The 55,875-nt window shown below is 64.1% G+C and carries 52 protein-coding genes and 5 pseudogenes (1 of these 57 running past the window's edge); 33 read left to right on the forward strand and 24 right to left on the reverse strand.

The genetic code is table 11. The features are described 5' to 3' along the window. The coding region (locus ACYVD0_RS22115) for a transposase (protein ID WP_460428794.1) at window positions 1-278 on the reverse strand (278 nt) is incomplete at its 3' end. Further along, window positions 185-427 (reverse strand): type II toxin-antitoxin system HicA family toxin, encoded by a 243-nt coding sequence (locus ACYVD0_RS22120; RefSeq protein WP_460428795.1) that lies wholly within the window; start codon window positions 425-427, stop codon window positions 185-187. The genes ACYVD0_RS22120 and ACYVD0_RS22115, both read right to left, overlap by 94 nt. Before the next feature lie 53 nt (window positions 428-480). On the opposite strand from ACYVD0_RS22120, the pseudogene ACYVD0_RS22125 reads away from it, so the two are divergent. From ACYVD0_RS22125 to ACYVD0_RS22150, 6 genes and pseudogenes are all read left to right on the forward strand, one after another. After that, window positions 481-724, forward strand: a pseudogene (locus ACYVD0_RS22125) (IS3 family transposase); the annotation flags it as partial. A 61-nt stretch (window positions 725-785) separates the two neighbouring features. Next, complete coding sequence (locus tag ACYVD0_RS22130; protein WP_460428796.1) at window positions 786-1,337, forward strand: pyridoxamine 5'-phosphate oxidase family protein; 552 nt, start codon at window positions 786-788, stop codon at window positions 1,335-1,337. Between the two features lie 282 nt (window positions 1,338-1,619). Next, window positions 1,620-2,126 (forward strand): GNAT family N-acetyltransferase, encoded by a 507-nt coding sequence (locus tag ACYVD0_RS22135; protein ID WP_460428797.1) that lies wholly within the window; start codon window positions 1,620-1,622, stop codon window positions 2,124-2,126. A gap of 75 nt (window positions 2,127-2,201) precedes the next feature. Next, window positions 2,202-2,546 carry a DUF3175 domain-containing protein gene (locus ACYVD0_RS22140; protein WP_460428798.1) on the forward strand — a complete coding sequence of 115 codons (345 nt, stop codon included), beginning with the start codon at window positions 2,202-2,204 and terminating at the stop codon, window positions 2,544-2,546. A 308-nt stretch (window positions 2,547-2,854) separates the two neighbouring features. After that, a complete protein-coding gene (locus ACYVD0_RS22145; RefSeq protein WP_460428799.1) occupies window positions 2,855-3,430 on the forward strand; it encodes an MliC family protein in 576 nt (191 codons plus the stop codon). Window positions 3,431-3,810: 380 nt separating this feature from the next. Further along, window positions 3,811-4,653, forward strand: a complete 843-nt coding sequence (locus ACYVD0_RS22150; RefSeq protein ID WP_460428800.1) for an alpha/beta fold hydrolase — start codon at window positions 3,811-3,813, stop codon at window positions 4,651-4,653. Between the two features lie 97 nt (window positions 4,654-4,750). Here the strand turns inward: ACYVD0_RS22150 and ACYVD0_RS22155 are convergent, their stop codons facing one another. Continuing rightward, window positions 4,751-5,701: a homoserine kinase gene (locus ACYVD0_RS22155; RefSeq protein WP_460428801.1), complete on the reverse strand. Its 951-nt coding sequence runs from the start codon at window positions 5,699-5,701 to the stop codon at window positions 4,751-4,753. Between the two features lie 15 nt (window positions 5,702-5,716). Next, the gene (locus ACYVD0_RS22160; RefSeq protein WP_460428802.1) at window positions 5,717-6,001 is read right to left on the reverse strand and encodes a DUF2782 domain-containing protein; all 285 of its coding nucleotides are present in this window, start codon (window positions 5,999-6,001) and stop codon (window positions 5,717-5,719) included. A gap of 75 nt (window positions 6,002-6,076) precedes the next feature. Between ACYVD0_RS22160 and polA the strand changes: the two genes are divergently transcribed. Next, entirely contained in the window at window positions 6,077-8,812 is a 2,736-nt protein-coding gene (gene polA / locus ACYVD0_RS22165; protein WP_460428803.1) for a DNA polymerase I, read from the forward strand. Window positions 8,813-9,336: 524 nt separating this feature from the next. Here polA and ACYVD0_RS22170 read toward each other — a convergent pair. Together ACYVD0_RS22170 and ACYVD0_RS22175 are read right to left on the reverse strand one after the other, a co-directional pair. After that, window positions 9,337-9,735, reverse strand: coding sequence for a hypothetical protein (locus ACYVD0_RS22170; protein WP_460428804.1), 399 nt, complete (start codon window positions 9,733-9,735; stop codon window positions 9,337-9,339). Window positions 9,736-10,161: 426 nt separating this feature from the next. Continuing rightward, complete coding sequence (locus ACYVD0_RS22175) at window positions 10,162-10,449, reverse strand: hypothetical protein (protein ID WP_460428805.1); 288 nt, start codon at window positions 10,447-10,449, stop codon at window positions 10,162-10,164. Window positions 10,450-10,849: 400 nt separating this feature from the next. Between ACYVD0_RS22175 and trhP the strand changes: the two genes are divergently transcribed. Then, the gene (gene trhP / locus ACYVD0_RS22180) at window positions 10,850-12,211 is read left to right on the forward strand and encodes a peptidase U32 family protein (RefSeq protein WP_460428806.1); all 1,362 of its coding nucleotides are present in this window, start codon (window positions 10,850-10,852) and stop codon (window positions 12,209-12,211) included. 466 nt (window positions 12,212-12,677) lie between these two features. Beyond that, window positions 12,678-14,390: a glycoside hydrolase family 13 protein gene (locus ACYVD0_RS22185; RefSeq protein ID WP_460428807.1), complete on the forward strand. Its 1,713-nt coding sequence runs from the start codon at window positions 12,678-12,680 to the stop codon at window positions 14,388-14,390. Between the two features lie 81 nt (window positions 14,391-14,471). Here ACYVD0_RS22185 and ACYVD0_RS22190 read toward each other — a convergent pair whose 3' ends face one another. The 3 genes from ACYVD0_RS22190 to ACYVD0_RS22200 all read right to left on the reverse strand — a co-directional run bounded on the left by ACYVD0_RS22190 (window position 14,472) and on the right by ACYVD0_RS22200 (window position 18,431). Continuing rightward, a complete protein-coding gene (locus ACYVD0_RS22190; RefSeq protein WP_460428808.1) occupies window positions 14,472-15,470 on the reverse strand; it encodes a LacI family DNA-binding transcriptional regulator in 999 nt (332 codons plus the stop codon). Between the two features lie 100 nt (window positions 15,471-15,570). After that, the gene (locus ACYVD0_RS22195; RefSeq protein ID WP_460428809.1) at window positions 15,571-17,049 is read right to left on the reverse strand and encodes a glycoside hydrolase family 32 protein; all 1,479 of its coding nucleotides are present in this window, start codon (window positions 17,047-17,049) and stop codon (window positions 15,571-15,573) included. A gap of 98 nt (window positions 17,050-17,147) precedes the next feature. Then, window positions 17,148-18,431 (reverse strand): MFS transporter, encoded by a 1,284-nt coding sequence (locus ACYVD0_RS22200; RefSeq protein WP_460428810.1) that lies wholly within the window; start codon window positions 18,429-18,431, stop codon window positions 17,148-17,150. Window positions 18,432-18,695: 264 nt separating this feature from the next. Here ACYVD0_RS22200 and ACYVD0_RS22205 point away from each other — a divergent pair, with 264 nt between their 5' ends. Further along, a complete protein-coding gene (locus tag ACYVD0_RS22205) occupies window positions 18,696-20,315 on the forward strand; it encodes a carbohydrate porin (RefSeq protein WP_460428811.1) in 1,620 nt (539 codons plus the stop codon). Between the two features lie 574 nt (window positions 20,316-20,889). Further along, complete coding sequence (locus tag ACYVD0_RS22210; protein WP_460428812.1) at window positions 20,890-22,911, forward strand: glycoside hydrolase family 97 protein; 2,022 nt, start codon at window positions 20,890-20,892, stop codon at window positions 22,909-22,911. Window positions 22,912-23,253: 342 nt separating this feature from the next. Here the strand turns inward: ACYVD0_RS22210 and ACYVD0_RS22215 are convergent. Then, window positions 23,254-24,245 (reverse strand): annotated as a pseudogene (locus ACYVD0_RS22215) (IS4 family transposase); the annotation flags it as partial. A 212-nt stretch (window positions 24,246-24,457) separates the two neighbouring features. On the opposite strand from ACYVD0_RS22215, the gene ACYVD0_RS22220 reads away from it, so the two are divergent. Continuing rightward, a complete protein-coding gene (locus tag ACYVD0_RS22220) occupies window positions 24,458-24,742 on the forward strand; it encodes a hypothetical protein (protein WP_460428813.1) in 285 nt (94 codons plus the stop codon). Window positions 24,743-24,762: 20 nt separating this feature from the next. Here the strand turns inward: ACYVD0_RS22220 and ACYVD0_RS22225 are convergent, their stop codons facing one another. From ACYVD0_RS22225 to ACYVD0_RS22240, 4 genes and pseudogenes are all read right to left on the reverse strand, one after another. Continuing rightward, window positions 24,763-24,843, reverse strand: coding sequence for a hypothetical protein (locus ACYVD0_RS22225; protein WP_460428903.1), 81 nt, complete (start codon window positions 24,841-24,843; stop codon window positions 24,763-24,765). Further along, complete coding sequence (locus ACYVD0_RS22230; protein ID WP_460428904.1) at window positions 24,843-24,926, reverse strand: DUF2933 domain-containing protein; 84 nt, start codon at window positions 24,924-24,926, stop codon at window positions 24,843-24,845. Before ACYVD0_RS22230 ends, ACYVD0_RS22225 begins: the two co-directional genes overlap by 1 nt. Before the next feature lie 75 nt (window positions 24,927-25,001). Beyond that, window positions 25,002-25,199: pseudogene (locus tag ACYVD0_RS22235) on the reverse strand (IS4 family transposase); the annotation flags it as partial. 271 nt (window positions 25,200-25,470) lie between these two features. Next, window positions 25,471-27,639: a putative bifunctional diguanylate cyclase/phosphodiesterase gene (locus tag ACYVD0_RS22240; RefSeq protein WP_460428814.1), complete on the reverse strand. Its 2,169-nt coding sequence runs from the start codon at window positions 27,637-27,639 to the stop codon at window positions 25,471-25,473. Between the two features lie 127 nt (window positions 27,640-27,766). On the opposite strand from ACYVD0_RS22240, the gene uvrD reads away from it, so the two are divergent. The 12 genes and pseudogenes from uvrD to ACYVD0_RS22300 all read left to right on the forward strand — a co-directional run. Beyond that, window positions 27,767-29,947, forward strand: a complete 2,181-nt coding sequence (uvrD, locus tag ACYVD0_RS22245; protein ID WP_460428815.1) for a DNA helicase II — start codon at window positions 27,767-27,769, stop codon at window positions 29,945-29,947. 406 nt (window positions 29,948-30,353) lie between these two features. Next, window positions 30,354-32,852 (forward strand): CRISPR-associated helicase Cas3', encoded by a 2,499-nt coding sequence (cas3, locus tag ACYVD0_RS22250; RefSeq protein WP_460428816.1) that lies wholly within the window; start codon window positions 30,354-30,356, stop codon window positions 32,850-32,852. Then, a complete protein-coding gene (gene casA / locus ACYVD0_RS22255; protein WP_460428817.1) occupies window positions 32,831-34,348 on the forward strand; it encodes a type I-E CRISPR-associated protein Cse1/CasA in 1,518 nt (505 codons plus the stop codon). Before cas3 ends, casA begins: the two co-directional genes overlap by 22 nt. A gap of 5 nt (window positions 34,349-34,353) precedes the next feature. Then, entirely contained in the window at window positions 34,354-34,878 is a 525-nt protein-coding gene (gene casB, locus ACYVD0_RS22260) for a type I-E CRISPR-associated protein Cse2/CasB (RefSeq protein ID WP_460428818.1), read from the forward strand. Next, on the forward strand, window positions 34,875-35,525 hold the full coding sequence (cas6e, locus tag ACYVD0_RS22265; RefSeq protein WP_460428819.1) for a type I-E CRISPR-associated protein Cas6/Cse3/CasE: 651 nt from the start codon (window positions 34,875-34,877) through the stop codon (window positions 35,523-35,525). The genes casB and cas6e overlap by 4 nt, the downstream gene beginning before the upstream one ends. 14 nt (window positions 35,526-35,539) lie before the next feature. After that, the gene (gene cas7e / locus ACYVD0_RS22270; protein WP_460428820.1) at window positions 35,540-36,571 is read left to right on the forward strand and encodes a type I-E CRISPR-associated protein Cas7/Cse4/CasC; all 1,032 of its coding nucleotides are present in this window, start codon (window positions 35,540-35,542) and stop codon (window positions 36,569-36,571) included. A gap of 10 nt (window positions 36,572-36,581) precedes the next feature. Beyond that, entirely contained in the window at window positions 36,582-37,298 is a 717-nt protein-coding gene (cas5e, locus tag ACYVD0_RS22275; RefSeq protein ID WP_460428821.1) for a type I-E CRISPR-associated protein Cas5/CasD, read from the forward strand. A gap of 2 nt (window positions 37,299-37,300) precedes the next feature. After that, a complete protein-coding gene (gene cas1e / locus ACYVD0_RS22280) occupies window positions 37,301-38,176 on the forward strand; it encodes a type I-E CRISPR-associated endonuclease Cas1 (RefSeq protein WP_460428822.1) in 876 nt (291 codons plus the stop codon). Further along, window positions 38,154-38,441 carry a type I-E CRISPR-associated endoribonuclease Cas2e gene (cas2e, locus tag ACYVD0_RS22285; protein ID WP_460428823.1) on the forward strand — a complete coding sequence of 96 codons (288 nt, stop codon included), beginning with the start codon at window positions 38,154-38,156 and terminating at the stop codon, window positions 38,439-38,441. The genes cas1e and cas2e overlap by 23 nt, the downstream gene beginning before the upstream one ends. Before the next feature lie 779 nt (window positions 38,442-39,220). Further along, window positions 39,221-39,463, forward strand: coding sequence for a type II toxin-antitoxin system RelE/ParE family toxin (locus ACYVD0_RS22290; RefSeq protein WP_460428905.1), 243 nt, complete (start codon window positions 39,221-39,223; stop codon window positions 39,461-39,463). After that, window positions 39,460-39,747, forward strand: coding sequence for a helix-turn-helix domain-containing protein (locus tag ACYVD0_RS22295; protein WP_460428824.1), 288 nt, complete (start codon window positions 39,460-39,462; stop codon window positions 39,745-39,747). Before ACYVD0_RS22290 ends, ACYVD0_RS22295 begins: the two co-directional genes overlap by 4 nt. 123 nt (window positions 39,748-39,870) lie before the next feature. Beyond that, window positions 39,871-40,086, forward strand: a pseudogene (locus ACYVD0_RS22300) (helix-turn-helix domain-containing protein); the annotation flags it as partial. 58 nt (window positions 40,087-40,144) lie between these two features. On the opposite strand, the gene ACYVD0_RS22305 reads toward ACYVD0_RS22300, so the two are convergent. Further along, window positions 40,145-40,375, reverse strand: coding sequence for an SH3 domain-containing protein (locus ACYVD0_RS22305; RefSeq protein ID WP_460428825.1), 231 nt, complete (start codon window positions 40,373-40,375; stop codon window positions 40,145-40,147). 243 nt (window positions 40,376-40,618) lie between these two features. Here ACYVD0_RS22305 and ACYVD0_RS22310 point away from each other — a divergent pair, with 243 nt between their 5' ends. Beyond that, window positions 40,619-41,185 (forward strand): TetR/AcrR family transcriptional regulator, encoded by a 567-nt coding sequence (locus ACYVD0_RS22310; RefSeq protein ID WP_460428826.1) that lies wholly within the window; start codon window positions 40,619-40,621, stop codon window positions 41,183-41,185. Between the two features lie 151 nt (window positions 41,186-41,336). Beyond that, entirely contained in the window at window positions 41,337-42,191 is an 855-nt protein-coding gene (locus ACYVD0_RS22315; protein ID WP_460428827.1) for a Tim44 domain-containing protein, read from the forward strand. Window positions 42,192-42,246: 55 nt separating this feature from the next. On the opposite strand, the gene ACYVD0_RS22320 is transcribed toward ACYVD0_RS22315, so the two are convergent. Continuing rightward, on the reverse strand, window positions 42,247-43,638 hold the full coding sequence (locus ACYVD0_RS22320) for a diguanylate cyclase (protein ID WP_460428828.1): 1,392 nt from the start codon (window positions 43,636-43,638) through the stop codon (window positions 42,247-42,249). Between the two features lie 643 nt (window positions 43,639-44,281). Then, window positions 44,282-44,611 carry a four-helix bundle copper-binding protein gene (locus tag ACYVD0_RS22325; RefSeq protein WP_460428829.1) on the reverse strand — a complete coding sequence of 110 codons (330 nt, stop codon included), beginning with the start codon at window positions 44,609-44,611 and terminating at the stop codon, window positions 44,282-44,284. A gap of 315 nt (window positions 44,612-44,926) precedes the next feature. Between ACYVD0_RS22325 and ACYVD0_RS22330 the strand changes: the two genes are divergently transcribed. Then, window positions 44,927-45,334 carry an SMI1/KNR4 family protein gene (locus ACYVD0_RS22330; protein ID WP_460428830.1) on the forward strand — a complete coding sequence of 136 codons (408 nt, stop codon included), beginning with the start codon at window positions 44,927-44,929 and terminating at the stop codon, window positions 45,332-45,334. Window positions 45,335-45,345: 11 nt separating this feature from the next. Here the strand turns inward: ACYVD0_RS22330 and ACYVD0_RS22335 are convergent, their stop codons facing one another. Beyond that, window positions 45,346-46,575: a nucleoside recognition domain-containing protein gene (locus ACYVD0_RS22335; protein ID WP_460428906.1), complete on the reverse strand. Its 1,230-nt coding sequence runs from the start codon at window positions 46,573-46,575 to the stop codon at window positions 45,346-45,348. 131 nt (window positions 46,576-46,706) lie between these two features. Here ACYVD0_RS22335 and wrbA point away from each other — a divergent pair, with 131 nt between their 5' ends. Both wrbA and ACYVD0_RS22345 read left to right on the forward strand, forming a co-directional pair. Continuing rightward, entirely contained in the window at window positions 46,707-47,303 is a 597-nt protein-coding gene (wrbA, locus tag ACYVD0_RS22340; RefSeq protein ID WP_460428831.1) for an NAD(P)H:quinone oxidoreductase, read from the forward strand. A 305-nt stretch (window positions 47,304-47,608) separates the two neighbouring features. Further along, on the forward strand, window positions 47,609-49,198 hold the full coding sequence (locus ACYVD0_RS22345) for a diguanylate cyclase (RefSeq protein WP_460428832.1): 1,590 nt from the start codon (window positions 47,609-47,611) through the stop codon (window positions 49,196-49,198). 63 nt (window positions 49,199-49,261) lie between these two features. On the opposite strand, the gene ACYVD0_RS22350 is transcribed toward ACYVD0_RS22345, so the two are convergent. Next, window positions 49,262-49,576, reverse strand: a complete 315-nt coding sequence (locus ACYVD0_RS22350; RefSeq protein WP_460428833.1) for a c-type cytochrome — start codon at window positions 49,574-49,576, stop codon at window positions 49,262-49,264. A gap of 287 nt (window positions 49,577-49,863) precedes the next feature. Here ACYVD0_RS22350 and ACYVD0_RS22355 point away from each other — a divergent pair, with 287 nt between their 5' ends. Both ACYVD0_RS22355 and ACYVD0_RS22360 read left to right on the forward strand, forming a co-directional pair. Continuing rightward, on the forward strand, window positions 49,864-50,298 hold the full coding sequence (locus ACYVD0_RS22355; protein WP_460428834.1) for a hypothetical protein: 435 nt from the start codon (window positions 49,864-49,866) through the stop codon (window positions 50,296-50,298). A gap of 89 nt (window positions 50,299-50,387) precedes the next feature. After that, window positions 50,388-50,540: pseudogene (locus ACYVD0_RS22360) on the forward strand (DUF748 domain-containing protein); the annotation flags it as partial. A gap of 172 nt (window positions 50,541-50,712) precedes the next feature. Here ACYVD0_RS22360 and ACYVD0_RS22365 read toward each other — a convergent pair. Together ACYVD0_RS22365 and ACYVD0_RS22370 are read right to left on the reverse strand one after the other, a co-directional pair. After that, a complete protein-coding gene (locus tag ACYVD0_RS22365) occupies window positions 50,713-51,468 on the reverse strand; it encodes an alpha/beta hydrolase family protein (RefSeq protein WP_460428835.1) in 756 nt (251 codons plus the stop codon). Then, window positions 51,455-52,570: a DUF3182 family protein gene (locus ACYVD0_RS22370; RefSeq protein WP_460428907.1), complete on the reverse strand. Its 1,116-nt coding sequence runs from the start codon at window positions 52,568-52,570 to the stop codon at window positions 51,455-51,457. Before ACYVD0_RS22370 ends, ACYVD0_RS22365 begins: the two co-directional genes overlap by 14 nt. A 217-nt stretch (window positions 52,571-52,787) precedes the next feature. Here ACYVD0_RS22370 and ACYVD0_RS22375 point away from each other — a divergent pair, with 217 nt between their 5' ends. Beyond that, window positions 52,788-53,261 carry a hemerythrin domain-containing protein gene (locus tag ACYVD0_RS22375; RefSeq protein ID WP_460428836.1) on the forward strand — a complete coding sequence of 158 codons (474 nt, stop codon included), beginning with the start codon at window positions 52,788-52,790 and terminating at the stop codon, window positions 53,259-53,261. A 99-nt stretch (window positions 53,262-53,360) separates the two neighbouring features. Here ACYVD0_RS22375 and ACYVD0_RS22380 read toward each other — a convergent pair whose 3' ends face one another. Then, window positions 53,361-53,585, reverse strand: coding sequence for a hypothetical protein (locus ACYVD0_RS22380; protein WP_460428908.1), 225 nt, complete (start codon window positions 53,583-53,585; stop codon window positions 53,361-53,363). 160 nt (window positions 53,586-53,745) lie between these two features. Here ACYVD0_RS22380 and ACYVD0_RS22385 point away from each other — a divergent pair, with 160 nt between their 5' ends. Then, a complete protein-coding gene (locus ACYVD0_RS22385) occupies window positions 53,746-54,240 on the forward strand; it encodes an MgtC/SapB family protein (protein ID WP_460428837.1) in 495 nt (164 codons plus the stop codon). Between the two features lie 30 nt (window positions 54,241-54,270). Here ACYVD0_RS22385 and ACYVD0_RS22390 read toward each other — a convergent pair whose 3' ends face one another. Together ACYVD0_RS22390 and ACYVD0_RS22395 are read right to left on the reverse strand one after the other, a co-directional pair. Beyond that, window positions 54,271-55,248, reverse strand: coding sequence for a copper resistance protein B (locus ACYVD0_RS22390; RefSeq protein ID WP_460428838.1), 978 nt, complete (start codon window positions 55,246-55,248; stop codon window positions 54,271-54,273). Continuing rightward, window positions 55,245-55,875, reverse strand: the final stretch of a protein-coding gene (locus ACYVD0_RS22395; RefSeq protein WP_460428839.1) for a copper resistance system multicopper oxidase. The gene runs 1,124 nt beyond the window's last position; only the last 631 of its 1,755 coding nucleotides appear in the window; its start codon lies off the right edge, out of view — the gene reads right to left on this strand; it ends in the stop codon at window positions 55,245-55,247. Before ACYVD0_RS22395 ends, ACYVD0_RS22390 begins: the two co-directional genes overlap by 4 nt.

The following is a 55,875-nucleotide window of genomic DNA, read 5'->3' on the forward strand; positions in this document are numbered from 1 at the left end:
GTACCGTCGATGAACGCCCACTCGAAGTCGGGTTCCTCGATCAGCCTGTTGAAAACCTTGAGCCACTTGCCGGCCGCCGACCACGCATTGAAGCGCTTGTAGACCGAGTTCCAGCGCCCGAAGGCGCTGGGCAGGTCTCTCCAGGGGCAGCCTGCGCGCATCCGGTAGAGCATCCCCTCGACCGTCATGCGCAGATCCGGCTTGTGGTGAATGTCTTGCTGAAGCAGAACCTTTTCCAGCTTCGACCAGAGTTCGTCAGTGAGCATCGATCGGGGCATTGCCAGCCTGCGGAGGGAGCGGTGTGGGAACCTTGATTTTGCACTCTTCCCGGCTTGGTTGGATGTTTGAAGTGGTGGTGATCGCCTTTGACAGTGACCAAGTACCACCCATCTGCCTCAATCCGTTTGATGACCTCTCTACTCCTCATATACACACTGCTTGTGGCGGACGTTTCGTCCGCATCACAGCTCGATGAGTATCGTCAGGGAGCTCATGCACTGGTACAACCATGAGCACCGGCACAGGCGGGGTCCGCTTCGTGACGCCGGACGAGCGTCACCGAGGGCTGGATCGCGAGGTACTGGCTTGGCGGGATGCGCTGTACCAGCAAGCCCGCGCCCGCACGCCGGAGCGTTGGTCAGGCAAGAGGCGCAACTGGGATCCGGTCGGGGCGCTCATGCTCAACCCGGAGCGGAAACAAACGCCGCTGCAACAGGCGGCATAAAAACACGGTCGACGCGACAACTACTGAAAAACGCCGACCATCTGCCAATACGAGGAACCCAATGGGCCAACGATTTACCGAACTATCCGACAAACATATTCAATTCATCGCCGAACAACGAATTTTCTTCGTCGGAACAGCCACCGCAGACAGTCGTGTGAACGTTTCCCCCAAAGGCATGGACTCATTGAGAGTTCTGAGCAACAACCGTGTCGTCTGGTTAAACGTTACCGGAAGTAGCAACGAAACTTCCGCCCATGTGCAGCAAGCCCCGCGAATGACCATTATGTTTTGCGCCTTTGATGGTCGGCCGCTAATCCTACGGCTTTACGGCATCGCAAAGGTTGTTCACAAGAACGACCCCGAATGGGCCGATTTGGTATCTCTGTTCAAACCCCTGCCTGGCGCGCGCCAGATATTTGACGTTACGCTCGACCTCGTGCAAACGTCTTGTGGAATGTCCGTTCCGTATTACACCTATGTTGGTGATCGAGAATTGCTTAATGACTGGGCCATGAAGAAGGGGCAGGAAGGTTTGAAGCGCTACTGGGAGGAAAAGAACCAAATAAGCATCGATGGAATCGCCACAAACATTGTCGCTAAGAATGGCTAACCAGTGCATCGAGGGGATCCGCTACCGAGCGGCCCCTCAAGCCAAACGTTGAACTACTCACTGGGGCCGGCGATGAATACAAGCGCCAACGAACGACCCAACAAGGTATTCACAAGCCTCATTACAGGGCAACCAGCGCCGGCAGCCTTTTCTACTGCCAATTTCATGCCTGAATGATCAGCTCTCTATCACCGAGCCTGGCTTGAAAAAACCGTGTCGGAAAAGGGTGTGGTTTTCGGTTTTTTTCTACAACTTCAATAGCCATCGAGAAGAGCGCTCGCTATGAGCATCAAAATACGAAGCGAAGTACCGTCAGACGTTGCGGTCATCGAGTCGGTGACTGCCGCAGCTTTCCTCAATGCTCCCCATACCAACCACACCGAGCAGTACATAATCAACGCGCTGCGGAAAGCCGGACAGCTATCCATCTCACTTGTTGCCGAGAGCAATGGCGATATTGTTGGGCACGTTGCCGTATCGCCTGTATCTATCTCCGATGGTAGTGACGGGTGGTATGGTTTGGGGCCCATCTCCATAGCGCCGGAGCATCAAGGACAAGGAGTTGGCACTCAGCTCATGGGGCAGGCACTGGTTGAGTTGCGCAGGCTAGGCGCCGCTGGCTGCGTTGTGCTGGGAGAGCCGAAATACTATTGCCACTTTGGTTTCAAAGCAGAACCTGCACTTGTTCTGCCCGATGTCCCGCCGGAGTACTTCCAAGCCATTGCTTTCGACGGAGCGGTGCCCGCGGGCACTGTGGCATACCATGAGGCATTCAATATTCAAGGCTAACGACTCATTCAAGCCGAAGCCGCTTCGCGGCTCGGCTTGATTCAGACGTTAGACCTCCCACGCCTACTGAGTACCATGGCGAAGCTCACGAAACACAGTCGTTCGCCAGAAGAGCAGAAACGCTGGTCGCGGCAGGTCACGGAGAGCAGCAACGCCTTGGATCTCGAACCTGGTGTATTTACCTGGGATGATCCGCGTGCCATTGCCCAGTCCCTCAAGGCCTCCGCAGAACGCAGCGAGCGCCGCAAGACAACACCATTCTGCTCCGCCATGTCGATGCTCACGTTCTACATCAATCGTGCTGGGCGCCAACTATCCGAGGAACAGAAGGCGCGCCTGGAAGCTGCAAAGGATGAACTTCGCGCACTTTTCGATCGGCCACGCCAAAGTGCAATCCCTCCTGACAAGCCGCATCGGTAGGTGAAAGCCCAAAGGGCAGATTTGTTGTCCGGAGCCATACAGCACGGCGGCATCGCAGCTGGTCCAGTTGCCTCAGGTACGGTCGTCCTCGCCAGCGAAGGCAGCGCCTTCGGGCTGCGAGCCGCTGAAGCTGACTCTCCCAGCCTGGTCGAGTCCTTGGGGCGTCCACCTCGCCACCCATCGGGGGGCTGCGGGCTTCATCCGGGGCTTTATGCGTCCGGACAGGCCTCCTCACCTCGGATTAGCTATCGTTGAACACCCGCCCACTCCGCGTCATAGGATCGTTTCAGCTTCACGGCACTGCCGCTTTGCTGCGTCCTGCTGAGCTTCGGCATGGTCATCCCGGCCCAGGCCCAGGGGCCCTCCTATGCCTGCGACAAGGTGGCGGCCGACAGCATCGAGGAGCTGATCTGCCAGGACCCGGCCCTGTCGCCCTCGACCGCCAGCTGGCCGAGGCTTACGCAGCCGCCAGCGCCAAGGCGACCAACGAGCATCCGCCGACCCTCAAGGCCGAGCAGCGCGGCTGGATCAAGGGCCGCAACGAATGCAGGAAAAGCGAGGACCGGCAACGCTGCGTGCAGGACAACTACCAACTGCGCATCGCCGAATTGCAGGCCCGCTACCGCCTGGTTCCAGGCAGCGGCCCCTTCACCTTCGCCTGCGACGACCAGCCGGGCAGCGAGGTCATCGCCACCTTCTTCCCCACCGAACCGCCGATCCTGAACGCCGAGCGCGGCGACAGCGTGTCGCTGATGTACCTGCAACCAAGCGGTAGCGGCGCCAGATACCAGGGGCGCAACGAGAGTTTCTGGGAGCATCAGGGTGAAGCCATGGTCACCTGGGGCTACGGCGCGCCGGAGATGCGCTGCCGGAAGGCGCCTTGAAGAATCGCCGCCATCGTGCACAGCCTCATGGACAGAGCGGCGGCCGTTCGGAAGTAAGCATTTCTAGGTGCTCAATCCCGAAAAGTCGTTGAGTTGGAGTTGGCAAGGAAAAGTTGGGCCTGAAAAGCTTGTTGAAAGGCCGATAAACAGGCACTTCTCGAAGCTTCTCGAGACGAGCCAGCCACCAAGCCGGACTTTTCGTACAAAACCTAATTAGCCAGTAGCCATCGCGCAGGTGATCCCGGCGCCATGGGAGCTGCACCTTCGCTGCGCGGCCCTCAACCGAGTACCCCGCACCTCGCGCAGCTATTCTCTGGAAACGAAACAGGATCGTTCGAACGCCCTTCATCCATTACTGCCCAGTTCGGAGGAGACCGCCCATGGACCGGTTCATACAGGCCAACGCCATTCGCTTGCACTGTCTGGATCACCCCGGCGGCGATCTCCCGCTGGTGCTCATGCCCGGCCTGACCGCCAATGCCCATGCGTTCGATGGCCTCGTCAAGGCGGGCCTGAGTCCGGCGTTGCGGGTACTGGCCCTGGATCTGCGCGGACGCGGCCTGAGCGACAAGCCGGACAGCGGCTACAGCATGGCCGAGCATGCCGCAGACGTGCTGGGCCTGCTGGATGCCCTGGGGTTGCGGCAGGTCGTGCTGGGCGGGCATTCGTTCGGCGGCTTGCTGGCCCTCTATATGGCGGCGCGTTACCCCGAGCGGGTCGACAAGCTGGTGGTCATCGATGCTGCCGGCTCATTCCACCCGCAGGTGCGCGAGCTGATCCAGCCCTCCCTGGACCGTCTGGGCACAGTGCATCCCTCGTGGGAGGCGTACTTGGCGGCAATTAAACGGATGCCGTTCTACGCAGGCTGGTGGGACCCGAGCATCGAAAGCGCCTATCGGGCCGACGTGGAAATCCGTGACGACGGCACGGTCAAGCCGCGCTCCCGCCCCGAGGCGATCGGCGAGGCGCTGGACAAGCTGCTCGCCGAGGACTGGCCGGGCCATATGGCCGCCGTCAGGCAGCCCATGCTGTTGCTCAATGCCCTGGGCGCGTACGGGCCGCCGGGCACGCCGCCGGTCCTGCCGCGCGAGCAGGCGCTGGAGACGGTCGCGGCGGTGGCCGATGGGCGCTACGTCGAGGTGCCCGGCAACCACATGACCATGCTCTTCGGGGAAGGCGCCACGCGGACGGTGGAGGCGATCCTGGGCTTCGTGCGTCCATAGCCGGACCAGGCCAAGCGGCGGTGCCAGCGTTTCGTAGGGTGGGTTAGGCCGCAGGCCGTAACCCACCCTACGTGAGGCAGGGGTTTTACGAAGGGAATTACAGGGCGAAGGGCAGGGCGACCTGGACGTGGCGGCGCGCCTGCAGGCGGCAGCGGAACACTTCGGGGTCATGGATCAGCACCTGCTGACCGGCGAAGGCCTGGGCGGCAATCAGCCGGGAGAGCCAAAAGCGCAGGCAGGCGATGCGCAGCATGGCCGGCCAGAGTTCGGCCTCGGCGGCGCGGAACGGGCGCTTGGCGGAGTAGGCGGCGAGCATGGCCTGGGTGAGCTGGGGGTCGAGGGTGCCGTCGCCCTTCGAGCACCAGTCGTTCACGGCGATCGCCAGGTCGTAGAGCATCGGTCCGGCGAAGGCATTGTAGAAGTCGATCACCCCCGTCAGGTGCGGGCCGTCGAACAGCACGTTGTCGCGGAACAGGTCGGCGTGCAGGTTGGCCGACGGCAGAGCGAGCAGGCGGGCCTTCAGCCGGGTGACCTCGGCCAGCGCCTCGCGCAGCAGCGGCAGCTGGTTGTCAGGCAGCAGCAGGGCGAGTTCCGGGCCCTTCTCCAGCATCCATTCCAAGCCGCGGTCGCTGGGCCGCGGCAGCGGGCTCTTGCAGGTCGCCAAGTGCAGGCCGGCGAGCAGAGTGCCGACTTCGCGACAGTGGTGCGCATTGGGCTCCTGCACGTGCTTGCCGGGCAGGCGCGGCTGCAGCAGCGCCGGCTTGTCCGCCAGCTTGCGCAGGGCCTGGCCATCGGCCGTGCGCAGCGCGTAGGGCACCGGCAGGTCGGCCGTGTGCAGCACGTCGAGCAGTTCAATGAAGAACGGCAGGTCGTCCGACGGACCTCGCTCGATCAGGGTCAGGACGTATTCGCCCTGTTCCAGGCTGACGAAGAAGTTGCTGTTCTCGCTGCCTTCGGCAATGCCTTGGAAATCCAGCAGCCGGCCGAGCCCGTAGGGCGCGACAAAGGTTTCCAGCTCATGGCGTTCGAGAGGGGTAAAAACCGACATGTCAGAGGGGCTCGCTTACCATTTGAAGATTTCCCAGGCGGGGATCCGCATGGTCGGCTCGTCGGAACGGACGAAGTTGGCATCGTTGCCGTCGGCGCGCACGAGGAAGTAGGGCTTGCCAAATTTGGGGGTGACCTTGATGGCATAGAGGAAACCATTGACGCGGTACTCCTCGATGATCTTGTCCTCCTCCTCTCGGATGGTCACGTCCGGCTCGCCGGACAGATCCTCCTGGGCGAAGGCACCGACCACACCGAAAGCCAGCAGACCGGCCAACAGCAGGCGAGGGAAGGTGTGCATGGTAACCTTGTCCTTTCGTCATCACTGGTTCCGTCATTCTAGCGCCGCACCCGCGGAAAAGGTTGATTCTTCATCATGACCCAGACCCCCCTCGTCCTGGTGGACGGCTCCTCCTACCTGTACCGCGCCTTCCACGCGCTGCCGCCGCTGACCACCTCCAGCGGCAAGCCGACGGGGGCGGTAAAGGGCGTGCTGAACATGCTGCTCAGCTTGCGCAAGCAGTATCTGGACAGCCCCTTCGCGGTGGTGTTCGACGCCAAGGGGCCCACCTTCCGCGACGAATTGTTCGAGCATTACAAGTCGCACCGCCCGCCGATGCCGGACGACCTGCGGGCGCAGATCGAGCCGCTGCACGCCTGCGTGCGAGCCTTGGGCCTGCCGCTGTTGTGCATCGAGGGGGTGGAGGCCGACGATGTGATCGGCACTCTGGCGCGCAGCAGCGCGCTCGCCGACCGGCCGGTGGTGATCTCCACCGGCGACAAGGACATGGCACAACTGGTCAACGGCCACATCACCCTGGTCAACACCATGACCGGCAGCGTGCTGGACCGCGCCGGGGTATTGGAAAAGTTCGGCGTCGGCCCCGAGCTGATCATCGACTACCTGGCGCTGATGGGCGACAAGGTGGACAACATCCCCGGCGTGCCCGGGGTCGGCGAGAAGACCGCGCTCGGCCTGCTGCAGGGCCTCGGCGGCGGCCTCGACACCATCTATGCCCACCTCGAGCAGGTGCCGGCATTGCCGATCCGCGGCGCCAAGTCGCTGCCGGCCAAGCTCGAGGAACACCGCGAGATGGCCTATCTATCCTATCAGTTGGCCACCATCAAGTCCGACGTGGCGCTGGACATCCCGCTCGACGCGCTGCACCCGGCCGCGGCGGACCGCGAGGCGCTGATCGGACTGTACCGCGAGCTGGAGTTCAAGAGCTGGCTGGACGAGCTGCTGCGCGAGGCCTCGGCGGCCGGTGCGGACAGCCCCGGGACGGACCCGGCAGCGCCCCGGGCGCACTATGAGACCGTGCTCGACCGGCAGCGCTTCGAGGCCTGGCTGGACAAGCTGGAGCAGGCCGAGCTGATCGCCTTCGACAGCGAGACCACCAGCCTGGACGCCCAGCAGGCCGAGCTGGTCGGCCTGTCCTTCGCCGTCGCCCCCCATGAGGCGGCCTATATCCCGCTGGCGCACAGCTACATGGGCGTGCCCGATCAGTTGGAGCGCGACGCGGTGCTGGCCGCGCTCAAGCCGCTGCTGGAAGACCCGGCCAGGGCCAAGGTCGGCCAGCACGCCAAGTACGACATGAACGTGCTGGCGCATTACGGCATCGAGGTGCGTGGCGTGGCCTACGACACCATGCTGGAATCCTATGTGCTGGACTCCACGGCGACCCGCCACGACATGGACAGCCTGGCGCTGAAATACCTCGGTCACGGCACCATCCGCTTCGAGGACATCGCCGGCAAGGGCGCCAAGCAGCTGACCTTCGACCAGATCGCCCTGGAGCAGGCCGGCCCCTACGCGGCCGAGGATGCCGACGTGACCCTGCGTCTGCACCAGTGCCTGTGGCAGAAGCTCGAAGCCACCCCCGCGCTGGCGAAGGTGCTGAAAGACATCGAGATGCCGCTGGTGCCGGTGCTGGCGCGCATCGAGCGCAACGGCGCGCTGGTCGACGCCAAGCTGCTCGGCGAGCAGAGCCTGGAGCTGGGCGAGAAGCTGCAGCAGCTGGAGCGCGATGCCCATGATTTGGCCGGCGAGGCATTCAACCTGGCCTCGCCCAAGCAGCTCTGCGCCATCCTCTACGACAAGCTGGGCCTGCCGGTCCTCTCCAAGACCGCCAAGGGCCAGCCGTCCACCGCGGAAAGCGTGCTCGCCGAGCTGGCCGAGCAGGGCTACCCGCTGCCCCAGGTGATCATGCAGCACCGCAGCCTGAGCAAGCTCAAGGGCACCTATACCGACAAGCTGCCGCAGCAGATCAACCCGCGCACCGGACGCATCCACACCAGCTACCATCAGGCGGTGACCGCCACCGGGCGGCTGTCCTCCAGCGACCCGAACCTGCAGAACATCCCGATCCGCACCGCCGAGGGCAGGCGGATCCGCCAGGCCTTCATCGCACCCAAGGGCTACCGGCTGGTGGCCGCCGACTACTCGCAGATCGAGCTGCGCATCATGGCCCACCTGGCCCAGGACGAGAGCCTGCTGCACGCCTTCCAGAACGACCTGGACGTGCATCGGGCGACCGCCGCCGAGGTGTTCGGCATTGCCCCGGAAACGGTCAGCGCGGACCAGCGGCGCAGCGCCAAGGCGATCAACTTCGGGCTGATCTACGGCATGAGCGCCTTCGGTCTGGCCAAGCAGATCGGCGTCGAGCGCAAGGAGGCGCAGGCCTATATCGACCGCTACTTCACCCGCTATCCCGGCGTGCTCGCCTATATGGAACGCACCCGCCAGAAGGCCGCCGAGCAGGGCTACGTGGAAACCCTGTTCGGCCGCCGCCTGTACCTGCCGGAGATCCAGTCGAAGAACGGCGCCATGCGCAAGGCTGCCGAGCGCACGGCGATCAACGCGCCGATGCAGGGCAGCGCGGCGGACATCATCAAGCGCGCCATGGTGACGGTGGACGCCTGGCTGCAGGAGTCCGGGCTGGATGCACGGATGATTTTGCAGGTGCACGACGAACTGGTGCTGGAGGTGCGCGAGGATCAGGTCGAGGCTCTCAAGGCCGGTCTGCTGCCGCGCATGAGCGGCGCCGCCGAGCTGGATGTGCCGCTCCTGGTGGAGGCCGGGGTTGGCGGCAACTGGGATGAGGCGCACTGAACAGATCGCGGGAAAGCCACCACGAAGGCGGAAGTTCCTTCTGGAAAGCTGCATTTTCAGCCTGATGTTTTTCGGCATGTCTGAACTTTTGGAGCGATCGTGCAGTCAGATTCGACGACTGGCTGAAAAGCCTTTCGATGCTCCTTGTTGTGTTAAGTGTTGGCAGATATTCGGACTCCCACCCAGGAGTCTGAGGTTAAGCCTCGAACTTCTTCCTCCCCCATACGAAGTTCGGGGTTTTTTTTGCCTTTTTAGCGCTGTTTTGCCACGGAGGATCGGCTCGGGCAGGCCGTTCGGTGCGGCAAGGGCTTGCTGATCGCTCGCCCCTTGGGAAGAAGGCTGGAGAAAGAGGTGCGGGATGGCCGAAAAACGCCTGAGCGGCCCCGGTTGCGCGGGAGTGGCCGACGGCGTGGCATTGAGGGGGTAAGGGTGGCTCTCCCGCCGCTTCGATCGCCAGGGGGAGGCAGGGGAGACGGGAGAGCCGAACGCGGTACGGCCCGGCGGAGGTCCGGGCCGGAGAACTCTTAGCGGAAGGTGCGCAGGCTGTCGCTGGCGTCGGCCAGGGCGGTGGCCTTGGGCTTCTTCGGATGCGGGCGGTTGCCGCGGATCTCGACCTTGTCGCCGGCAGCGAAGGTGCGATTCGGTGAGCGCACCGTCTTCAGTTCGCCGCTGTCGGTGCGGACCACATAGGCCCGGTCGCTGGTGCCCGACGCTTCCTGGGCGGAACCGCCGAACAGCGCGCCGATGCCGGCACCGACCACGGCGCCGATCGGTCCGCCGACCGCTCCGACCATCATGCCGCTCATGCCACCCGTTGCCTTACCGGAGGTCTGGTCTTGGACTTCCCGGACGATTTCGTCTGCGTGGACGCTGCTGACGGTCAACAGGCCAAGGGTCAGAGCCAGAATGCCGAACTTTTTCATGGCGGTTCCTCCGAGGAATTTTCAGGGGGCTTCACTAAAGTTATTCCACGAAACATGCCAGACGAGCAGGCACGTAAAATCAATGACTTAGCTTCGCCCCCCCAGGCCCGGTTCGCGACAAAGTGTCGCATCACGGACAAGCGCTTGTCGGAATCCCTCCAAAAAATCAGCTTTCATTGACTCAGATCAATAAAGCGTAGCCCTGTTTGTGCTTGCCATCCCCGCAATCGACGGGCGGGCGGAGTGACTGGACGGACAGAAAGATGAAGACTGGAAGAGGCAATGCACGCCCCCTGCGCAGGTCAGGGGTTGCCTGCGGCGGTCGGCAAAAGGGAGGGGTCTTTCGCGGAAACGGCCCGTCGGGGGCCAAGCCGGGCGTTCCCGGCAGCGGCAAAGGATGTCGTGGCGGCGGCAGGGGCGGCCCGATCAGTTGGGGGCGCGCAGTACCTTCCGCTCGCTGTCCGTGGACTCGACCTCGTAGGCGTGCTCGCTGAGACCCGCGGCCTCCTGGGCCTCGCCGCCGAACAGGGCGCCGATGCCGGCGCCGATCAGCATGCCGACTGGACCACCGATGGCGCCAATCATCATGCCATTCATGCCGCCCAGCGACTTGCCGGTGGTCTGATCTTCGGTCTCCTTGACGACCTCGGTGGCATGCACGCTGCCGAGGGTCAACAGGCTGAGGGCCAGGGCCTGGATCGCAAAGTTTTTCATGGAAGTTCCTCCGTGGAACATTTCAGGGTTTCTGCTGCTTCCTTGATCCGCCCCCGAGTGCCTGGTTGGCTGGGAAGAATCGGGGGAGTGACCGGCAGGTGTCTGGGGGGACGGGATTCGCGGCTTTTTGGAGCTCGCCACTTCTTGAAACAAAAAGTAACTATTTAATTGATCTGGATCAATACACGGCCGGCGACTTTATACCTTGGGATACTCATTCCTGTTTTCTGATCTTGCCAAGACCAGTGATAGCACGGCCTGTAGCGCCTATGCAGTGATCGTACCGCATAAAAATCATGGATACCTCGGCCGCTGCCTGCGCTCATCGGAAAGGACGCACGCCCCGGCAAAGCGCAGTAGAATCCTCCGCCCTTTCGCCGCTCCTGCGAGTCGCTGCGCCATGACCGCTTCCGTCTTCCGTCCCGAACTGCTGTCTCCTGCCGGCACCCTCAAGTCCATGCGCTACGCCTTCGCCTACGGCGCCGATGCGGTGTACGCCGGGCAGCCGCGCTACAGCCTGCGGGTGCGCAACAACGAGTTCGACCATGCCCACCTGGCGCTCGGCATCGCGGAGGCCCATGCCCAGGGCAAGCAGTTCTACGTGGTGGTCAACATCGCCCCGCACAACGCCAAGCTGAAGACCTTCCTCAAGGACCTGCAGCCGGTGATCGACATGCAGCCGGATGCGCTGATCATGTCCGACCCGGGGCTGATCATGCTGGTGCGCGAGCACTTCCCGGCGATAGCCATCCACCTCTCGGTGCAGGCCAACGCGGTGAACTGGGCCAGCGTGGAGTTCTGGCGCCGCCAGGGACTGACCCGGGCGATCCTCTCCCGCGAGTTGTCGCTGGAGGAGATCGGCGAGATGCGCGAGCAGGTGCCGGGCATGGAACTGGAGGTGTTCGTCCACGGCGCGCTGTGCATGGCCTATTCCGGACGCTGCCTGCTGTCCGGCTACATCAACCACCGCGACCCCAACCAGGGCACCTGCACCAACGCCTGCCGCTGGGAGTACAAGGCCCACGAGGGCAAAGAGGACGAGCTGGGCAACATTGTCCACGTCCAGGCGCCGGTCCCGGTGCAACCGATCGAGCCGACCCTCGGCAGCGGCGCGCCCACCGAGCAGTTGATGCTGCTCGAGGAAAGCAAGCGGCCGGGCGAGTACATGGAGGCTTTCGAGGACGAGCACGGCACCTACATCATGAACTCCAAGGACCTGCGCGCCGTGCAGCACGTCGAGCGGCTGGTGCGGATGGGCGTGCATTCGCTGAAGATCGAGGGACGCACCAAGAGCCACTACTACGTGGCGCGTACCGCGCAGGTCTATCGCAAGGCGATCGACGACGCGGTGGCCGGCCGGCCGTTCGACAGGTCATTGATGGATACCCTGGAGTCGCTGGCCCACCGCGGCTACACCGAGGGCTTCCTGCGTCGTCACGTGCACGACGAGTACCAGAACTACGGGTACGGCTATTCGCTGTCCGAGCGCCAGCAGTTCGTCGGCGAGCTGACCGGCGAGCGCCGGGGCGACCTGGCCGAGGTGCAGGTGAAGAACCGCTTCGCCCTCGGCGACCGCCTGGAGCTGATGACCCCTCAGGGCAACCTGAACTTCCGCCTCGAGGCCTTGGAGAACAAGCGCGGCGAGCGCACCGAGGTGGCCCCGGGCGACGGCCATATTCTCTATTTGCCGGTGCCTGAAGGCGTGGACCTAGAGCACGCCCTGCTGATGCGCGAGCTGGACGGCACCACCACCCGCGGCTGACGTTCGACACAAACCCGCCTCAGAAGCCGACGAAAGGCTTGTCAAATGCAATTCCAAACGATATGTTAACGTTAACTAGACGGCGCAGCACTGATCCGGGTACAGCTTTGTACCCACTTCGGCTGACGGCAATCGACAAGAACAACAAGACAACGGCGACAGATGCCTGCCTTTTGAGGGGTCCCCCCCAGGCGGCGCTGTCTTCGAGCCAAGGTGTCCCATGCTCCAACCCATCGATACGCCCCCGATCCTGGGCGCTGTTCCTCCCCCGAATGCCTCTCGCCTGACCCAGGTAGCCAGCCCGAACCGGTCTGCAGCCGCTCATCGAGCCTGCCTGCCGCTGCTGACCGCGCCGTTTCCCTTAGGGCCTCTGGCCCCGAGGCTGCGCGCCCGCCTGAAGGAAAGGGCGGGCTTCTGCGAGGAAACGCACACTGCTTACCAATAATGTCAACAACAGGAAGCTCCCATGTTTTTTTCACGTCGCAAGTTCCTGGGCGCCATTGCCCTGACCACTGCCGCCCTGTCCCTGCCGCCGTTCCAGCTGAACGCCTATGCCGCCAACACCCAGCAGCAGGAGTGGGCACGCAACGCGGTGATCTATCAGGTCTACCCGCGCTCCTTCGCCGACGGCGATGGCGACGGCATGGGCGACCTGTCGGGCGTCGCCTCGCGGCTGCCCTACCTGGAAAAGCTGGGCGTGGATGCGCTGTGGCTGTCGCCCTTCTATAAATCGCCCCAGGCCGACGGCGGTTACGACGTGGCCGACTACCGTGACGTCGATCCTTTGTTCGGCACGCTGGAGGACTTCAAGCGCCTGGTGAAGCAGGCCCATGGGCGGGATATCAAGGTGATCGTCGACCTGATTCCCAACCATACCTCCGACGAACATGCCTGGTTCCAGGCCGCGCTGAAGGCGAAGCCCGGTAGCCCCGAGCGGGCCCGCTACATCTTCCGCGACGGCCGCGGCGTGAACGGCGAACTGCCGCCGAACAACTGGAAAAGCGTGTTCGGCGACTCCGCCTGGGAGCGGGTGCCGGACGGCCAATGGTACCTGCACCTGTTCGCCCGCAAGCAACCCGACCTGAACTGGGAAAACCCGCAGATCCATGCCGAGTTCGAGGAGCTGCTGCGTTTCTGGCTGGATATCGGCGTCGACGGTTTCCGGATCGACGTGTCGAACGGCATGGTCAAGGCGAAGGAACTGCCCGACGCGGCGGAAAGCGAGCAGGACACCAGCTCGCTGGTCGGCCCCATGTGGGACCAGGACGGCGTGCACGAGATCCATCGCGCCTGGCGGCGCATCGTCGATGAATATCCGGGCCGCATCCTGGTGGCCGAGGCCTGGGTCACGCCACGTTCCCGACTGGCCAACTACATCCGCCCCGACGAGATGCACCAGGCGTTCAATTTCGACTACCTGCTGACCGAGTGGAACGCGGGCGCCTTCCGCAAGGTCATCGACGACTCCATGGCGCTGACCGCCACGGTGGGGGCGCCGACCACCTGGGTGAGCTCCAACCACGACACCGTGCGCGCACCCTCGCGCTACGGCCTGAAGGAGCTGGGCATCCACGCCAAGCCCGGCAACGGCATCGACGCCAGCATGCCGCAGCCGGACGAGGCGCTGGGCCTGCGTCGGGTCCACGCCCTGGCCATGCTGACCCTGGCTCTGCCCGGTTCGACCTACGTCTACCAAGGCGAGGAGCTGGGCCTGCCCGAGCACACCACCCTGGAGGCCAAATACCGCCAGGATCCGATGTTCACCGGCTCCAAGGGCAAGAACGTCGGCCGCGACGGCTGCCGCGTGCCGCTGCCCTGGAAGACGGACGCCCCGTCCCTCGGCTTCGGCCCCGGCGACAAGAGCTGGCTGCCGCAGCCGGCGTCGTACGCGCGCTACGCCGTGGACCGCCAGGAGGGCGAGGAGGACTCCACGCTGAAGCTGTACCGGCAGATCCTGCAGTTGCGCCGTGACCACAAGCTTGGCGACGGCCAGCTGCAGTGGATCGATTCCGCCAAGGACGTGCTGGCCTTCGACAACGGCGACCTGCGCGTCCTGGTCAACTTCGGCACGCAGGCCATGGCGCTGCCCGAGGAGGCGGAAGTGGTGCTGTCCAGCGAGCCGCTGCCGGAGGCGGGCAAGCTGCCCGGCAACACGGCGGTCTGGCTGAAACGCTCGTAATCCTTCCAGATGGCGCTTGCCTGTCCGGCGCCAGGCCGTTCGGCCCCGGACGGGCCGCCGGCCCTGGATCGGCCGGAGTCATCACCAGGACTGGCGATCCACGATGGGGCAGGAAACCCAGTGGGTGAAGGGCTCGTCTTTGTTTTCGATCAGGTGCTGCGCGGCGCGGCGGCCCATCTCGTAATAGGGGAGTTGCACGGTGCTCAGCGGCGGATAGAACAGCTCGGCAACGCCCACCATATTGTCGTAGCCGAGTACCGCCACGTCAGCCGGAATGCGCAGGCCGCGGCTGAGCAAATACTGGTAGGCGACCAGCGCAATACGGTCGTTGCCGCAGATCAGCAGGTCGAAGGCCGGCTTTCCGTGCGTCTCATGCAGCTGGCGCTCAAGCTCCGCAATCGTTTCCTGGTAGGCATCGTCAAACGATATGTCATATTGCCGGACGCTGTCCAGGGGAATGCCGGCCTCTGCGAGGGCGCGCGACAGCCCCTGCTGGCGAAACTTCCAGGCCAGGCTGTGGCGCGGCAGGTTGATGCACAGCGGGCGCCGGTAGCCACGCTGCAGCGCCTGGCGCACGGCCCGGTACTGGCCGTCCTCGTCGTCGGGCACGTAGCAGGCCACCCCAGGCTCCGTGCTCATGCAGCCACTCAGTACCAGCGGCTTGCTGCGCAGCGCCGGGGGAATCTCCAGTTCGCGCAGATGCATGGCGCTGAACACTATCCCGTCCGGCCGGTGCGACAGCATCAGGTCGATGGCCTGCTGGCTCGGCGGGATCTCGAACACGTTGAGGATGAAGACGTTCCAGCCGTTTTCCCGCGCGGTGCGCTCCAGCGAGAGCAGCATTTCGACGGCGAAGGGGGTGGTCGCCGTGTCGAGCGCGAAGACGCCGATGGTTTTGCCACCGGAGTGACCGCCACGGATCTTGCGGGCGGAAAGACTGGGGACGTAGTTCAGGGTTTCGATGGCTCGACGGACTTTCGTCAGGGTTTCCTGATTCAGCTTTTCCGGACTGTTGATCGCTCTGGACACGGTCATCGGGGAGACCCCCGCCAACCGTGCGACATCTTTAACCGAAGCCATATGCGGGCGCCATTACCTGTTTCACCGTGCATGATGTCATGCACGGTGAAAGCATGACAACACGACGGCAGACGGCATGGGCGGCACAATGGGGGTTCGTTCAAAGCTGGAGGTCGGCCAGACTCCAGACCGAGCCTTCACCGAAAAACCCCCTCCCGTTGATGGCGAAGGCGCTCACCCCCAGGCTGTCGGGGCGCGGATAGATGCGACTGCTCAGCGTGTAAGCGCCATCGTCGACGAACACCTCAATGGACGAGCGATCGAGGAAGATCCGCAGGGCGATCCGCGTCTGCCCCGGCGCCACCGGCACGCTGCGCACGCCGCTCACGCCGGCTCCCGAGTGCTGCCGGTCGAGCACCAGGCGCCTGGCCATGGCATCGAAATACAGCAGGGTCCGCTCCCGCTGGTCGTCGCTGCAGCGCAGGGCCAGACCGAAGCGCTCAGCCGTGCTGCCGGCCAGTTCCAGTTCGAGCTCCAATTCCAGCAGGGCGCCGCGCACCTCGAGTCTGCGGCTCTGGGCCTCGACCGCGCCGATCGCCAGCGCTTGCCGGGACTGGCGCAGCGCCGTCAGCTCGCGTGCCGGACGCATGCGCAGCCGGTCGCCGTCGCGGCTCAGCTCGCGCGGCAACGACAGCGCGCCGCACCAGTGGTGAGCCTGGCTCGGCATCGGGCTGTTCCACATGTCCATCCACGCCCAGAGCAGGCGGCGCCCGTCCGGCGCCAGCAGGGTCTGAGCCGCATAGAAATCGTGGCCGTGATCGATCTCGCGCAGCTCGGTCGCTTCGACGAAGCGCGCGCTCTCGTCCAGCCGGCCCAGGCGGTAGCCGTTCTGGAACAGGTTCCAGCGCTCGTAGCCGTCGGGCTCCAGGCCCTGCGGCGAGAACAGGAAGACGTCGCGCCCCTCCAGCTCGAGCAGGTCCGGGCACTCCCACATGTAACCGTCGAGTTCCCGCCGGCCTTCCAAGGCGCAACCAAGGTAGTCCCACTGGCGCAGATCCCGGGAGCGATAGAGCAGCAGTTGCGGATCGTCCCCCTGGCGGGCGCCGAGCGCCATCCACCAGTGCTCGCCGCGCCGCCAGACCTTGGGATCGCGGAAATGCATGATGTCCGGATGCGGCGCCGCCTCGATCACCACCCCGTGCTTGGTGAAGGTGATGCCGTCCGTGCTGCTGGCCAGGCACTGGACCTGGTGCATGCCGTGCTCGTCATTGCCCGGCTCGCCCAGCCAGCGGTGCCCGGTGTAGATCAGGTACAGGGTGTCGCCGTCGACGACGGCCGACCCGGAAAAGCAGCCGTCCCGGTCGTGGGAATCTCCGGGCGCCAGGGCGATGGGCAGATGTTCCCAGTGGACCAGGTCCGCGCTCCTGGCATGCCCCCAGTACATCGGTCCCCACGTGGGCGAATACGGATGGTGCTGGTAGAAAACGTGGTACTCGCCGCGGAAATACACCAGTCCGTTCGGGTCGTTCATCCAGCCGGCGGGGGGCGATAGGTGGTAGCCGAGGCGGTAGTCGTCGCCGCGCTCGGGCAGGGTTGTTTCGATGGCGCGCTGCGCTTCGTCCAGTAGGTTAACCGGCATGTCGTGATCCTTGAGGGTGCGTGGGAAGGTCTTGAGCGGGCGTCATCCCCGCCGGGACGGGGATGACGCGAAGTGGCTTTTTCGGGGGCCTTTCCTCACTAGGGTTCGTAGTGGTTGGCCGACTGGGCGATGGCCGGCAGCTCCAGGGCGCTGTCCGCCGCCCGGGAGGCCTTGCGCGACGGGTCGGCGCGCAGCAGCGACCAGGACAGCAGCAGGCAGAGGCCGACCAGGCCGGCCAGCAGCAGGTAAACGTTGGCGAAGCCGATCTTGTCGTAGCCGTAGCCCACGGCCGGCGACAGCAGCATGGCGGTCAGCTGCTGGGCGAACTGGAAGCTGACCAGGTAGAGCGTGGCCGACAGCCGCGGATCGAAGTTGACGGAGATGTACTTGAACACCGCGACCAGCAGGATCGGGACCTCAAGGGCATGCAGCATCTTGCAGGCGGCGACGGTCCAGGCCTCGGTGGCCAGCCCGGAGCCGAGGATGCGCACGAACATGATGGTGCCGGCCAGCAGCAGGCCGTATTTGGCGCCAGTGCGGGCGACCACCCAGGGCGCGAACAGCATGAGCACGGCCTCGACCAGCACCTGCGAGGAGTTCAGGTAGCCGTAGGCGCGGGTGCCTTCCTCCGGGGTGGGGAAGAAGGAGGCGAAGTACACCGGAAACTGCTGCTCGTAGATCATGTAGACCCCGGCAACCCCGGTCAGGAACAGGCTGAACGCCCAGAAGCGCGGCAGGCGCAGCAGCTGCAGGATGTCGGCGGTGCGTACCGGCGTGGACTCGCTGGCCTGCGCCTCGTGGTTCCTGAAGGCGTCCATGTCCAGCCGGGAGAGGATCAGCAGGAACGCCAGGCCGGCGGCGCTGCTCATGTAGAAGGCGATGTCCGGGTCGATGTTGAACACCACGCCGACCACGCCCGTCGCGGCCGCCCAGCCCAGCGAGCCCCACATCCGGGTGGTGCCGAACTCGAAGCCGGCATGCCGCGACAGCCGCTCGGTATAGGACTCGATGACGCCCACGCCGGCGAGCATGGCGAAGGCCAGGAAGGCGGCGCCGACCAGGGCGCCGAGCACCACGTTGTGGGCCAGCAGGCCGGCGTAGACGTGGATCGCGAAGGGCGCGGCGGCGGCGAGCAGCACGCCGATCCAGACCAGCAGTTTCCGGGACAGGCCCAGGCGATCCTGCAGGGCGCCGTAGAACGGCTGGATGAGCAGCGCGGCGATGGCGTTGGCGGCGAAGATGAAGCCGGTTTCCGTGCCGCTCAGGCCGATGACCCGGTGCAGCCAGATCGAGAACAGCGAATAGCTCGACGACCAGGCGAAGAAGAAGAAGAACAGCAGACCACTGACCAGCCAGTACTCGCGTTTGAACGGGAGATGCATGGAACAAACCTCTTGTTTTTATTGGGGGTAACGTTAACATCAAGGCGTATTACGCTACTCCCACCAGCTTGCTGTCAAGCGTAATCGTTTGATCGGGGGAGCGTGAGCAGGCGTTGAGGACGTCTCGAAGGGCCGCTTTCCGTTGCCCGTCGCGCCAGCGGGAATTCTGCCGATCCGGGCCTTCCGGGTCGCCCGCAGCGTGCGAGGGAACGGCCGGTTCGACGGCGTCCTGAAATACCTACTACAAGAACAAGAGGTTTACCCATGCATTCTGCGGCCTGTCGGCCTTGGGCCGGCTTTTCCCTGCTTTTTTTCTCTACCCACCTTCTTGCCGCACCGGCGCTGAGCGTCGAGGAGCGTCTCGCCCGGCTCGAGGCTAGAACCGCCGCCGCCGAGATGCGGGCGGCGGCAGCTGAAACCGATGCCGCTCGATTGCGCATGGAGGTCGAGCGGCTCAACCGGCAGTTCGCCGTTAATTCCTCGCTGCCCACACAATTACAATTGTCGATCAGCGAGCGAGTCGCCCAGATTGAAGCACGCCAGCAGTCCCTGGAGAGCCGCACCTCGACACTTGCGTCTTCGGTTGATTCGATCGAGGACTTGACGGAAGGCTTCTCCTTTGGCGCGTATGCCCGTTCCGGCATGATGACCGATGGGAGCGGCGCCGGTCGTGGTGGCCCCAACGTAACCCCCGCCGGCTCGATAGGTGGGTCCGTTGGCCGGCTTGGCAATGAGGTCGACACGTACGTAGAGGCGAAATTCTCGAAGGAAACCCAGGCCGAAAACGGCACGCGCTCCAAGTACATGTTTGCGATCGCCGACGGCCTGGAAACGCCCAACGACTGGACCTCGGGTGAAAGCTCGCTCAACGTTCGCCAGGTATATGCCGAACTCAGCCATTTGGCGTCGTTCCAGGATATTCCCATGCTGCGCGACGCCACCATATGGGCCGGCAAGCGCTTCGATCGGGACAATTACGACATCCACTGGCTCGACCGGGGCATTGTTTTCCTGGCCGGAACCGGCGGTGGTATCTATGACGTGCGGCCCACCGACGGCTGGCGCCTCAATGCCTCGCTGATGAGTCGCTCCTACGGCGACTTCGGTACGGAGACGAACAAGGACATCAGGACTTATGTCGCCACCCTCAACCAGTATTTCGATGATGATCGCTGGCAGCTCATGCTGAGCGCGATTTCTTCGGGCCAGAATAATGACAAGCTGAACGGTGAGAAGAGGAAAGAGTCCGACGAGGATAGCCGGGTGAACAAGGCAGGGTTCAGCCCTGCCGAAAAGGGTTGGCACGGCATGTTCGCCTATCATCGGCCGGACTTTTTCGGTGGTGAAGGATTCTTCAAGACTGCGCTGTTGTATGGCAAAGGTCTAGGAGGGGAAGTCAATACCATTGGTGGTGACGGCGAGTTGCTCGATGATGCTCAGACGTTACGCTTGGCGATTTATGGCCATACCCGTCTGGGCGACGATTGGCGCATCGCCCCTGCCCTGATTGCCGAGCACAGCAAGGATCGCTATGTACCTGACGACGACTATCGCTACTTGACTTTCAACGTGCGGCTGGCCCATGAGCTGACCAGCAACTTCGAGATGCTCTACGAGTTTACCTGGCAGACGATGGATCTTGATGCGCGCGGCTACGATGGTCGACAAACGGCCGACGGCGATTTTTGGAAGTTCACTTTCGCGCCGACCTTCAAAGCGGAAATCGGAGAGTTCTTTACTCGTCCCGAATTGCGTCTGTTCGCCACCTACATGAACTGGGACAAGGATCTCGACAACTTCAGTACAAAAGACGATTTCGGTCAGAAAGGCTTCAAATCCGGTGGAGTTTGGCAGCTCGGGGTGCAAATGGAAACCTGGTTCTAGCCGTGCACAACACAAGTTCAATTTGTGGTGCCACGACTCTGCAGTGTGGCATGGTTGTCCTTTTTCGTACTCAGGAAGCAAGTCTGGCACGGTTGCCCTATGAAAACGGGTTGGCAAACAAAACTGCAAGTGCTAAGTTAACGTTAACCTAGCGGGCGCAGAATTTTGATAGCCACAGCTTTATCAAGGTCTCTATGGCCGGCAAAGTTCAAAAACAACAAGAAACGGCGACAGATCAGGCTTGTGATAAATATAGACCCTGAAGCTGAAAGCGCTGTTTCCTCGTCGAGGTTTCCATGGCTTTACCTACCAAGGCTTGCAGAGTTATGAGAAATTTCACTTCTAGCTTCCCGTCTAGAGTTATTCACATGCTTTCGCTCTGTTCCAGAAAGAAGAGCAATGGAGCATCCGTTAGTAAAGTCATCCATAATTTACAAGCTAGATTTCCGATGCTCGGGTTACAAATTTTATTTGAGGAACTGTTTCGGCTCCGAGATTGAGTTCCTGCCGGGGAGAGCAATGCGCAAGGAAGCAGGCATGTTACCACCAATAATGTCAACAATAGGAAGTCCAGATGTTTTCACGCCATAAGCTGTTAGCATTTTTCTTGTTATCCACTACGTTTGGTGCCTTTGCCGAACAGATTGATCAGCAGCAATTGTTGTCGCCGGATGGTCGTATTCGGGTGAGTGTGAATAATCAGCCTGCTGGCCTGGAGTACTCCATCAGCTTTAAGGATAAGGTTATTATCAAGCCCTCCAAACTTGGCTTTGCGATAAAGGGCCAGCCCGACCTGGCGGGTGATTTGGAGCTTGTAAAAGCAGACAAGGAGACAGTGCGAAAGCAGTGGCAACCAGTCTGGGGCGAGCGTGCCACCGTGAGCGACGAGCACAATGAGCTACACTTCTACTTGGCTGAAAAAACAGGGCTAAAGCGCAAGTTTGAATTGGTTTTTCGCGCTTTTGATGATGGTGTTGGTTTCCGATATATCATACCCAAGCAAGAACAGCTGGATAAATTTTCCATTGAGGATGAGTTAACTGAATTTGCCTTTGCGCAGAATTTCAATGCCTGGTGGATTCCTGCATACCGTGATCAACGCTACGAGTATCAATATCTAAATTCCGCACTCAGCAGTATCGATGTGGCGCATACACCGTTAACCTTAACTGGAGTCGAGGATAATGTAGCTATCGCTGTGCACGAAGCAGCGCTCATCGACTACGCTTCCATGACCCTGCGCAATATCACCGACAATCACATCACGCTCAAGGCGGATTTGGTTCCTTGGGCTGATGGAACCCGTGTCTATGCGCAAACACCGCTGAAAACACCATGGCGCACGATTCAAATCGCTGATAGCGCTGCTGATTTGCTCAACTCTGATTTGGTGTTGAATCTGAACGAGCCGAACAAGCTCGGTGACGTTTCATCCTATGTGAAGCCGGGCAAATACATGGGTGTTTGGTGGGAGATGCACATCGGTAACAAGTCGTGGAGTCCTGGCGAGGATCAAGGTGCGACTACAGAGCGCGTCAAGCAGTATATAGATTTTGCCGCCAAACATGATATCGACGGCGTGCTGGTCGAAGGCTGGAATAAGGGCTGGGAAGGCGAGTGGTGGCATCGCAAACCAACCTTTGTGTTTGATGAGCCTGTGGTCGGCTTCGATATTGACGCCGCGACCGAGTATGCCCAGTCAAAGGGTTTGCGCTTGATTGGCCATCATGAAACGGCAGCAGGCATAGCACATTATGAAGAGCAGATGGAGCGAGCTTTTGCCTATTATAAAAAGCAGGGGATTCAATCTGTGAAGATGGGCTATGTAGGTACTCGCTTGGATGGCAAGGAATGGCATCATGGGCAATTTATGGTGCGCCACTTCCAGAAAGTTGTCGAGACGGCAGCCAAGTACAACATCATGGTGAATGCGCACGAAACCGTTAAAGATACTGGGCTGCGTCGTACCTACCCCAACCTGATGACACGCGAGTGCGTGCGCGGTATGGAGTACAACGGCGGTAGCCCCGATACAGGCAACCTGCCAAATCACACGGTGATTATTCCATTTACCCGCGGTCTGTCTGGCCCTACCGACTTTACCCCGGGTATTTTCAATTTCGACTACAAAAAGCATCGACCCAACAACCGCGTGCCCACCACCTTGGCCAAGCAGTTGGCGCTGTATGTCACTATCTACAGCCCATTGCAAATGGCAGCAGACCTGCCAGAAAATTATGAGGGTAAACCTGCCTTCAAATTTATCGATGATGTACCAACGGACTGGTCAGACAGTAAAACGCTCGCCGGTGAGATCGGGCAGTACTTGATTATGGCGCGTCAGGATAAACACAGCAGCGATTGGTACTTGGGCGCGATTACAAATGAAGACGCGAGAATGTTGCCGGTGGATCTATCGTTCCTGGAGCCGGCTGCACAATACCGCGCCGAGATCTACCGCGACGCTGCCAACGCGGATTGGCGCGATAATCCCGAGGCGATCGAAATCGTTTCCCAGACCGTTAGTCGAGATACTGTGCTCAGCCTGGATCTGAAGCCTGGCGGTGGTGCCGCTATCCGTTTTATCAAACTTTAACTCCACATGTATGCAAGCCCGGGATGACTCGGGCTTGCAACTCCCTCCTAATTAAGTACTCGAACAAAATTTTCCCGGATTTTCTGCTGTTTCGAACCAGGCCAACCCCTGTATTTCAGAGGCTTGCACGGGCAATGCAGGGGAAAATATCGGATTATTTTTCTTCGAGCACTTACCAGCTCGCGGAATTGCCCGAACTGCCTCTCTTCGAGCCGGATCGGACTGCCGATACGAGTGACCTCGGCGCAGAGTGACCTTCCCGATGCTCTGCTTGCCGCGATTGCGGCGTTGTCACCCAAGCGGCGCCGGGACAAGCTCTGGCCCTGCGTGATCCCCACAAAATCACCCCAGCTCCTGCGCTTGCCGGTGGACCTCCCGCCGCAGGGCCAGCTCCAGGTCCCGCAGCCTCTCCACGGAAATGTCTCCCGCATAAGTGCGTACATACTCCAGTCCCAGCCGCCATAGCGACAGCACGCGCTTACCCTTGAGGCTGTTGCTCTGGAAACGCCGCTCGTGTCCCGCCTCCCGGGCCTGCAGACCCAGCAGGCACAGCGCGTAGCTGGCCAGCACGGCAATCAGCAGCAGGATCTCGATGCGCCGCGGGCAGCGGCTTCGATGCAGCCCCAGGCCAAACCCCAGCCGATGGCTCTTCAGGTCGAGGAAGCCTTCCTCGACCTGCATGCGCCGCTGGTAGATCGCCACGACCTGCGCGGCATTCCACTGCTCCTCGGGCAGGTTGCTGGCCAGCAGCCAGGGCGCGCTTTGCCGACTGCGCTTGTCCCGGGCCAGGGTTCCGGTGACGCGCCGGTGCTGGCGCCCCCGCGGCGCATGCTTCACCGCGTAGAGTTGGGTGGACCAGGGCGCCGAGCGCGTCATCTCGAGGCAACCGAGCCGTTTCGGCGACGCCGAGGCCAGGGCATACAGGCCCTTCACCGGCTGCAGGGCCGCTCGTCGAGCCGGCACAGGTCGCGGTTGCGCACGCGGCCGACGTCCTGCCAGCCCCGGGCTTCGACGGCCTGGAACCAGGGCCGCCGGAAGCCGGCAGCGGTGACCAGGACGGGCCTGCAGTCGGCCGGCAACATCGCCGCGAGCGCCTCGAGCAGGCGCCGCTGGCAACGCGGGCAGCCCTCGCGCGGGTGGACGACTTCGCAGACCGGCAGCGAGCGTCCGGCCAGCGGGATCGCGGCGCGCAGCAGGAACCGCTTGCCGGCGGCATCGATCGGCGACCCGTCCACCAGGAGCAACGGATGCCGGAGCGAGCCCAGCCGGGCACGGCGCATGACCCGGTAGAACAACCCCCGCTCGGCCTGCAGCTGGCGGTTGCCGAACAGGCGTTTGGCGACAACCAACGTGCCCGCCCATGCAGGCCTCTTCAAGCCCTACCTCTTTGATTTTTCTGGAAAATTTTTGGGGATCACTCAGAATCGAAGCCTGCTTTTCGGCATGGCAGATTAGAGCAAACCGATAGAGCAACTATTTTTATCTTGGCGGTATAGCCGGCTTTCCCCGAATGCCGTCGCTTCGCGCCAATCCATGAGGAGGAAACATGAGTAACTTCCCGAAACGCAAGACTCTGCTGGCCGGCTCCCTGGCCGTGGTCCTGGGCGTCCCCCTGCAACTGCCCGCGCGCCAGGAGGGGGAGCAGTACAACATGGGGCGGTCCGGCGGTAACAACGTGATATACCAGGAACAACATAGGCAGAAGCAGAGACGGATGCAGCAGGAGAAGGAGATGCAGCAGGAGAAGGAGATACGGATGAAGCACCAGGAGCAAATGCAGATGAAGCAGGGCCAAGACGGCAAGTCCGAGGGGGACGGCAAGAGCGAATGATCTTCCATCCATAGGCCGGTTCAGTGTGGTCCATGAGGGTTTTCCCTGTTTGCCCGGCACTTGTGATTTTCGCCATGGCCATGGTGCATGAACAGATGCATCAAGGGGCAGGAGAGAAACACAGATACGGCAACGCCCCCTGAACATGCGCAGTGTGTTCGGTAATAAGGAAATAACCTGCCACCGCTCCGATAACGAGCAGGCCGACCGCATAGCGAGAGTGCCAGAAACCCTCTGGGGCTGAGTGATCCCCACAAAATCACCCCAGCTCCTGCGCTTGCCGGTGGACCTCCCGCCGCAGGGCCAGCTCCAGGTCCCGCAGCCTCTCCACGGAAATGTCTCCCGCATAAGTGCGTACATACTCCAGTCCCAGCCGCCATAGCGACAGCACGCGCTTACCCTTGAGGCTGTTGCTCTGGAAAAGCCACTCGTGCTCCACCTCCCGTGCCTGCAGACCCCCTCCCATGCATGGGAAAGGAGAGAAATCCATACATGCCAGTATCTCAGCCGGCTCAACAAGGTGAGCTTGAGCACGGTGAAAATACTTAGGGCCTCAACACACCTCAATCCAGGGATATAAGCTGCGCAGCTTGGCCCTCGCACCTGGGTGGTGAACTGCCAGTTGATCTTGGCATCGAGGTGGTTGCAGCGTTGCTGCCATGTGGCGACCTCCTTATGCATCCGCTCGAGGGAGTCGATGTGCCTATCCAGGCACTGGCAGGCTCGTCTCAGTCGCTCATCGCGCAGGCCTGCTGTGCGGTCTGCTCGCGCAGCTGGTTCGCCAGGGCCGCCGCTGCCACCGGCCGGCCAATCAGGTAGCCCTGGATCTCGTCGCAGCCGTGCTCGCGCAGGAACTCCAGCTGTGCCGGCTCCTCGACCCCTTCGGCGACCACCTCCAGCCCGAGGCTGTGGGCCATGACGATGATCGCCCGGGTGATCGCCGCATCGCCGCCCTGACCGGAGCAATCCAGGCTGCGGATGAAGGTCTGGTCGATCTTCACCACATTCACCGGCAGGTGCTTGAGGTAGCCGAGCGACGAATAACCGGTGCCGAAATCGTCGATCGCCAGGCGCACGCCCAGCTCGCGCAGCTGACCAAAGATCCTGGCCAAATGTTCGACGTCATCCGACAGCTGGCTTTCGGTCAGCTCCAGCTCCAGCAGGTGCGCCGGCAGGCCGGTCAGGGCCAGCACGGCACCGACCCGGGCGACAAAATCGCTCTGGCGCAGCTGGCCCATGGAAATGTTCACAGATACGCGCATCTCGGCGATCCCCGACTGCTGCCAGGCACGCGCCTGGGCGCAGGCCTCGCGCAGGACGAAATCGCCGATGGCATCGATCTGCCCGGTTTCCTCGGCCAAGGGAATGAACTGGGCCGGCGACACCAGACCACGCTGCGGATGGCGCCAGCGCACCAGCGCCTCGGCGCCCTGCAGGCGATTCGCCGCGAAATTCAGCTTCGGCTGATAGAACACCTCCAGCTCGCCACGTACCAGCGCCTTGTCCAGCTGCGCCTCGAGCAGCAGGCGTTCGCGACTGCTGCTCTGCAGGCTGTCACGGTAGAACTGCACGGTGTTGCTGCCGAACTGCTTGGCATGGCGCATGGCCATGTCTGCCTGGCAGAGTAGCGTTGCCGGATCACCGCCGGCCGCGGACAGCAGGCCGATACCCAGCGAGGTGCTGATCACCACCTCGTGCTCGCCCACCGACACACCGTGGCGCAGCAGGGTGAGCAGGCGGCGCCCGAGCTGCTCGAACTCCTCCAGGCTTTTGTCGCTTTCCAGGAGCACGGCGAATTCGTCGACGGCGATCCGCGCAACGGTGTCGGCCTGGCGCAGACTGCCGCCGAGGCGCCGGGCCAGCTCGCAGATGATTTCGTCGGCCACCTGGTGGCCGAGGCTCTCGTTGAGCCGCTTGAAGCGGTCCAGGTTGAAATGCAGCAACACCAGCTCGCGGCCAGCCGCGCGCGGGCGTCTGGCCAGGATCTTCAGACGGCGCAACAGCTGGCTGCGGTTGGCCAAACCGGTCATCGGGTCATGGCTGGAAAGATAGCAGCGCAGCGCCTTTTCCTCGCGGCGCGCCTGCTCGCTGGCGGTGAGCGCCCGGGTGCGCTCGTTGACCCGCTCCTCCAGCGCCCGCTGCGCGCTGCGCAATTCCTCCTCGACCTGCCGGCGCAGCTGCACCTCGCGGGCGAGCTCATCGTTCAGCCGGGCGGTGGCCCGCCATGCCTGCTTCTCGAACTCCAGCAGCGAGCGGTTCTGGAAGCGCTGCAACAGGTTGCGGCGGGTCGCCCGGTTGATCTGCCAGGCACTGAGCACGAGGGCCGCCAGCAGGATCAGACCGAGGATGCCCCAGCCCTGCAGCGGACTGTGGTCGAGGCTGAGCAGATACAGGCTGGACGGCAGCAGGGCGGGCAGGGCGAAGGCGAGGAAGGCGCCCAGGCTGGCCGCATAGGCCATGCTGGCGCAGATGGTCGCCGCCGCCAGCAGGCCATGGATCAGCGCCTGCTGCAACGGCGTGGCCAGCGGCATGAGGAAGATGCCGATCTGGGTCAGGGTCGCTCCCGAGACCGCAGCGCCGAGCAGGAAGCTGCGCCGCCAGCCCACATCGGCCTGGCGCTCCGCCGGGGCACGGTGGAAGGCCAGGATCCGCCACAGGCTCAAGCCGATCAGCAGACCCAGCCAGATCGACAGCCAGGCCAGCGTGGCCAGACCCTGCTGCTCCCAGAGCAGAAACACGCAGCTCAGGCCACCGCTCAGCATCAGCACGATCGGCAGGGGAGCGGCACGATACAGCCGACGGTTCAGGGCCGCCTCCATCTGCATGCCGTAACGCTCCCTGATGCTCTCCGGCTCGATGGCTGGTGGCATGACATTGGGGGGGAAGAGAAAGTTCATATCCATAATTATTAGTTATAAGTATCCGGTCCCAAGACGGGCGATCACGAGGATCTACCTTGGCGTGTAGCATCGGCAAGACACCCCGAGTTTGCCCCGTCTTTGCCGCCGCCGCTAGAATGCCGCGATGCGCGAAGACCTATCCTTTCTACTAAGTACCCTCAATGCCGCCCAGCGCCAAGCCGTGGCCGCGCCGCTCGGCCCGCATCTGGTGCTGGCCGGTGCCGGCTCGGGCAAGACCCGCGTGCTGGTGCACCGCATCGCCTGGCTGATCGAGGTGGAGAGCGCCTCGCCCCATTCGATTCTCGCGGTGACCTTCACCAACAAGGCCGCCGCCGAAATGCGCTCGCGCATCGAGCAGTTGCTCGGCCACAGCCCGATGGGCATGTGGGTCGGCACCTTCCACGGCCTGGCCCATCGCCTGCTGCGCGCCCACTGGCAGGAGGCCGGCCTGGCCGAGAACTTCCAGATCCTCGACTCAGACGACCAGCAGCGGCTGGTCAAGCGGGTGATCCGCGAACTGGGCCTCGATGAGCAGCGCTGGCCGGCACGCCAGGCGCAGTGGTTCATCAACGCGAAGAAGGACGAGGGCCTGCGCCCGCAGCACATCCAGCCGGGCGGCGACCTGTTCCTCGCCACCCAGGTGAAGATCTACGAGGCCTACGAGGCGGCCTGCGCCCGCGCCGGGGTGATCGACTTCGCCGAGCTGCTGCTGCGCGCCCTCGACCTGTGGCGCGACCGGCCGGGCCTCCTGGAACACTACCAGCGGCGCTTCCGGCATGTGCTGGTGGACGAGTTCCAGGACACCAATGCCGTGCAGTACGCCTGGCTGCGGCACCTGGCGAAGGACGGCGCCAGCCTGATGGCGGTCGGCGACGACGACCAGTCGATCTATGGCTGGCGCGGCGCGCGGATCGAGAACATCCAGCAGTTCTCCCGCGACTTTCCCGCCGCCGAAACCATCCGCCTGGAGCAGAACTACCGCTCTACCGGCAGCATTCTCAAGGCCGCCAACGCGCTGATCGCCAACAACCAGGGCCGGCTCGGCAAGGAGCTCTGGACTGAGGGCGAGGACGGCGAGCCCATCGGCCTCTACGCCGCCTACAACGAGCACGACGAGGCGCGCTACGTGGTGGACAGCGTCGGGCAGGCGCTCAAGGGCGGCCTGGCACATAACGAGATCGCCATCCTCTACCGCTCCAACGCCCAGTCGCGGGTGCTCGAGGAGGCGCTGCTGCGGGAGAAGATCCCGTACCGCATCTACGGCGGCCAGCGCTTCTTCGAGCGCGCCGAGATCAAGAATGCCATGGCCTACCTGCGGGTGCTCCACCAGCGCGGCAACGACGCGGCGCTGGAGCGGATCATCAACCTGCCGGCCCGGGGGATCGGCGAGAAGACCGTCGAGACCCTGCGCCAGCTGGCCCGCGAGGCGAACCTCTCGCTGTGGGCCGCGCTGCACCAGGCGGTCGGCAGCAAGCTGGTGAGCGGCCGTGCCGCCGGCGCGCTGAACGCCTTCGTCGAGCTGATCGATACCCTGGCCCTGAAGGTCGAGCAGATGCCGCTGCCGCTGATGACCCAGGTGGTGATCGAGGACTCCGGACTGCGCGCCTACCACGGCGCGGAGAAGGGCGAGAAGGCCCAGGCGCGGGTGGAGAACCTCGAGGAACTGGTCAGCGCCGCCCGCGCCTTCGAGCACTACGAGGACGAGGACGCTCAGTCGCCGCTGGCGGCCTTCCTCGACCATGCCTCGCTGGAGGCCGGCGACCAGCAGGCCGGCGACTTCGAAGACAGCGTGCAGCTGATGACCCTGCACAGCGCCAAGGGCCTGGAGTTCCCGCAGGTGTTCCTGGTCGGCATGGAGGAGGGCCTGTTCCCGCACAAGATGAGCCTGGAGGAACCCGGCCGCCTGGAGGAGGAGCGCCGCCTGGCCTACGTCGGCATCACCCGCGCCATGCAGCGCCTGGTGGTGAGCTATGCCGAGACCCGCCGGCTGTACGGCAGCGAGACCTACAACAAGATCTCGCGCTTCGTCCGCGAGCTTCCCCCGGCGCTGATCCGCGAGGTGCGCCTGTCCAACAGCGTCAGCCGCTCCTTCGGCGCCCGCCCGGACAGCAGCGCGATGTTCGCCGGCGCAGCCGTGCCGGACACCCCCTTCGTCCTCGGCCAGCGCGTGCGCCACACGCTGTTCGGCGAGGGCACCATCCTCAACTTCGAGGGCGCCGGCGCCCAGGCGCGGGTGCAGGTGAACTTCGAGAGCGAAGGCAGCAAGTGGCTGATGCTCGGCTACGCCAAGCTGGAGGCGCTGTAGGTCGGGCGAAGCCGTTCGCCCGACCGGGCCGCTTTGCCCCCGACGACAGACTCTGCGCGCCATTCCTGAGACAAGGATAGGCACGACTCTCCCGGACCGAACCGGCCTGAAAGCTTTACCTGTTTTTCTGCACAGGGTTATTTCCTTGCGGAACGTATGGTTAGTATTGGCAAATTGCTATCGAATTTGCCGAAAGCGCACAGGACGTTTCGCTTGCTCCGGCGTGATGCAAGGGAATGCATGCTGGCCCTGAGGCCTTGGAAATAAACCCATGTGGCGACGCAAGCAGGGAAACGCTTTGGCTGGCAGTGCTGCCGTCAGCTTCGATTCATGTCCCGCAAAAACCTTCCTGACACCCGACGGCAGAACGCTTGCCGGCAGGAGCGTTTTCAACCATTGCCAAATCGTGGGCGAGATCGCCCGGGCGATCGTTTCCCGCTATCCGCCCAGCCTGAGGACGATCCTGTTTCCCGAGGGCTCTCCTCTCGCGGCGGCGGGCCACGACATCGGCAAGGTCAGTCCGACCTTCTACGAAAAGCTGCGGCGCGCCTGCGACCCCAGCGAAGGCTTGCCTGCCCTGACCGGAATCGATCCCGCGCTGGAAGCCCGCTGGGGCGGTCATCCCGGAGTCAGCCAGCTGGCCGCGGTCGCCGCCGGGGCTCCGGCGTTCGTGCCCGAAATCCTCGGCCAGCACCATGGCTTTTCGCCTCCGGTGGCCGGACGTCGCGCCGCGGACGAGGTCTTCGGCGGAGCGGCCTGGCAGCAGGAGCGCGAGCGCCTGATCGCGGCGCTCAAAGAGGCGCTGCAAACTGACTGGCCGACGGTGGGCTCGGCCGCCCAGGCCAGGCTGCTGGCCGGACTGACCTCGGTGGCCGACTGGATCGGCTCCGGCGAGTTCTTCGAAGATCCGGTCCTGGAATGGCAGCCCAGGATCGCACAGGCACTCGATGCGGCAGGCTTCGTGCCCCCGGCGGTGAAGCCCGGCCTGAGTTTCGAGCAGGTCTTCGGCTTCGCCCCGCGCTCGGCGCAGCGACAGCTGATTGAGCAGGTAGCCACGCCGGGCGTGTACGTGCTGGAGGCACCCATGGGGCTGGGCAAGACTGAAGCGGCCCTGTACGCGGCCTACCGGATCTTGGAGCGCGGCCAGGCCTGCGGTATCTACTTCGCCCTGCCGACCCAGCTCACCTCCAACAAGATTCACGAGCGTTTCAGCAAGTTTTTGCATGGAGACAAACTCCTGCACGGCATCCTGGCGGACGATTGCATGCACCGCTCCCTGCTGCTGCACGCCAATGCCTGGCTGCTGGAAACCGAGATGGGGGAGGAGGGCCGCCCCGGCGGCTCCTGGTTCCAACAGGGCAAGCGGGGCCTGCTGGCGCCCTTCGCGGTCGGCACGCTCGACCAGGCTCTGATGGCAGCGATGAACGTCAGGCATGGCTTCGTGCGCGCCTTCGGCCTGGCCGGCAAGGTGGTCATCCTCGACGAGATCCACACCTACGACGCCTATACCGGCACGCTGCTCGACGCCCTGGTGGATCTGCTGCGCCAGTTGCACTGCACGGTGATCGTGCTGAGCGCCACCCTGAACAGGGAACGGCGCGGCCAGTTGCTCGACTGCAGTGTCGCCTCCGCCGACTACCCGCTGATCACCGCCGTCCCGGCCGGCGGAGCGCCTGTCGAAGTGGCGGTGCCCGTGAGCGACCGGCAGCGGGTTGTGCTTAGGCTGGAAAGGGAGGCGGCTCCAGCCCTGAACGAGGCGCTCGAACGCGCGCAGGCCGGTCAGCAGGTGCTGTGGATCGAGAACAGCGTGGCCGAAGCCCAGGAGCGCTATCTGGACCTGGCCGCCCGTGCCGGCGAATTGGGCGTCGCCTGCGGCCTCCTGCATTCGCGCTTCACCGCGGACGACCGCCAGCGCCTGGAGGCGCACTGGGTCGGCCTGTTCGGCAAGGACGGCTGGTCCGAACGCCGGCGACAGGGGCGGATTCTGATTGGCACCCAGGTACTGGAGCAGTCGCTGGACATCGACGCCGACTTCCTGGTCAGCCGCTTCGCCCCAACCGACATGCTGCTGCAGCGGATGGGGCGTTTGTGGCGGCATGCCGATACCCCGCGCGCGGCTGGCGCCTGCTGCGAGGCCTGGCTGCTGGCGCCCGATCCGCAGGCAGCCATCGAGACACCGCAACAGGTCTTCGGTGCCACGGCGGCGGTGTACAGCCCCTATGTGCTGTGCCGCAGCCTCGAAGTCTGGGAAGGACGCAACCAGCTGGACCTGCCGGGGGATATCCGCGCGCTGATCGAGGCCACCTATGCGGCACGGCCGGAAACCGGGGCCATGGCGCGCTGGCTGCACGAGCTGGAAGAAGGCTCGCGCCGCAGCCAGGGCCGGCAGGCCCTGCGCCAACTGGCCCGGGTTGCCCTGGCCGAGGACGGCGTCACCCTGCCGGAAAGCAAGGCGCAGACCCGCTACAGCGAAACCGAAAGCGGCGAGGCGCTGCTGCTGCGCAACCTGCTGCCCCTGTCCGAGCAGCAGGCCAGCCGACTGACCCTGCTGAATGGCGAACAGGTGCTCCTGCCCTGGCAGCAGCATCGCCTGAACAAGCGCGAATGGCGCCGTCTGGCCGCGCTGCTCATGCGCCAGGTGGTCAAGGTCCGCCTGGCCGACGCTCCCCTGCCGGTACCGCTGGACACTCTGCGCAAGCTCGGTTTCCAGCACTGCTTCTACCTCGGCCGCCCCGGAGACGACGAAGCACTGCTGCGCGTGGCGCTGCTGGACGAAAGCGGCGAGCTGCACGGGCTGCAGGGCGCCAGGATGCACGACAGGCATAGCCTCGGCTACCGGGACGACCTGGGCTACCGACTGCTGAAAGACTGTGGATGCAAGGCATGGAAAACCGCTTCAATCTGATCGACGAACCCTGGATACCCGTCGCCGATGTGGGTCGGGTCAGCCTCAAGGACGTGTTCGGCCAGCCCGAATACCGGGCCCTCGGCGGCAATCCGGTGCAGAAGATCGCTCTGACCAAGCTGCTCCTGGCCATCGCCCAGGCGGCCTGCACGCCGGAGGACGAAGAGGCATGGCGGGCATTGGGCTGGCAGGGCCTGGCCGTGCGTTGCCGGGATTATCTGCAGCGCTGGCACGAGCGCTTTTATCTGTACGGCGAGCGGCCGTTTCTGCAGATGCCGGCGATCTCGGCAGCCAAAATTCAGGATTACGGCGTAGTACTACCGGAAGTCTCCACTGGTAATACTACGGTGCTCAGCCAGATCCAGGTGCAACGGCCGCTGGACGATGGGGAAAAGGCGGTGTTGCTGGTCTGCCTGATGGCCTTCGCGTTGGGAGGCAAGAAAACGGACAACAGTGTGACCTTAAGCCCTGGCTATCAAGGCAAGACAGCATCTGGCAAGCCTGGTCCTGCAGTTGGGCAAACGAACAAGTTTGGAGGGGTGCTACATAACTTTTTAATCAGCGAAAGCCTATGGCAAACGCTTTGGTTGAATTTGCTCACGGCCAAGCAGATTGAGCAAAGCAATCTGTTCCCCCAAAGACTTGGCACCGCTCCCTGGGAGCAAATGCCTGAAGGTGAAGATTGCGCCGTAGCCCAGTCACTCAAGCAATCCTTGCAGGGACGGTTGGTACCACTGTGTCGTTTCTGCCTGCTGACGGAGGATGGCTTGCATTACTCCGAAGGGCTTGCCCATGCCAGCTACAAGGAGGGCATTGCCGACCCTTCGGTGGCGGTTAATTACTCAGGGAAAGACCCAAAAGCCTTGTGGGTTGACCCGGAAAAACGTCCCTGGCGCGAGCTTACGTCCTTGCTTGGTTTCCTTGAGTTGGATGGCGGCCAGAGTTTTCAATGTTTGCAAATTCGCGCTGGATTGAATCGCGCCCGGGATGTAACTGAGACCTTTGCTTTCTGGTCGGGCGGTTTGCGTGTCACCAGTAATTCTGGTGAGCAGTATGCGGCCGGTAACGATGATTTTGTCGAGTCCCAAATTTGGCTTCACAGCAGCTCTCTTGGCGCCTCTTGGTTTGGTCAATTGAAATTTGAAATGGATGGGATTGAGAAACTGGCCGATCAGCTTTGGAGTAGCGTCTTCCACTACTTCAAAGAGCTGAAAGCTGATAACGGGAAGAAAGAAGCAAATACGTACGCCGGCAAAGTAGCAAAAGTGGCCACCCATCTGTTCTGGCAACTCTGCGAGCGGGACTTCCAGGCCCTGGTCGACGCCTGCGAGCCCGACGAAGAAGGCCGCCGGCAGCGCCAGGAATTGCGCCGCCGCTTCGCCCGTTACGTCCAGCAGGCCTACGACCGCTTCTGCCCGCGGGAAACCGCGCGGCAACTGGATGCCTGGGCCAAGTGCCGGCCCAGCACCGCCAAATATCTGCAACAGGAGGTTTGACCAGGATGGATGCATCCACACCCGCGCGGCAGCCAAGCAGGGCCGAGCGATTCGTATCCCGGGTGATCGAGCTGTGCCGGCAGGACAAGGGCCTGGCCGCCAGGCTGCGCCGGGCGGACAACCCGACTACCGAATACCAGAGTTGGGAGCTGCTGGCCGCCTTCGGCATCGAGCTGGACCGGGAAGAGCAGCGCCTGCCCTTCGCCACCGTGGCCTGCGTCATCGCCAAGGCCAAGGCAGAGAGCAACGGCAGCCTGTCCCTGGGCCGGGCCATCGCCGCCTGCTACGAAGACGGCCGCGACAGCGAACAGGCCAAGGCCCGCCTGCGACGCCTGCTGGCCTGCGACGGCATTGCCGAGCTTTGCCGAATGCTGCGCCCGCTGCTCTCCCTGATCGACAGCAGGGCCGGCCAGCCCCTGGACTACCAGCGGCTGCTGCAGCAGTTGCTGCGCTTTTCCCATGATCCCCAGCAGGTCAAGGCGCGCTGGGCGCAGGACTTCTATGGCCAGGCCGCCGAGGAGAGCGCATGAGCACGTCCCTGATCGCCAGCGTGTTGCATCTGGACCGACGCGCGGTCCAGGCGCTGCGCATCACCGATCCTTACTCGCTGCACCGGGTCGTCTACAGCCTCTATGCCGATGTGCGCAGCGAAGCCGACAAGTCGGCCGGTCAGGCCAGCGGCATTCTCTATGCAGACCAGGGCGGCGACTTCCAGGGCCGACGCATCCTGATGCTGTCGAACCGGGAGCCTGCGGCCTGCCTTGACGGCGAGTATGGCGAGGTGCGCAGCAAGCCCATCTCGGCCGCATTCCTCGAGCATGAGCGCTACCGCTTCAAGGTGCTGGTCAACCCGACCCGGCGTGACAACGCCAGCGGCAAGCTGGTGCCGGTCAAGGGCCGCGAGGCCGTCGGCCAGTGGTTTTGCGAGCGGGCGCAAAGCAGCTGGGGCTTCCGGGTCGATGCCGAACGCCTGCAGGTCGAGCGCATCGAGGTGCTGCGTTTCGCCGACAAGCACCAGCACCCGGTCACCATCGCCCAGGCCCATGTGCAGGGCCTGCTCGTCGTTACCGACCGGAGCCGTTTCCGGCTCGCCTTCGCCCAGGGCATCGGCCGCGCTCGCGCGTTCGGCTGCGGCCTGCTGCAAATCGTTCCCCTGATCGACCACCCCTTCGCCTGACAAGGACCGCCGTCATGACCAACGCCTACACCAATACCCGGATCGAGTACCACATCCTGCAATCCTTTCCCGTCACCTGCCTGAACCGCGACGACGTGGGCGCGCCCAAGACCGCCGTGGTCGGCGGCGTGACCCGCGCCCGGGTCAGTTCCCAGTGCTGGAAGCGCCAGGTGCGTCTGGCCATGCAGGAGTTCGGCATCCGGCTCGCGTCGCGCACCAAGAAGACTGCCGAAATTTTTACACGCGCCTGTGCAAAGGCTGGGGCAAGCCCCGAGAAGGCAGAGACCTGCGGACAGAAACTCGCTGATCTGCTGGCTGACGATACCCTGCTGTTCATCAGTGACAGTGAAGCCGGCGCCTTCGCCCACCATGCTGGCGAGCAGGATTTCGATGCGAGCAAGCTTAAGGAGAAGGAGCTTGGCAAGATCGCTAAAAAAACCCTCAACCCGGCGGTGGACGCCCTGGATATCGCCCTGTTCGGCCGCATGGTCGCCAAGGCGCCGGATATGAACGTCGAGGCTGCCGCCTCCTTCGCCCACGCCATCTCCACCCACAGGGTCAGCAACGAGGTGGAGTTCTTCACCGCCCTGGACGACCTGCAGGATGAACCCGGCTCGGCGCACATGGGCAGCCTGGAGTTCAACTCGGCAACCTATTACCGCTATGTCAGCCTGGACCTGGGCCAGCTCGCGCAGACCCTGGGCGAGGATGACCTGAAGAAGGCCATCGCCGCCTTCACCCAGGCGCTGTTCGTCGCCGTGCCCAACGCCCGCCAGACCACCCAGTCCGGCGCCAGTCCCTGGGAGTTCGCCAAGGTACTGGTGCGCAAGGGGCAACGGCTGCAGGTGCCCTTCGAAACGCCGGTCCGCGTCCAGCGGGAAGGCGGCTACCTGCAGCCGAGCATCGACACCCTCAAGGACTACCTGCAGAAGAAGGAAAAGCTCTCGGGCTCGCTGTTCGGCAAGCAGGGTGACTACGAATGGGGCGAGAACCCCGAGTTCAGCATCGACGGACTGATCGCCGCCCTGCAAAGCCATGTGCACTGAGGGCCGAGTCATGACGGAACCCTATCTGCTGCTCTGGCTGGAGGGGCCGCTGCAGGCTTGGGGCCACGACTCCAGGTTCGGACGCCGCGACAGCCTGGACTTTCCCACCAAGTCCGGCGTGCTGGGCCTGCTGTGCTGCGCCCTGGGCGCTAGAGGTGAACAGCATGAGCTGCTGGCCGAGCTGGCCGATCTGGACATGCAGCTGGAGGCCCATGTGCCGACGGACCGGGAAGGCAATCCGCAGCCGCGCCAGCCGCTGCTGCGGGATTTCCACATGGTCGGCAGCGGCTACGACGACCAGGACCCCTGGCAGACCCTGCTGATTCCCAAGACCAGCGAGGGCAAGAAGGCGGTCGGCGGCGGCACCAAGATGACCTACCGCTACTACCTGCAGGACATGGCCTTCGCCGTCGCCCTGCAAGTACCGGCGGCGCGCCTGGAAGCGTTCGCCGCGGCCCTGCGCGAGCCCGTGTGGGACCTGTACCTGGGCCGCAAGAACTGCGTGCCGACCGAGTTCGTCTACCAGGGGCATTACGCCACGGCACAGGCCGCCCTGGCCGCCGGTGCCGCCCTGGCCGTGGACAAGCGCCGCGCCTTCGCTTTCCGGGTACTGCAGGGCGAGCACGAAGGCGGCGAGGTGCTGACCTTGAACGACGTACCCCTGCAGTTCGGCGAGCACAAGCAGTACCGCGACCGGCGCGTGACGCTACAACACGGGACGACATAGCCATGGCCAACGGACAGCGCCTCTTCGTCAAGGTGACCCGCGAATCGCTGCCGCAGGTGAAGGACAAGTATCCCTTCCTCTATCTGGAGCGCGGACGGCTGGAGATCGACGACAGCAGCATCAAGTGGATCGATTCGGAGAACAACGTGGTGCCCCTGCCTGTCGCCACGCTCAACGCCCTGCTGCTGGGGCCGGGCACCAGCATCACCCACGAGGCGGTGAAGACCGCCGTGGCCGCCAACTGCTCGGTCTGCTGGGTGGGCGAGGACAGTCTGCTGTTCTATGCGGCCGGCTTCCTCCCCACGGCGGACACCCGCAACCTGAAGCAACAGATCGAGCTGGCCAGCGATGCGCAGAAGGCCCTCGAGGTGGCGCGCCGGATGTTCGCGCGACGCTTTCCCGATGCCGACCTGGACGGCAAGAGCCTCAAGGAAATGATGGGCATGGAGGGGCACCGGGTACGTACCCTGTACCAGCAGAAGGCCGAGGAATATGGGGTCGGCTGGAAGGGGCGCCAGTTCACGCCGGGCAAGTTCGAACTCGGCGACGTCACCAACCAGGTGCTCACCGCCACCAATGCGGCGCTGTACGGCATCCTCTGCTCGGCGGTGCACAGCATGGGCTACTCGCCGCACATCGGCTTCATCCATTCGGGCAGCCCCTTGCCCTTCGTCTACGACCTGGCGGATCTCTACAAGGAGCAGCTGTGCATCGACCTGGCCTTCTCGCTCACTCGCGAGCTGGCGGGCCGCTACGACAAGCACAAGGTTTCCGCCGGGTTCCGTCGGCGGGTGCTGGAAATGGACCTGCTGGCCAAGGTGGGCGACGACATCCTGGACATCTTCGGAGTGAGCCGTGCTCGTCGTAATCGCAAATGACCTGCCGCCCGCCGTGCGCGGCCGCCTGAAGCTCTGGTTCGTCGAACCCAGGCCCAACGTCTTCGTCTCTGGCATCAAGGATTCGGTCGCCGTCACGGTCGTCGACTACCTGTACAAGCACTGCCCGCCCGAATCCGGACTGGTGATCTTCCGCTCCCTGCCACATCCGCCAGGCTACGAAATCAGAACCATCGGCCCGCCCAGGAAGCCCATGACGACCCTCTCCGGCCTGCAGCTCGTCGTCGAAACCCTGACCCAGACGTAATTGGCAGATCTTGTGTCTGAGGCCCGGCTCATTAACAATCTGTTGGTGTCTTCCCCACGCCCGTGGGGGTGTTTCTGTTGGTGGGCAGACTCGCCAGAAGGTTGAACTGTCTTCCCCACGCCCGTGGGGGTGTTTCCCTGATGGACGACGAGATCTGCGAAGCGCTGCAGTCTTCCCCACGCCCGTGGGGGTGTTTCCGAAGTCTGCATGGCGGAAGACTTCATGTTCGGGTCTTCCCCACGCCCGTAGGGGTGTTTCCCACCGCCGCGCCAAGATCGAGCAGCAGGACAACGTCCGGCGCATCGAGCGCGCGGCCGAACTGCAGCGTTTGGCCCTGGAATATCCTGACAAGTCCCGCCCCGAGCTGGTCGCCATCCTAGACCGCACGCACCCGCCGACCTGATCTCATCCCCCATGCGCACCGTCACCGACGGTGCATCGTCACGCCTGCACGCTTCCAGACCCCTCCAGACCGTCCATCCGGCACCATTTCGGCCGCTCCGGCGCTGCCGTTTCCCCAATGTTTCCCCCGATCCGGCCAACGGCCCCCCGGCAGTGCCCTCGGGCTTCTATAGTCCTGCAAATTTTACCGTCCACTGGTACCACCCTACGGGAAAAGCAGAGCCGTTCCCCCCGTGCAAACCTCACCGCCTGCGCATGGCCAGCCCAAGGCAATACAATAAGCGATCCCCCATTTCGCGCCATAAGCGCGGGGGGTCCCCGGTCGAGGTCGCCTGCGTGACTTTCCGGCCGAAGCGCGTCGCGAGGCTGGCTTTGAGCTGGACAACGTCCAGAATGGTATCGAGCCGGCCGATTGGAAGCCCATGAAGACTGTGGGCGCCGGCGTGCGGGAGATCCGCATCCGCGAGGCCTCGGGGGCGTTCCGCGTGATCTATCTGGCCACCCTGCCGGATGCTGTCTATGTGCTGCACTGCTTTCAGAAGAAGACTCAGGCCACACCGAAGGCCGATATCGATCTGGCGGCAACCCGTCTGCGCGACCTGCTGAGGAATAGAAAATGACCGAGCAACAACGTTTCGCCAGCATCTGGGATGCCATTGAGGACACCCCGGCCGAGGCCGAGAACATGAAGCTGCGCGCCGCCCTGATGCGCGCCATCATCGAGCAGGCCGCCGCCTGGCCGGGCACCGACACCGAGAAGGCCCGCCGTCTCGGCATCACCGGGCCGCGCTTCTCCAACCTCGAGGCTGGCAAGATCAATGCCTTCAGCCTCGACGCCCTGGTGGCGATCGCCGTAGCGGCCGGATTGTCAATCGGGCTGTCGATCAGCGGTCACGCTGCATAACGAATTAGCTATTTAGTTCCGGCCGGCAAGCCCGTGCGTGACACGTCACGTTCGGGCTTTCTGCGACTTGGATTCGTGCCTCGAATCATGTTGAAAAAAATGGATATGACAGCCAGCTTCCAGATTCCCCATGAAGTCATCAGCCGCATCGTCGACGGGGCCACGCCGATCCGCGCCTGGCGGGAGCACCTGGGCCTGACCCAGGACGAGGTCGCCCAGCGCCTGGGGATTTCCCAGCCGGCCTATGTCCAGCAGGAAGCCGTCGCCAAGCCGCGCAAGGCCACCCGGCAGAAGATCGCCGCGGCCTTCGGGATCAAGGCGGATCAACTCGATCTTTGAGTTCATGAATTAGCGAATTAGCTTTTTCGCTAATTAGCGTGACTTTGACTGTTTGCGGTTACCGCTTGGATCTGGCCAGGGAGCTGGCGATCACCCATTCCGGGGTGGCATCGTCCGCAGAGATACGGACCCAGTCGGCATCGGTCTGGTAGGCGTAGACGACGTCGCCCTTCTTCAACTTCCTGAGCACCTTCCCGGCGGTAGAGGCTTCGCTGCGGACGTTCAGACTTGGAACGGAAAAGTAACGCCTGCCCGAAGCGAAGCTGGTTCCGGCCGTGGTCTTCCCCACGCCCGTGGGGGTGTTTCTGTTCCACGTGGAACGGTGGAGGCCGTCTTCCCCACGCCCGTGGAGATGTTTCCAGCGAAACCCTCATGTTCCGGCCCGGCGGCTGGACTTCCCAGCACTGGCAAGCCGCCGCCATCTGTCGGATTTCGCGCACCCGGCCGGTCCGGTTCGGACGCTTCCGCCACCTGTCGCCACCCCTCTGCAGCCGCTCTGGAAGCGGCCATACTGAGAGGCGGAGGTGAGCCCATGACGAGTCCCGCGCAGATCCTCGATACTGCCCTGCAGATCGCCGAGCGCAGCGGCTGGGAGCGCCTGCGCCTGTTCGACGTGGCCGCCACGCTGGACATCGGGCTGGAGGAGATCGCCCGCCATTACCAGGACAAGGACGCCCTGGTGGAAGCCTGGTTCGACCGCGCCGACGCGGCCCTGCTGGCCCGCGCCCGGGAGGCCGACCTGGTCGCGCTGACGCCCGCAGGGCGTCTGGAGGAGTTGCTGGTCGCCTGGCTGGGTGCGCTAGCCCCGCACCGCGCGCTGACCGGGGAGATGCTGTGCTACAAGCTCGAGCCCGGCCATATCCATCTGCAGGTGCTGGGGCTGATGCGCATCAGCCGTACCGTGCAGTGGTGGCGCGAGGCCGCCGGGCGGCCCAGCGCCTATTTCTCGCGTATCGGCGAGGAAATCGCGCTCAGCGCCGTCTATCTATGCACCTTTGCCCACTGGCTGCGCCATGGCCAGGAGGGCGAGGCCGCGCTGCGCGCCTACCTGCGCCGGCGCCTGTACAGCCTGCCGCTGGCCTGCCTGTTGCGGCCCTGAGCCGGCCCGAGAGCAAAAGCTCGAAACATTTTTTCTCCGACGTAGACCGGAGTCTGACCGCCATTATCTTCATGTTGGGAAATAATGGATGACAGACCCCGGCACTGCTGGGCAAGATGAAATGTGTGACATCAACTACGGGAACCCCCACATGCGACGTTTTCTCAGCCTTTTCATGGCGTGTTGCGTGGCCATGACCCTCAGCCTCGACGCCAACGCCAAGCGTTTCGGCGGCGGCAAGTCGTCCGGCAGCGCGCCAAGCCACCAGTCCACCCAGGCCCAGCCGCAACAGCCGGCTGGCAGCACCGCCACTGCACCGAACGCTGCCGCGCCGACGCCCGCTCGTCCGGCCAGCGGCGCGTCGCGCTGGCTCGGCCCGCTGGCCGGCATCGCCGCCGGTGGTCTGCTGGCCTCGATGTTCATGGGTGATGGCTTCGATGGCATCCAGCTGCTCGATATCCTGATCCTCGCGCTGATCGCCTTCCTGGTGTACCGCCTGATCGCCGCCCGTCGGCGCAAGATGCATCCGGCCATGGCCGGCCACGCGCCGCTGCAGCGGGAGATGCCGGCCCAGCCGCGCCCTGTTGCCCCGGGCGCACAGACCGCCGCCCAGCGCCGCGCACCGATCCAGGCGCCGGCCTGGTTCAACGAGCAGCGCTTCCTGGAGGCCGCCCGCCAGCACTTCATGGCCCTGCAGCAACACTGGGATGCCAACGAGATGGACAAGATCACCGAGTTCGTCACCCCGCAGATGCTTGACGTCATCCGCAAGGAGCGCGCCGATCTGGGCAACGACTTCCAGTCCACTTATGTCGACAACCTGCAGGTGCAGCTGGATGGTGTGGATGACCAGGCCGACAAGACCGTCGCCACCCTGACTTTCAGCGGCGTGTCCAAGAGCTCCCGCTTCGAGCAGGGCGAGGCCTTCAGCGAGAGCTGGCGCATGGAGCGCCGGCAGGGCGAGAACCAGCCCTGGCTGATCGCCGGTATCCGCCAGAACGGCTGAGCCGGTTCCCAGCGACAGAAAACCCGGGCTTGCCCGGGTTTTCTTCTTTCAGGCCTCATGCCTCTCTGGACAGCGCCACTCGGTTGCGTCCGGCATGCTTGGCCTCGTACAGCGCCCGATCGGCTTGACGCAGCAGGCGCTGATAGTCCGGGTGGCCGTCGTGCAGGGCCACGCCGATGCTCACGGTCAGCTGCAGGGCCTCGTGCTCGTCCGGCAGGCGGAAGCGCTCCTTCTCGGCCTGCCGGCGCAGTTTCTCGGCCACCCCGAGCGCGTGACTCTGGTTGACGTCGACCAGCAGCACGAGAAATTCCTCACCGCCCATGCGGAACACGTAGTCGCCGCCGCGGCAATGGTTGCTGAGCAGGGTGGCGATTTGTTGCAGGACCAGATCGCCGGCTTCGTGACCGAACTTGTCGTTGATCTGCTTGAAATAGTCGATATCGACGGCCAGCACGGCGAAGGGGCGCTCGTTCTGCCGCGCGTAGGCCACTTCCTTGGCCAGGATCACCGGCAGGAACTTGCGGTTGAGCATGCTCGTCAGCACGTCACGGCCGCTTTCCAGGACATTGGCCTGCTCGAACAGGTTGCCCAGGTGGAAGACGATGCCCTTGGCCTGTTCGCGCAGCATGCGCAGGTTGTGCAGACGCTGGTCCGCATCCGGCTCCGCCGCGATCTGTTCGAACAGCGGTAGCAGCACCTCATCGATGTGTTGCATGCCCTCCATGATCAGCTCGGCTTCCCGGGAGCCCTGGAAGGCATGGGCACCCTTGTGGAGGAACCAGAGGCCGAATTCCGAACCGGACAGCCGAGGCAGTTGCGGGAAGGACTGGCCGATCGCCAGGTCGAACATCAGCTGGTTTTCCCAGTCGAGCAGGGCGGAGCGCTGGCGTTCCTGTTCGATGCCGATGTTCTGCGCCACCGAGAACAGCCGATAGCCCTCCTCGCTGCGCGAGTTGCGGTCATAGGCGTCGGAGAAGGCGCGACTCATGATTTCCATGGCCAGGTCGACGGTTTCGCCGATCAGGCGCTGGCCGAAGAGCTTGTGTTCGGGGCCGACGGGCTGCTGGCAGAGCAGCACGAACAGCCGCTCGCGCAGATGCCGCGCGCCGCGCATTACCAGATAAATGGGAATGTTGATGCGCGCATGGATCTCGCCGATCTGCTTCTGCTGGGCGATCAGCGCCAACAGCGTGGCGTCGTCGCCGGTGGCGGAAAACAGCGCGACGATCCATTGCTGCAGGGTGCCATGGAGGCGGCTCTTCACCTGCTCGTGGGTGAGAAAGAGCATGGCCTGCTCATCCTGTAGCATCTGCTCGTAGAAATACCCCGCCAGCTCAGCCTGGTGGGTGGTGGCCAGCTCCCTGACCTGGGCGGCGACTACCGCAGGAAATTGCATGAGTAACAGTTTCCATTCTGCGGCCTGTTGTTCTGGGGAAGTACCGGGCATAGAAGATCCTGTTCTGTTCGACATCTGGAGTGCCACGCTGGGTGCTGTGATCGGATCGGCTGTTCATCCACTCCCGCCCGCTGCAGCCAAGGGTGCTTCGCCGTCAGCAGGACATCGGATGAGGATTCATGTTAACCCTCGCAGCTCGAAGCACTTTTGATCGGATGCATTGTCTTGATTGGAAACAACCGCGCACCTGGACCCGGTTTCGCATTCCGCTCCGCCTCCGCCTCCGCCTCCGCCTCCGCCTCCGCCGATAAGGAACCATAAGCGCCCGGTGCCTGGCTATAGAGAGATTGGGGCATGGCGTGCAATCGGCGGGGCCAATGTCGCGGAGCGCTTGGGCGTGCCTTCAGATTGTCGTCTGATCTGCTCGAGGCCCTTCCAAGTTGGGGACTCTGCGGCCTTATTAATAAGGCCCTTAAATAGACTCCAAAAAGGGCCATAGAGACCGCTAAAGGCCGGGCTCTACGGAAAATCTATTCTTGGGCCGGGTTCATAAGGCGCAGCTATCGTCAAACTCCAGCATGCCACCTGGATGCGTCACTATAATGACGGCGAACTCATATAGCGGTCGGCTTTCAGCCCCCTGCCGGCCGATCCTTGCTGCATGGATATGCCTTGTTGTCGCGTTTCGACGGCGTTAGGCGGCCATCCGCTCGCACTCCTCGGCGCACGACCGGCAGGCCTGGGCACAGCGCTGGCAGTGGTCGGCCCCATGCCGGGCGCATTCCTCGCCGCAGGCGCGGCAGACTTCCGCGCATTGCCTGCAGAAGGCCGAGGCGTAATCGCTTTCCCGTGCCATCAGCGTGGCCGCCAGCTTGCAGAAGGCGGCGCAATCCAGGTCCAGTTCAATGCAGCGTGCCATCGCCTGTACATTGTCCTCACGCAGACAGGAGGCCGCACAGGTTTCGCAAGCCCAGGCACAACTGCTGCATGCCTGGATGCAGGATTCATACATGGGAGTGTTCATGCTCGTTCTCCTTCGCTCGGTAGTGGACAGGAACAAACTGCGAAAGGCCGTGGTCCTTCGGTGGATGGGGGTCCGGCAGGAAAGTTTCCCCCGAAGGGACGAATGGCTTGGCGCAAGACTGCCGGAGAACAGGCTTGCAACCAGCCTGTGCAAGCCGAGGTCTGCATGGGAAGCGCCAGCGGCATCGCACCGATGGCGATAGCGGAAGCCTGGACAATGCGCAGCCAGGCTGCAGTACCTGCGACGTGCTGCGATTCTGCTCGCCGGGGCGCTGGGGTATAAAGCGCGCATTTATTGCCTGAGGACGAACGAGCCGTGGAAGATGTCATCGAACAATTGCGCGAGCTGAACGAGCCCGTGCCGGTGCCCCTGGAGTTGCCCGACGAAGACCTGCTGGTGGAGGTCGAGGAGCTGCTTCTGCTCAACCTGCCCTTCGAACTGCGCGAGTTCCTGCTCAAGGTCAGCGATGTGGTCTACGGCAGCCTGGAGCCGGTGACCGTCACCGATCCCCAGTCGCACACCTACCTGCCGGAAGTCGCCGCGGTCGCCTGGGACCTGGGCGTGCCGCGCGACCTGGTGCCGCTGTGCCAGGCCAGTCGCGACTACTACGTAGTGGACATCGAGGGCCAGGTACTGCTGTGGAGCGGCGACAGCGATGAGCTGACCGATGAGAGCTGGGACTCGGTGTGGCACTGGGCGAAGGACGTCTGGCTGGAAAGTTGAGACCGCCCGCTTCAGCCGAAGAACCAGTAGCACACCCCGATCGCCGCCAGCACGCCGCAAAAGTCCGCCAGCAGGGCACAGCCCACCGCATGGCGGGCGCGCTGGATGCCGACCGCGCCGAAGTACACCGCCAGCACATAGAAGGTGGTTTCGGTGCTGCCCTGCACGGTGGCGGCGACCAGCGCAGGGAAGCTGTCAACCCCGTGGGTCTGCATGGTCTCGATCAGCATGGCGCGCGCCGCGCTGCCGGAGAAGGGCTTGACCAGCGCGGTGGGCAGGGCGTCGATGAAGCGGACGTCCCAGCCGGCCGCCCCGGCCAGCCAGCGCAGGCCCTCCAGCGCGTAGTCCAGCGCCCCGGAGGCGCGCAGCACGCCCACCGCGCAGAGCATGGCGACCAGGTAGGGCAAGAGGTTCCTCGCCACCTCGAAACCTTCCTTGGCGCCTTCGACGAAGTGTTCGTAGACCGCCACCTTGCGCAGCGCGCCGAGCAGCAGGAACAGCAGGATCAGGCTGAACAGCACCAGGTTGCCGAGCAGCGAGGACAGCGCCGCCAGCGCCGTCGCCGAGAGTCCGGCGAGCAGCGCCATGAAGGTACCGAGCAGCAGCACGCCGGGCAGCAGGTAGGCGAGCACCACCGGGTCCCAGAGCTTCAGCCGTTGCATGAAAGCGACACCGAGCAGCCCGGCCAGGCTCGAGGCGCTGGTCGCCAGCAGGATCGGCAGGAACACCAGGGTCGGGTCGTCGGCGCCCTGCTGGGCGCGATACATGAAGATCGACACCGGCAGCAGGGTCAGCGAGGAGGCGTTGAGCACCAGAAAGAGGATTTGCGCGTTGCTCGCCGTGGTCGCGCTGGGATTGAGCTCCTGCAGGGCGCGCATCGCCTTGAGGCCGATCGGCGTGGCGGCGTTGTCCAGGCCCAGGCCGTTGGCGGCGAAGTTGAGGGTGATCAACCCGAGCGCCGGGTGGCCAGAGGGCACTTCCGGCATCAGCCGGCGGAACAGCGGACCGAGCAGGCGCGCCAGGAGCTCCACCAGCCCGGCCTGTTCGGCGATGCGCAGGAAGCCCAGCCAGAGGGTGAGGGTGCCGAACAGCAAAATCATCACCTCCACCGCCAGCTTGGCCATGGCGAACAGGCCGTCCACCATGGCGGCGAACACCGCGGGCTCGCCGCCCAGCAGCCAGCGGCCGAAGGCGGTCAGTGCGGCGATCAGGAAAAAACCCAGCCAGAGGCCATTGAGCATGTCGATCTCCCGGAAAGCGTGACCGCGCATGATAGCGAGTCCGCCGCGCCCCCCGCAGCCGGGCTCGCCGCAGCGGCGCCGGGGCACTGCTATACCTGTCTGATCCGCTCAGCGACCCGGGAGACAGTGCCATGAAGAAGATTCTCATCCTCTATTACTCCATGTACGGCCATATCGAGCGCATGGCCGAAGCGGTGGCCGACGGCGCGCGCAGCGTGCCGGGCGTGGAGGTGACCCTCAAGCGGGTGCCCGAGACCATGCCCGAGGAAGTGGCGCGCAAGGCCGGCGCCAAGCTGGACCAGGCAGCGCCGGTGGCCGATCCGAAAGAGCTGGCCGACTACGATGCCATCCTGTTCGGCACGCCAACGCGCTTCGGCAACATGGCCGGGCAGATGCGCAACTTCCTCGACCAGACCGGCGGGCTGTGGGTCAGCGGCGCGCTGGTCGGCAAGTTCGCCAGCGTGTTCACCAGCACCGGCACCGGCGGCGGTTCGGAAACCACCATCACCTCGTTCTGGCACACCCTGGCGCACCTGGGCATGGTGATCGTTGGCCTGCCCTATGTGCTGCCGGAACTCAGCGACATCAGCGAACTGCGCGGCGGCTCGCCCTACGGCGCGGCGACCATCGCCGGAGCGGACGGCGCGCGCCGGCCGAGCGAGAAGGAGCTGATCCTGGCCAGCTTCCAGGGCGCCCATGTGGCCCGCCTGACGGTACGCATGCAATAGGGAGCGGGTTGCCGTTGCGGCATGCCCGATTTCCGACCATTGACCCAAGACATGACCTGAAAGGCTTTTCTGTAAGAACGTTTTGATATCAAAATTCGCCAAGTATCCGACGGCACCATTCTTGGAGGAGTGGCGCCGCTTTCTTCAGCTGGCTGGCGGCTTGGATGCAGGATCCGGCCTGGCGCCGGAGCGGGGGCGTGACAGCGTGCGCCCTGCGTAGTCGAACGGATCGAGAATGGGCGCCCGTATTCCATTGGAGTTGGACAAGGGAGCTTGCCGGTGGGCATTTTTCCCTCAGAGACCTTATGCATCACCTTGATCTGCGCCGACTTATCCTGCTGTTGACAATCACCGCCACCCTGCTGACTTTCGCCAACAGCTTCCATGCCAGTTATCAGACCCTGCATCACCAGCTGATAGCCCAGGCGCTGGAGACCAACCGGGCCTATGCCGCCAAGCTGGCCCACAGCACGGACAACTTCCTCAAGGCGGCGCAGCAGCAGCTCGCCTACAGCGCCGACCTGCTGCCGGAAATGCTCGACCAGGCGGAGCGGCTCGACGCCGAGGTCGGGCGCCTGAAGGAACAGACCGACACCTTCAACGGGGTCTTTGTCGTACGCACCGACGGCACGGTACTGGCCGCCGCGTCGGGAGGGCTGAGGCTGGTCGATACCGTCCTGAAAAACCCGGGTTCCCGGGTGGCCCTGGCCGAGCGCCGGCCCATGATCAGCGCGCCTTACGTCGGCCCCCGGGGCCATCTGCTGATCCTCATCTCGCAGCCGATCCTCGCCTCGGACGGCCGCTATCTGGGTTTTGTCGGCGGCGCCATCCACCTGGAAAAAAACGACGGCAGCCTCCAGGCGCTGCTCGGCGAGCACTATTACAAGGATGGCTCGCAGCTGTATGTGGTAGACCGCAACCGGCATCTGATCCATCACCAGAATCCGTCCCGTACCGGTGAGATCGTCACCGGCAATCCGGCCATCGAGGCCGTGCTCCGGGGCGAGGAGGGCAGCCGGCGGCTGTTCAACTCGAAAGGCATCGACCTGCTCGCCGGCTATGCCCCGGTGGCCAGCACCGGCTGGGGCGTCATCGCCCAGCGGCCCAGCGAGGCCACGCTGGCCGCGCTGGATGGGCTGATGGTGGAGATCCTGCTCAATGCGCTGCCGTTCTTCATCCTGATGCTGGCGGTCCTCTGGTGGCTGTCGAAGCTGATCGCACGGCCTTTGCGGCAATTAGCCATCACAGCCCGGCACTGGGAGTTCTCCAATGCCCAGGAGCAGATCCGCCAGGTGCATTCCTGGTATTTCGAAGCCAGACAGCTCAAGCTCGCCATGCTGGGGGGGCTGGCACTGCTGCACAGCAAGCTGGGCCGGCTCAACCAGGAAAACCTCACCGATCCGCTGACCGGGCTGACCAACCGGCGGGGCCTGCAACTCGCCCTCGAGCGGTGGCAGGCGCAGCGTCGGCCCTTTGCGGTGATTGCCGTGGATATCGATCATTTCAAACAGGTCAACGACATCTATGGCCACGATATCGGCGACCTGGTGCTGCAGCATGTGAGCCGGCTGATGGTCAGTGTCTCGCGCAGCAGCGATCTGGTCTGCCGGGGCGGCGGCGAGGAATTCACCCTGCTGCTGCCGGAGGCCGGCCTGGAGGTGGCCACACAGGTCGCCGAGCGGCTGCGCAGCCTGATCAGCCATACGCAAAGTCCCACCGGCTCCTTCGTCACCATCTCGGCCGGGGTCGCCCACTGGCCGAGCTGTGCCGCTTCGGTGGCGGCGGTTCTCAAGTTGGCCGACGCAGCGCTGTACCGGGCCAAGCGCGACGGCCGCAACCGCATCGTGGTGACCGGCCAGACAGAGGTAGGGAACGAAGATGCGCCGGTGAGCTGACGGCGACAAGCGGGAGGGAAAAGGAGGAGAGGGGGCGCCGGGCAGGCCGGCGTCCCGGGGCGCTTACTTCTGGCTCAGGACCCACTCGGCGAGGGTCTGGGCTTCCGCCTCGGTGACCGCGTTCGGCGGCATCGGGATCTGACCCCAGTTGCCCGAACCGCCGTTCTTGATCTTGGCGGCGAGCATGCTGGTGGCATCGGCCTGACCGGCATACTTGGCGGCGACTTCCTTGAAAGCGGGGCCGACCAGCTTGCTGTCGATAGAGTGGCAGACCGTACAGCCCTTGGTCTTGTACAGCTCGCCGTCGCCCTCGGCCAGGGCGGGCTGCAGAGCCAGCGCGCCGCCGAGGGCGAGCAACAGAATCAAGATCTTTTTCATATTTTTCACTTCCTCAAGGCTAACAAAGACGGGGCAATACACGCTCGCCTTAGTCCGGCAAGGATCATACCGAATGCCCCCTTATTCACGTTAGAGTCAAGGTCTAGGCAAATCAATCCTTTCACGCGCTTTCGGGCACCGTCTTCGCCAACGGCGATGCGCGGGGAAGCTTGCTGCGCAGGGCGCCGTCGGTCCTCCTGCGGCGAACTCTCATCATGGCACGCCGGTCCGACTCGAAAGGGCTGGCATTCGCGCCAAGACTTCCACGCTGCCTCCAGGAGCATCCCATGAACCGCCTACTATCCATCGGGGTTTTTCTCTGCGCCGGATTGTCCAGCCCGCTGCTGTTCGCCGAGGCTTGCCATGTGACGGAGCAACTGGCTGTGGCCGGAACCGCGACCGATGTCATGGAGTCCTGCTTCGAGTACCGCGGCATGCCGGCCGGCTCGCTGGACTGGGCCTGCAGCACCGGGACGAACTCCGTGTCCGGGGCGCACAAGGAAAAGCGCGCGAACTGCCCAGGCGACTATTTCGGCAAATGCAGCGCGGCATTGACCCAGGAAACCCTGGCCAACGAGGAGGCCAGGGGCCAATACGGCCAAGGCACATGGCCGGACCCGCTGCCGGACGATGCGCAGATCGTGACTTATTACTATCAGGTGCAGAATCAGGCGCAGACCCGTATCGACTGCGAGAACAGCGGCGGGAAATGGTCGCAGTAGCGGCTGTCGGTATGGATGAATACCCTTAGAGCCCATGAAAAAACGCTATGGTCTGCCCCTCGTCGAGCTCGGTCTGGCCCTGCTCCTGGTGGCGCGGCGCCTATCGCATCGAGGGGCTGAAGATCGTCAAGTAGGAAGGGCGGATTCCGGTACCCTTTCTCGAGGTGCCCGGCATCGACCTGGCGGTGAGCTGGGATTCGCTCTGGCATGACCGCGCCGTGGTCGCCCGGGCGGTCCTCGAGCTGCAGAACATCAGCCCCCTGCAGGCGTTCGTCGCGATCCTGCGCAACGCTTTCGTGCAGGCCTTCACGCCGCGTTTCGAGCGGGCGCTGGAAGAAGAGGGCTAGATGCCATTCCCCGCAGCCCCCTGCCAGGCAGGCTGGCACCTCTCCCGCTCCGCTGATCCCCCCGCGCCTATTCCCGATGGATGTTTCTGACCCGTGACCCGACCACCATCTCGGTCACCCATTGCACCAGGATCGAGGTGTAGGCCTGCTGGCAGGTGTCGACGCTCAGCGCGTGGTCGGCGCCGTCGATGATCCGGTAGGTCAGCGAATGGGCCCCGATGAAGGCGCTGCGGTAGCTCATGATCGTGGTGTGGGGAATCAGGCTGTCGTGCTCCGACTCGACGATCAGCACGTCTCCGCGAAACGCCGCGCAGGCCGCCAGCGCGCGGTTGTCGGCAGCCGTCAGCGGCGAGTGCCGGTACAGCTGCAGATCCTGGCGGTCGAGCTCGCGCTTCGGGCGGGTCCATTCGGCGTCCCGGTACAGGGCCGGCACGCGCAGGCCAAGCCACTTCACCGGACGCAGGGAGGTGAGGATGCTGGCCAGGTAGCCGCCGTAGCTGCTGCCGACCACGGCGATGGATTCGCTGTCGATGGCCGGATGCCCGGCCAGCAGGTCGTAGGCCGCGACGATGTCGCGCAGATTGTCCTCCCGCGTGACCCCCTGCTGCTGCGCCAGAGTGCCGCCGTGACCGCGCATGTCGAAGGTCAGGCAGACGCAGCCGAGCCCAGCGATACCCCGCGCGCGTTTCAAGTCGCGCTCCTGGCTGCCGCCCCAGCCGTGTACGAACAGCAACCCCGGCATCTGGGTATCCGGGGTGAGAAAGGTGCCGGCGAGCCGCTCATTCTCCACCAGCAGATCGACGCTTTCGCTACGGGTTGCCATAGTCCGTTATTACCACGCATTTGGTCATGTAGCCGACGTCCGGGTCCTCGCCGCGGAACAATACGGAAGCCTGGGGGGGTGCGACTTGCGCCTCGCCGAACAGTTCCAGGGAGGACGCCCGCACAACCCGCGCACCGGCCCGGAACACCTCCAGCGCAGCAATTTCGGCGCTGCTGGCGCCGCCGAGGCGCCAGGACTGCTCGAGCACCCCGGAGCGGGTACGTCCCCGGCTGTCCAGCCCGCGGGCGATGTCATAATTGCGCCGCGAGGCGAAGAAGCCGGCGAAACTGTCGATGGCGGCGGCGTCGTAGATCCGCGCCTGCTGCACGGCAAGGCGTACCGGCTCGTCCAGCTCGAGGGCGAGCAGCGCCTCGAAACAGCCGGCCACCACCACCAAATCCGAGCCGCCATAGACCTCTTCGCCCTGGTTGTCGATGGTCAGCCGCTGGGTCCCGCAATAGGTCGCCAGCAGGTCGCCGACCTGCACCTGACCGACGCTATAGGTGGACACCTGCTCCAGATGCTCCTCCAGCACCAGACCGAAGCGGCCCAGCTCGCACTCGTCCAGCGCCTCCAGCTGCCGCTCCAGGTCGGTCGGGTCGGTGACCAGGCTCTGCCCCCGGCCGCCGGTCGCCAGCACCGGCTTGATCCGCAGCGGGCCCTCGGCCAGCAGCTGGCGGCCGGCCTCGCCGGCCTCTTCCCGACTGAACACGGTGAAGCCCCGCAACACAGCGTCCTCCACTCGGCGGGCGAAGGTTCGCGACCAGCCGGGCGGGGCCTGGGCACCAGCCCGCAGCAGCCCATGGGTGATCGCCTTGGTCGCCATGAAGGGCTGCGGCACCACCCCGCCGAAGAGATCCGCGGCGCTGCGCATGCCCAGCCGACGCGCGCTCTGCCGGCCGATCACGGTGCTGGTGGGAACGAAGTACAAGGGCCCCGGATAGTCGAGCTTAGGATCGTACTCGCCGGCGAACTCCAGCCCTTGCAGCAGCGCCAGACGGTGCCCCAGATCGAGGTGCACAGCCCGCTCGTGCAGGGCCTCCCGGCCGCGGTTGCTGTAGATCACCACCCTGCCTGGGCCGCTCAGTCCCTCTCGCTCCATGATTTTCTTCATCACTGCTCTCCCGGCTGGCTGGATGCGCTGGAGAGGCGGAAAAGCCGACTCCCTCACCGTTATGGACTGCCGCTGGGCCAGGAACATTCCCCTGGATGAGCGACACGCTGAAGAGACGAACGGAGGCCGGGAAACATCGAACCCGTTGGCCAGACGAGGGGTCAGCTTAGAGGCGACCCCACCTCCACAGCCAAGGAGACTGACGATGAATGCTGTCGAACTGTTGAAGCATGACCACGAGACGGTCAAGCAACTCTTTGAGCGCCTGAGCAAGACCACCGAGCGGGGTGTCAAGACGCGCGAAGAGTTGATGCGCCACCTGCATGAAGAGCTGACCGCCCACACCCGGATCGAAGAGGAGGTCTTCTACCCCGCGTTCAGGTCGGCGGGCGGCAAGGAAGGAGAGGTCCTCTTTCACGAGGCGAAGGAGGAGCACCGGGCGGTGGAGGCGCTGATCCTTCCCGATCTGGAAAAGACCGACCCGTCCAGCACCGAGTTCGCCGGCCGGGTGAAGGTGCTGAAGGACCTGGTCGAGCACCATATCGAGGAGGAGGAGCAGGAAATGCTGCCCAAGGCCAGCGAGCTGCTGGGCGAGGACCGCCTCGAGGAGCTGGGCGCGCAAATGGAAAGCCGCAAGAAGGAGCTCAAGAAGCAACTGGCCGGGGAACGGGCCGCCTGATCCGGCTGGCCTGCACCGCCGGAGCGGCGGGCAGGCCCCTCCAGCCTTCATCCGTAAATAGCCTGCATTCGACCGGCCTTGCCTGGCGCCGACCGCCAGTTACGGCTGCTGGTAATGCCCTGGCCTGGTGCCGGTCTCTTTCGGGTGAAGGATCTTGGTCACCTGCACATCGGTGATGTCTGCCGACACGTCCGAGGTGTGCAGGGCCGCGACGTGAAAGCGCGCCTGGTCGACGGAGAGGGCTTCCGCCTCCGACTCGACCTCGGTCGACTGCGGCTGGTTGTTGAGGATGTAGCTGACGAGGAAGAGGTGCTTCTTGGCCATAGGGCACTCCACCGTAGTGGGTAAATTCATGGTTTAGACTCCGCGCGCCGCGGCAATGGTTCCCTCGGCGCCGGCATACGCGTCCGCCGCTGCGGACCTGCTTTACTGAGAGCGTTTCCCGGTCATTCCACACCCATCCCAAGACTGCCGGAGAGAGAGCGTGACTGCGTGGGACGTGTTCGTTGCGACCTTGACCGACGAGTTTTCCGATCTTTCCCGACTCGATCAGGCCATTCGGGTAAGCCTGCGCCTGCTGCTGGCGGCCGTGCTCGGCGGCCTGCTGGGCTTCGAGCGCGAGCATCACGGGCATGCCGCCGGCGTGCGTACCCACATGCTGGTGACCCTGGGCGCCGCGCTGTTCGTCCTGACTCTGGAACAGGCCGGTGCCGAGCACGACGCCATGAGCCGAGTCATCCAAGGCATCGTGGCCGGGGTGGGCTTCCTCTGCGCCGGGACCATTCTGAAAAGCCGCGACCTGGCCCAGGTGAAGGGTCTGACCACCTCGGCCGGCCTCTGGCTCGCCACCGCCATCGGCGTGACGGTCGGCCTCGGCCAGCAGGCCACGGCCGTCCTCGGCACCCTGCTGGGCCTGTTCATCCTCAATGTCGTCTCCTGGCTCATCAGCCGGCTGGAGAAGAGCCGCGCCAAGGAGTAGGGCGGGACGTCGCCGGACACGCTCAGGTTGTCAGAACCACAAGCGGATGCCGGCGACGAAGCGGGCCTCCTCCTCGTCCTCGCCTTTGGCGCGGGCCAGGTCCTCGCTATTGCCATAAAGGCGGCCCCAGGTGACGCCGAGGTAGGGAGCGAACTGGCGGGTGATCTCGTAGCGCAGGCGCAGCCCGGCCTCGATCTCGCCCAGACCGGAACCGACACCGCGTTCGCGGTCGTTGCGGCCGTAGAGATTGACCTCCACGGTCGGCTGGAGGATCAGCCGGTTGGTGAGCAGGATGTCGTAGTCGCCCTCCAGGCGCAGGGAGGTCTGGCCACCCTCGCCGAGGTAGGCGGTGACTTCCGTCTCGAAGCCGTAGAAGGGCATGCCCTGGATGCCGAAGGCGCCCCAGGTCTGCGCCGAACCGGGCTTGAAGTCCTGGCGCACGCCGCCGACCAGGTCCCACCAGGGACCGATGGCATGCCCCCAGAGCATCTGGAACTCGGCCTGTTCAGTATGCCCGTTGGTCCGCTCGCCTTCCGAGCGCAGCCACAGCCGGTCGATGTCGCCGCCGATCCAGCCTGTGGCGTCCCAGACGAAGGCGCTGCCGTCGTCGGCGTCCTGGTATTCGAGCTTTTCGAAGAGCAGCAGGCTGTTGATGGAGCGACCATGGGGCGCATGGGCGGACAACATCGGGAAGGCGGCGGCGCGGTCGGCATCGCTGAGGGCAGGGATGTTCGGCGGCAGGGGCGCAGCCGGAGGCCTGCGGGCGTGGTCCATGTCGCCATGCTCTCCATGATCCTGTTCCATGCTGCCATGCTCCCCATGGCCGTGCTCCATGCCGCCGTGGCCCATCGGGCCATGCTCCATGGGCCTGGCCTGCGGCGCCGGGTGCTGTGCGTGGCCAGCGTGTCCGTCGACGGCCAGAGCGGACAGGGGCGCGGCGGCGAGGATGGCGGCGAGGATGGCGGCGGGGGGAGTGCGGGTCGGAAATCCGTGCAGGACAGCCATCATTCCTCCACCCGCACTTCGCGGAACATGCCCGTTTCCATGTGGAACATCAGATGGCAGTGGTAGGCCCAGCGGCCCAGGGCGTCGGCGGTGACGCGGTAGCTGCGCTTTGATCCGGGCGGCATGTCGATGGTGTGCTTGCGCACCAGGAAGTTGCCCTGCTCGTCCTCCAGGTCGCTCCACATGCCGTGAAGGTGGATGGGGTGGGTCATCATGGTGTCGTTGACCAGGACGATGCGCAGCCGTTCGCCGTACTTGAGGCGCAGCGGCTCGGCATCGGCGAAGGAAATGCCATCGAACGACCAGGCGAACTTCTCCATGTGGCCGGTCAGGTGCAGCTCGAGGGTGCGTCCCGGCTCGCGGCCGTCCGGATCGGTGAAAACGCTCCTGAGGTCGGCGTAGGTCAGGACCCGGCGGCCGTTGTCGCGCAGGCCGATGCCGGGGTCGTCCAGCTTGGGAGTGGGCGTCATGGTCTGCATGTCGACCAGGGGGTTGCCGGTTTCCGAGGCCGGATGAGACTGCATTTCTCCAGCTGCGCCGGCCATGTTGCCGTGATCGCCATGGGCCATGCCGGCATGCCCGGCCTGTTCGCTGCCGCCCGGCGCCGCGTCCCCGTGCGCGCCGTGATCC

This window comes from Azotobacter armeniacus, from assembly GCF_054779355.1.

Excerpts from the sequence above, each read along its gene's own strand:
- ACYVD0_RS22120 (WP_460428795.1), bottom strand. The coding sequence starts at position 427 with ATGAGGAGTAGAGAGGTCATCAAACGGATTGAGGCAGATGGGTGGTAC.
- ACYVD0_RS22130 (WP_460428796.1), top strand. The coding sequence starts at position 786 with ATGGGCCAACGATTTACCGAACTATCCGACAAACATATTCAATTCATC.
- ACYVD0_RS22135 (WP_460428797.1), top strand. The coding sequence starts at position 1,620 with ATGAGCATCAAAATACGAAGCGAAGTACCGTCAGACGTTGCGGTCATC.
- ACYVD0_RS22140 (WP_460428798.1), top strand. The coding sequence starts at position 2,202 with ATGGCGAAGCTCACGAAACACAGTCGTTCGCCAGAAGAGCAGAAACGC.
- ACYVD0_RS22150 (WP_460428800.1), top strand. The coding sequence starts at position 3,811 with ATGGACCGGTTCATACAGGCCAACGCCATTCGCTTGCACTGTCTGGAT.
- ACYVD0_RS22155 (WP_460428801.1), bottom strand. The coding sequence starts at position 5,701 with ATGTCGGTTTTTACCCCTCTCGAACGCCATGAGCTGGAAACCTTTGTC.
- ACYVD0_RS22160 (WP_460428802.1), bottom strand. The coding sequence starts at position 6,001 with ATGCACACCTTCCCTCGCCTGCTGTTGGCCGGTCTGCTGGCTTTCGGT.
- polA (WP_460428803.1), top strand. The coding sequence starts at position 6,077 with ATGACCCAGACCCCCCTCGTCCTGGTGGACGGCTCCTCCTACCTGTAC.
- ACYVD0_RS22170 (WP_460428804.1), bottom strand. The coding sequence starts at position 9,735 with ATGAAAAAGTTCGGCATTCTGGCTCTGACCCTTGGCCTGTTGACCGTC.
- ACYVD0_RS22175 (WP_460428805.1), bottom strand. The coding sequence starts at position 10,449 with ATGAAAAACTTTGCGATCCAGGCCCTGGCCCTCAGCCTGTTGACCCTC.
- trhP (WP_460428806.1), top strand. The coding sequence starts at position 10,850 with ATGACCGCTTCCGTCTTCCGTCCCGAACTGCTGTCTCCTGCCGGCACC.
- ACYVD0_RS22185 (WP_460428807.1), top strand. The coding sequence starts at position 12,678 with ATGTTTTTTTCACGTCGCAAGTTCCTGGGCGCCATTGCCCTGACCACT.
- ACYVD0_RS22190 (WP_460428808.1), bottom strand. The coding sequence starts at position 15,470 with ATGGCTTCGGTTAAAGATGTCGCACGGTTGGCGGGGGTCTCCCCGATG.
- ACYVD0_RS22195 (WP_460428809.1), bottom strand. The coding sequence starts at position 17,049 with ATGCCGGTTAACCTACTGGACGAAGCGCAGCGCGCCATCGAAACAACC.
- ACYVD0_RS22200 (WP_460428810.1), bottom strand. The coding sequence starts at position 18,431 with ATGCATCTCCCGTTCAAACGCGAGTACTGGCTGGTCAGTGGTCTGCTG.
- ACYVD0_RS22205 (WP_460428811.1), top strand. The coding sequence starts at position 18,696 with ATGCATTCTGCGGCCTGTCGGCCTTGGGCCGGCTTTTCCCTGCTTTTT.
- ACYVD0_RS22210 (WP_460428812.1), top strand. The coding sequence starts at position 20,890 with ATGTTTTCACGCCATAAGCTGTTAGCATTTTTCTTGTTATCCACTACG.
- ACYVD0_RS22220 (WP_460428813.1), top strand. The coding sequence starts at position 24,458 with ATGAGTAACTTCCCGAAACGCAAGACTCTGCTGGCCGGCTCCCTGGCC.
- ACYVD0_RS22225 (WP_460428903.1), bottom strand. The coding sequence starts at position 24,843 with ATGCATCTGTTCATGCACCATGGCCATGGCGAAAATCACAAGTGCCGG.
- ACYVD0_RS22240 (WP_460428814.1), bottom strand. The coding sequence starts at position 27,639 with ATGAACTTTCTCTTCCCCCCCAATGTCATGCCACCAGCCATCGAGCCG.
- uvrD (WP_460428815.1), top strand. The coding sequence starts at position 27,767 with ATGCGCGAAGACCTATCCTTTCTACTAAGTACCCTCAATGCCGCCCAG.
- casA (WP_460428817.1), top strand. The coding sequence starts at position 32,831 with ATGGAAAACCGCTTCAATCTGATCGACGAACCCTGGATACCCGTCGCC.
- casB (WP_460428818.1), top strand. The coding sequence starts at position 34,354 with ATGGATGCATCCACACCCGCGCGGCAGCCAAGCAGGGCCGAGCGATTC.
- cas6e (WP_460428819.1), top strand. The coding sequence starts at position 34,875 with ATGAGCACGTCCCTGATCGCCAGCGTGTTGCATCTGGACCGACGCGCG.
- cas7e (WP_460428820.1), top strand. The coding sequence starts at position 35,540 with ATGACCAACGCCTACACCAATACCCGGATCGAGTACCACATCCTGCAA.
- cas5e (WP_460428821.1), top strand. The coding sequence starts at position 36,582 with ATGACGGAACCCTATCTGCTGCTCTGGCTGGAGGGGCCGCTGCAGGCT.
- cas1e (WP_460428822.1), top strand. The coding sequence starts at position 37,301 with ATGGCCAACGGACAGCGCCTCTTCGTCAAGGTGACCCGCGAATCGCTG.
- ACYVD0_RS22295 (WP_460428824.1), top strand. The coding sequence starts at position 39,460 with ATGACCGAGCAACAACGTTTCGCCAGCATCTGGGATGCCATTGAGGAC.
- ACYVD0_RS22310 (WP_460428826.1), top strand. The coding sequence starts at position 40,619 with ATGACGAGTCCCGCGCAGATCCTCGATACTGCCCTGCAGATCGCCGAG.
- ACYVD0_RS22315 (WP_460428827.1), top strand. The coding sequence starts at position 41,337 with ATGCGACGTTTTCTCAGCCTTTTCATGGCGTGTTGCGTGGCCATGACC.
- ACYVD0_RS22320 (WP_460428828.1), bottom strand. The coding sequence starts at position 43,638 with ATGCCCGGTACTTCCCCAGAACAACAGGCCGCAGAATGGAAACTGTTA.
- ACYVD0_RS22325 (WP_460428829.1), bottom strand. The coding sequence starts at position 44,611 with ATGAACACTCCCATGTATGAATCCTGCATCCAGGCATGCAGCAGTTGT.
- ACYVD0_RS22335 (WP_460428906.1), bottom strand. The coding sequence starts at position 46,575 with ATGCTCAATGGCCTCTGGCTGGGTTTTTTCCTGATCGCCGCACTGACC.
- wrbA (WP_460428831.1), top strand. The coding sequence starts at position 46,707 with ATGAAGAAGATTCTCATCCTCTATTACTCCATGTACGGCCATATCGAG.
- ACYVD0_RS22345 (WP_460428832.1), top strand. The coding sequence starts at position 47,609 with ATGCATCACCTTGATCTGCGCCGACTTATCCTGCTGTTGACAATCACC.
- ACYVD0_RS22350 (WP_460428833.1), bottom strand. The coding sequence starts at position 49,576 with ATGAAAAAGATCTTGATTCTGTTGCTCGCCCTCGGCGGCGCGCTGGCT.
- ACYVD0_RS22355 (WP_460428834.1), top strand. The coding sequence starts at position 49,864 with ATGAACCGCCTACTATCCATCGGGGTTTTTCTCTGCGCCGGATTGTCC.
- ACYVD0_RS22365 (WP_460428835.1), bottom strand. The coding sequence starts at position 51,468 with ATGGCAACCCGTAGCGAAAGCGTCGATCTGCTGGTGGAGAATGAGCGG.
- ACYVD0_RS22370 (WP_460428907.1), bottom strand. The coding sequence starts at position 52,570 with ATGGAGCGAGAGGGACTGAGCGGCCCAGGCAGGGTGGTGATCTACAGC.
- ACYVD0_RS22375 (WP_460428836.1), top strand. The coding sequence starts at position 52,788 with ATGAATGCTGTCGAACTGTTGAAGCATGACCACGAGACGGTCAAGCAA.
- ACYVD0_RS22380 (WP_460428908.1), bottom strand. The coding sequence starts at position 53,585 with ATGGCCAAGAAGCACCTCTTCCTCGTCAGCTACATCCTCAACAACCAG.
- ACYVD0_RS22390 (WP_460428838.1), bottom strand. The coding sequence starts at position 55,248 with ATGATGGCTGTCCTGCACGGATTTCCGACCCGCACTCCCCCCGCCGCC.